45 protein-coding genes and 1 pseudogene are annotated in these 54473 nt (G+C 75.6%); 16 read left to right on the forward strand and 30 right to left on the reverse strand.

Features of this window, described 5'->3' with window-relative positions:
- Nucleotides 1-99 precede the first annotated feature (99 nt).
- From ACFSJS_RS17085 to ACFSJS_RS17095, 3 genes are all read left to right on the forward strand, one after another.
- The gene (locus ACFSJS_RS17085) at nucleotides 100-582 is read left to right on the forward strand and encodes a hypothetical protein (protein WP_380901201.1); all 483 of its coding nucleotides are present in this window, start codon (nucleotides 100-102) and stop codon (nucleotides 580-582) included.
- Nucleotides 583-1185: 603 nt separating this feature from the next.
- On the forward strand, nucleotides 1186-1485 hold the full coding sequence (locus tag ACFSJS_RS17090; RefSeq protein ID WP_380901203.1) for a con-10 family general stress protein: 300 nt from the start codon (nucleotides 1186-1188) through the stop codon (nucleotides 1483-1485).
- A gap of 279 nt (nucleotides 1486-1764) precedes the next feature.
- A complete protein-coding gene (locus ACFSJS_RS17095) occupies nucleotides 1765-2400 on the forward strand; it encodes a hypothetical protein (RefSeq protein WP_380901205.1) in 636 nt (211 codons plus the stop codon).
- A gap of 262 nt (nucleotides 2401-2662) precedes the next feature.
- On the opposite strand, the gene ACFSJS_RS17100 is transcribed toward ACFSJS_RS17095, so the two are convergent.
- The 7 genes from ACFSJS_RS17100 to ACFSJS_RS17130 all read right to left on the reverse strand — a co-directional run bounded on the left by ACFSJS_RS17100 (nucleotide 2663) and on the right by ACFSJS_RS17130 (nucleotide 9670).
- The gene (locus ACFSJS_RS17100; protein ID WP_380901207.1) at nucleotides 2663-3082 is read right to left on the reverse strand and encodes a CBS domain-containing protein; all 420 of its coding nucleotides are present in this window, start codon (nucleotides 3080-3082) and stop codon (nucleotides 2663-2665) included.
- Nucleotides 3083-3685: 603 nt separating this feature from the next.
- The gene (locus ACFSJS_RS17105; protein WP_380901209.1) at nucleotides 3686-4270 is read right to left on the reverse strand and encodes a 3'-5' exonuclease; all 585 of its coding nucleotides are present in this window, start codon (nucleotides 4268-4270) and stop codon (nucleotides 3686-3688) included.
- A 1378-nt stretch (nucleotides 4271-5648) separates the two neighbouring features.
- Nucleotides 5649-6416 (reverse strand): class I SAM-dependent DNA methyltransferase, encoded by a 768-nt coding sequence (locus ACFSJS_RS17110; protein WP_380901211.1) that lies wholly within the window; start codon nucleotides 6414-6416, stop codon nucleotides 5649-5651.
- 216 nt (nucleotides 6417-6632) lie between these two features.
- Nucleotides 6633-7226 (reverse strand): DUF4291 domain-containing protein, encoded by a 594-nt coding sequence (locus tag ACFSJS_RS17115; RefSeq protein WP_380901213.1) that lies wholly within the window; start codon nucleotides 7224-7226, stop codon nucleotides 6633-6635.
- 573 nt (nucleotides 7227-7799) lie between these two features.
- Nucleotides 7800-8051 (reverse strand): hypothetical protein, encoded by a 252-nt coding sequence (locus ACFSJS_RS17120; RefSeq protein ID WP_380901215.1) that lies wholly within the window; start codon nucleotides 8049-8051, stop codon nucleotides 7800-7802.
- Nucleotides 8048-8482: a DUF1622 domain-containing protein gene (locus ACFSJS_RS17125; protein ID WP_380901217.1), complete on the reverse strand. Its 435-nt coding sequence runs from the start codon at nucleotides 8480-8482 to the stop codon at nucleotides 8048-8050. The genes ACFSJS_RS17120 and ACFSJS_RS17125 overlap by 4 nt, the downstream gene beginning before the upstream one ends.
- 153 nt (nucleotides 8483-8635) lie before the next feature.
- Nucleotides 8636-9670 carry a GlxA family transcriptional regulator gene (locus tag ACFSJS_RS17130; RefSeq protein ID WP_380901219.1) on the reverse strand — a complete coding sequence of 345 codons (1035 nt, stop codon included), beginning with the start codon at nucleotides 9668-9670 and terminating at the stop codon, nucleotides 8636-8638.
- Nucleotides 9671-9723: 53 nt separating this feature from the next.
- Between ACFSJS_RS17130 and ACFSJS_RS17135 the strand changes: the two genes are divergently transcribed.
- Nucleotides 9724-10377 (forward strand): HD domain-containing protein, encoded by a 654-nt coding sequence (locus ACFSJS_RS17135; protein ID WP_380901221.1) that lies wholly within the window; start codon nucleotides 9724-9726, stop codon nucleotides 10375-10377.
- A gap of 98 nt (nucleotides 10378-10475) precedes the next feature.
- Here ACFSJS_RS17135 and ACFSJS_RS17140 read toward each other — a convergent pair whose 3' ends face one another.
- Entirely contained in the window at nucleotides 10476-10967 is a 492-nt protein-coding gene (locus tag ACFSJS_RS17140; protein WP_380901223.1) for an SRPBCC family protein, read from the reverse strand.
- Nucleotides 10968-11508: 541 nt separating this feature from the next.
- Between ACFSJS_RS17140 and ACFSJS_RS17145 the strand changes: the two genes are divergently transcribed.
- Nucleotides 11509-12345: a class I SAM-dependent methyltransferase gene (locus tag ACFSJS_RS17145; protein WP_380901303.1), complete on the forward strand. Its 837-nt coding sequence runs from the start codon at nucleotides 11509-11511 to the stop codon at nucleotides 12343-12345.
- 30 nt (nucleotides 12346-12375) lie between these two features.
- Here ACFSJS_RS17145 and ACFSJS_RS17150 read toward each other — a convergent pair whose 3' ends face one another.
- The 3 genes from ACFSJS_RS17150 to ACFSJS_RS17160 form a co-directional block, all read right to left on the reverse strand.
- Nucleotides 12376-13569, reverse strand: coding sequence for a cytochrome P450 family protein (locus tag ACFSJS_RS17150; RefSeq protein WP_380901225.1), 1194 nt, complete (start codon nucleotides 13567-13569; stop codon nucleotides 12376-12378).
- A 362-nt stretch (nucleotides 13570-13931) separates the two neighbouring features.
- Nucleotides 13932-14939: a 1-aminocyclopropane-1-carboxylate deaminase gene (locus ACFSJS_RS17155; protein ID WP_380901227.1), complete on the reverse strand. Its 1008-nt coding sequence runs from the start codon at nucleotides 14937-14939 to the stop codon at nucleotides 13932-13934.
- A gap of 63 nt (nucleotides 14940-15002) precedes the next feature.
- On the reverse strand, nucleotides 15003-15701 hold the full coding sequence (locus ACFSJS_RS17160) for a GntR family transcriptional regulator (protein ID WP_380901229.1): 699 nt from the start codon (nucleotides 15699-15701) through the stop codon (nucleotides 15003-15005).
- A gap of 164 nt (nucleotides 15702-15865) precedes the next feature.
- Between ACFSJS_RS17160 and ACFSJS_RS17165 the strand changes: the two genes are divergently transcribed.
- Both ACFSJS_RS17165 and ACFSJS_RS17170 read left to right on the forward strand, forming a co-directional pair.
- The gene (locus tag ACFSJS_RS17165; protein WP_380901231.1) at nucleotides 15866-16300 is read left to right on the forward strand and encodes a GNAT family N-acetyltransferase; all 435 of its coding nucleotides are present in this window, start codon (nucleotides 15866-15868) and stop codon (nucleotides 16298-16300) included.
- Nucleotides 16301-16652: 352 nt separating this feature from the next.
- On the forward strand, nucleotides 16653-17243 hold the full coding sequence (locus tag ACFSJS_RS17170; RefSeq protein WP_380901233.1) for a choice-of-anchor C family protein: 591 nt from the start codon (nucleotides 16653-16655) through the stop codon (nucleotides 17241-17243).
- Nucleotides 17244-17331: 88 nt separating this feature from the next.
- Here the strand turns inward: ACFSJS_RS17170 and ACFSJS_RS17175 are convergent, their stop codons facing one another.
- Nucleotides 17332-17994, reverse strand: coding sequence for a maltokinase N-terminal cap-like domain-containing protein (locus ACFSJS_RS17175; protein ID WP_380901235.1), 663 nt, complete (start codon nucleotides 17992-17994; stop codon nucleotides 17332-17334).
- A 223-nt stretch (nucleotides 17995-18217) separates the two neighbouring features.
- Between ACFSJS_RS17175 and ACFSJS_RS17180 the strand changes: the two genes are divergently transcribed.
- The 3 genes and pseudogenes from ACFSJS_RS17180 (at nucleotide 18218) to ACFSJS_RS17190 (ending at nucleotide 19334) form a co-directional block, all read left to right on the forward strand.
- Nucleotides 18218-18709 carry a DUF2975 domain-containing protein gene (locus ACFSJS_RS17180; protein WP_380901237.1) on the forward strand — a complete coding sequence of 164 codons (492 nt, stop codon included), beginning with the start codon at nucleotides 18218-18220 and terminating at the stop codon, nucleotides 18707-18709.
- A pseudogene (locus tag ACFSJS_RS17185) lies at nucleotides 18709-18951 on the forward strand (helix-turn-helix domain-containing protein); the annotation flags it as partial. The gene ACFSJS_RS17180 and the pseudogene ACFSJS_RS17185, both read left to right, overlap by 1 nt.
- Before the next feature lie 113 nt (nucleotides 18952-19064).
- Nucleotides 19065-19334, forward strand: coding sequence for a DUF7683 domain-containing protein (locus ACFSJS_RS17190; RefSeq protein WP_380901239.1), 270 nt, complete (start codon nucleotides 19065-19067; stop codon nucleotides 19332-19334).
- Between the two features lie 66 nt (nucleotides 19335-19400).
- Here the strand turns inward: ACFSJS_RS17190 and ACFSJS_RS17195 are convergent, their stop codons facing one another.
- Nucleotides 19401-21833 (reverse strand): ATP-binding SpoIIE family protein phosphatase, encoded by a 2433-nt coding sequence (locus ACFSJS_RS17195; RefSeq protein WP_380901241.1) that lies wholly within the window; start codon nucleotides 21831-21833, stop codon nucleotides 19401-19403.
- A 256-nt stretch (nucleotides 21834-22089) separates the two neighbouring features.
- On the opposite strand from ACFSJS_RS17195, the gene ACFSJS_RS17200 reads away from it, so the two are divergent.
- Together ACFSJS_RS17200 and ACFSJS_RS17205 are read left to right on the forward strand one after the other, a co-directional pair.
- Complete coding sequence (locus ACFSJS_RS17200; protein ID WP_380901243.1) at nucleotides 22090-23307, forward strand: PP2C family protein-serine/threonine phosphatase; 1218 nt, start codon at nucleotides 22090-22092, stop codon at nucleotides 23305-23307.
- 71 nt (nucleotides 23308-23378) lie between these two features.
- On the forward strand, nucleotides 23379-23792 hold the full coding sequence (locus ACFSJS_RS17205; protein WP_380901245.1) for an STAS domain-containing protein: 414 nt from the start codon (nucleotides 23379-23381) through the stop codon (nucleotides 23790-23792).
- Nucleotides 23793-23865: 73 nt separating this feature from the next.
- On the opposite strand, the gene ACFSJS_RS17210 is transcribed toward ACFSJS_RS17205, so the two are convergent.
- Nucleotides 23866-24636, reverse strand: a complete 771-nt coding sequence (locus tag ACFSJS_RS17210) for an AfsR/SARP family transcriptional regulator (protein WP_380901247.1) — start codon at nucleotides 24634-24636, stop codon at nucleotides 23866-23868.
- A 243-nt stretch (nucleotides 24637-24879) separates the two neighbouring features.
- On the opposite strand from ACFSJS_RS17210, the gene ACFSJS_RS17215 reads away from it, so the two are divergent.
- The 3 genes from ACFSJS_RS17215 (at nucleotide 24880) to ACFSJS_RS17225 (ending at nucleotide 27485) form a co-directional block, all read left to right on the forward strand.
- A complete protein-coding gene (locus ACFSJS_RS17215) occupies nucleotides 24880-25788 on the forward strand; it encodes a manganese catalase (protein ID WP_380901249.1) in 909 nt (302 codons plus the stop codon).
- A gap of 64 nt (nucleotides 25789-25852) precedes the next feature.
- Nucleotides 25853-26137, forward strand: a complete 285-nt coding sequence (locus ACFSJS_RS17220; protein WP_380901251.1) for a hypothetical protein — start codon at nucleotides 25853-25855, stop codon at nucleotides 26135-26137.
- Nucleotides 26130-27485, forward strand: a complete 1356-nt coding sequence (locus tag ACFSJS_RS17225; RefSeq protein WP_465269799.1) for an Nramp family divalent metal transporter — start codon at nucleotides 26130-26132, stop codon at nucleotides 27483-27485. Before ACFSJS_RS17220 ends, ACFSJS_RS17225 begins: the two co-directional genes overlap by 8 nt.
- 97 nt (nucleotides 27486-27582) lie before the next feature.
- Here ACFSJS_RS17225 and ACFSJS_RS17230 read toward each other — a convergent pair whose 3' ends face one another.
- The 7 genes from ACFSJS_RS17230 to ACFSJS_RS17260 all read right to left on the reverse strand — a co-directional run bounded on the left by ACFSJS_RS17230 (nucleotide 27583) and on the right by ACFSJS_RS17260 (nucleotide 34698).
- Nucleotides 27583-28638, reverse strand: coding sequence for an NAD(P)/FAD-dependent oxidoreductase (locus tag ACFSJS_RS17230; RefSeq protein ID WP_380901255.1), 1056 nt, complete (start codon nucleotides 28636-28638; stop codon nucleotides 27583-27585).
- A gap of 11 nt (nucleotides 28639-28649) precedes the next feature.
- Entirely contained in the window at nucleotides 28650-29168 is a 519-nt protein-coding gene (locus ACFSJS_RS17235) for an isoprenylcysteine carboxyl methyltransferase family protein (protein WP_380901257.1), read from the reverse strand.
- Nucleotides 29165-30253, reverse strand: a complete 1089-nt coding sequence (locus tag ACFSJS_RS17240) for a type III polyketide synthase (protein ID WP_380901259.1) — start codon at nucleotides 30251-30253, stop codon at nucleotides 29165-29167. The genes ACFSJS_RS17235 and ACFSJS_RS17240 overlap by 4 nt, the downstream gene beginning before the upstream one ends.
- Nucleotides 30250-31431 carry an NAD(P)/FAD-dependent oxidoreductase gene (locus ACFSJS_RS17245; protein ID WP_380901261.1) on the reverse strand — a complete coding sequence of 394 codons (1182 nt, stop codon included), beginning with the start codon at nucleotides 31429-31431 and terminating at the stop codon, nucleotides 30250-30252. The genes ACFSJS_RS17240 and ACFSJS_RS17245 overlap by 4 nt, the downstream gene beginning before the upstream one ends.
- Nucleotides 31431-32267 (reverse strand): UbiA family prenyltransferase, encoded by an 837-nt coding sequence (locus ACFSJS_RS17250; RefSeq protein WP_380901263.1) that lies wholly within the window; start codon nucleotides 32265-32267, stop codon nucleotides 31431-31433. The genes ACFSJS_RS17245 and ACFSJS_RS17250 overlap by 1 nt, the downstream gene beginning before the upstream one ends.
- A complete protein-coding gene (locus ACFSJS_RS17255) occupies nucleotides 32264-33328 on the reverse strand; it encodes an NAD-dependent epimerase/dehydratase family protein (protein WP_380901265.1) in 1065 nt (354 codons plus the stop codon). Before ACFSJS_RS17255 ends, ACFSJS_RS17250 begins: the two co-directional genes overlap by 4 nt.
- Before the next feature lie 383 nt (nucleotides 33329-33711).
- On the reverse strand, nucleotides 33712-34698 hold the full coding sequence (locus ACFSJS_RS17260) for a class I SAM-dependent methyltransferase (protein ID WP_380901267.1): 987 nt from the start codon (nucleotides 34696-34698) through the stop codon (nucleotides 33712-33714).
- A gap of 1140 nt (nucleotides 34699-35838) precedes the next feature.
- On the opposite strand from ACFSJS_RS17260, the gene ACFSJS_RS17265 reads away from it, so the two are divergent.
- Nucleotides 35839-36348 carry a DedA family protein gene (locus ACFSJS_RS17265; protein WP_380901269.1) on the forward strand — a complete coding sequence of 170 codons (510 nt, stop codon included), beginning with the start codon at nucleotides 35839-35841 and terminating at the stop codon, nucleotides 36346-36348.
- Nucleotides 36349-36380: 32 nt separating this feature from the next.
- Here the strand turns inward: ACFSJS_RS17265 and ACFSJS_RS17270 are convergent, their stop codons facing one another.
- The 9 genes from ACFSJS_RS17270 to ACFSJS_RS17310 all read right to left on the reverse strand — a co-directional run.
- Nucleotides 36381-37229, reverse strand: a complete 849-nt coding sequence (locus ACFSJS_RS17270; protein WP_380901271.1) for an ABC transporter permease — start codon at nucleotides 37227-37229, stop codon at nucleotides 36381-36383.
- Nucleotides 37226-38248: an ABC transporter ATP-binding protein gene (locus ACFSJS_RS17275; RefSeq protein WP_380901273.1), complete on the reverse strand. Its 1023-nt coding sequence runs from the start codon at nucleotides 38246-38248 to the stop codon at nucleotides 37226-37228. The genes ACFSJS_RS17270 and ACFSJS_RS17275 overlap by 4 nt, the downstream gene beginning before the upstream one ends.
- Nucleotides 38248-39207: a TauD/TfdA family dioxygenase gene (locus ACFSJS_RS17280; protein ID WP_380901275.1), complete on the reverse strand. Its 960-nt coding sequence runs from the start codon at nucleotides 39205-39207 to the stop codon at nucleotides 38248-38250. Before ACFSJS_RS17280 ends, ACFSJS_RS17275 begins: the two co-directional genes overlap by 1 nt.
- Before the next feature lie 98 nt (nucleotides 39208-39305).
- On the reverse strand, nucleotides 39306-40115 hold the full coding sequence (locus ACFSJS_RS17285; RefSeq protein WP_380901277.1) for an FkbM family methyltransferase: 810 nt from the start codon (nucleotides 40113-40115) through the stop codon (nucleotides 39306-39308).
- A gap of 82 nt (nucleotides 40116-40197) precedes the next feature.
- The gene (locus tag ACFSJS_RS17290; RefSeq protein WP_380901279.1) at nucleotides 40198-41139 is read right to left on the reverse strand and encodes a TauD/TfdA family dioxygenase; all 942 of its coding nucleotides are present in this window, start codon (nucleotides 41137-41139) and stop codon (nucleotides 40198-40200) included.
- An 11-nt stretch (nucleotides 41140-41150) separates the two neighbouring features.
- Entirely contained in the window at nucleotides 41151-41966 is an 816-nt protein-coding gene (locus ACFSJS_RS17295) for an alpha/beta fold hydrolase (protein WP_380901281.1), read from the reverse strand.
- Between the two features lie 202 nt (nucleotides 41967-42168).
- Nucleotides 42169-42405 carry an MbtH family protein gene (locus tag ACFSJS_RS17300; RefSeq protein ID WP_380901283.1) on the reverse strand — a complete coding sequence of 79 codons (237 nt, stop codon included), beginning with the start codon at nucleotides 42403-42405 and terminating at the stop codon, nucleotides 42169-42171.
- A 3-nt stretch (nucleotides 42406-42408) separates the two neighbouring features.
- Nucleotides 42409-49590: an amino acid adenylation domain-containing protein gene (locus tag ACFSJS_RS17305; protein WP_380901285.1), complete on the reverse strand. Its 7182-nt coding sequence runs from the start codon at nucleotides 49588-49590 to the stop codon at nucleotides 42409-42411.
- A partial coding sequence (locus tag ACFSJS_RS17310) for an amino acid adenylation domain-containing protein (protein ID WP_417823975.1) occupies nucleotides 49590-54473 on the reverse strand: 4884 nt, incomplete at its 5' end. The genes ACFSJS_RS17310 and ACFSJS_RS17305, both read right to left, overlap by 1 nt.

Below are 54473 nucleotides of genomic sequence, written 5' to 3' on the forward strand. Positions count from 1 at the left end.
GGGCACCCGGGCGCGGTGCACCGCGCGGAAGCGGACGGGACCGCACCGCCGGCGGAGGGTTACGGTTCCTCCCCGGCACACCCGGCAGGAGGCGGAGGCATGGCGTCGGCAGACGACCCGTTCGCGGAGCACAACCCCCTCGTCATGTTCGTACTGGTCCACGCCGGCGTCCTCGGCACCCCGGCGCTCCTCGTGCACGGGCTCTGGAGCGGGATCCTGCTGCTGGTCCGCGCGCGGAGGGTCCCGGCCGCGGTGACGTGCACGGCGGCCCTGAAGTCCGCCGCGCTCCTGGTGTGGGCGGGGGCGGTCGGCATGTACACCTGGGGGCTGCTGCTCCTGGCCTTCACCGACGACTACGGCCGGTCCATGGAGTGCCACGCGGTCGGCGCGGAACGGGTCGTCGGCTACGACCCCTCGTTCGTCCCGCTGCGCTCCGGCTGCCGCCTGGACGACGGGCGGACGGTCGACGTGATCGTCCCCGACTACGTCAACCCCTGGGTGCTCCTGCTGACCGCGTGCGCCCTGCCGCTCACCATGGCCGTGCGGGCCAGGAACAACCGGGCCGAGGAACGCACCGGTTGACGGGCGCGCCGCACCCGCGAGCCGTGCTTCCGGCCCGGACCGCCTCGGAGCCGGTCCGGCTGCCGACGGACCCGCTTCACCTCACGCCCGACCGGCTGCGGGCCCCAGCCTCCAGGCCCGAGACCCGGGCTCCGGTCCTGGGACTGAGGGGGTTTCGGTTTCGGTGAAGCTGCCGGGTGACGGTGTCCAACCGGTCCGCGCCGAAGGCCGGAGTGCCGTGCTCCCCTGCGGAGGGAGGACTTCCGGCCGGTGACGGCCGCTTCCATGGGGCCGGTGGCTCCAACGCCCCATCGGTCACGGCGCGTTCCGAGCGAAGGCGCACGAGGGCCAGGTGGTACGCGCGGCCGCCGTCCGGCAACCGCCTCCGGCACGGGAGGAGTCCGGGTGCGGCGCAGGCCGCGCCGGCGGTGCCGCACTGCCGGGGTTTCCGCCGGCGCTTTCCGCGGAACCGGTAGCAGCCCGGACTCCCCGCGATGGACGAGCCGAAGAGATGGGGCGTCAGGAAACATCTGCATTTTCTGCGACATGAGGTGATTACTGCTCAACACGTCGGGCATTCGATGGTGCGAAGGGTTCTGAACGGAACGAACGAAGGGAGCGACCATGACCGCGTCCAACAACCCCGGCAACTTCGCCAACGACCCGCAGCGCGCCTCCGAGGCCGGCAGCAAGGGCGGCCAGAACAGCGGCGGCAACTTCGCCAACGACCCGCAGCGCGCCTCCGAGGCCGGCCGTCAGGGCGGTCACGAGAGCGGCGGCAACTTCGCCAACGACCCGCAGCGCGCCTCCGAGGCCGGCCGTCAGGGCGGCCAGAACAGCGGCGGCAACTTCGCCAACGACCGCGAGAAGGCCTCCGAGGCCGGCCGCAAGGGTGGCCAGAACAGCGGCGGCGGGCAGCGGTAACTACCGCATCCGCGGGGCGCGTTCGCGGACACCGCGAGTGCGGCCGTACGCCACGGGCCCGGTCCTCCGACGCATCGGAGGGCCGGGCCCGGCCCATGCGGTGGGTGCCGCCCCGCAGCCGGACTCCCCGGGCGCCGCACGAGGGGCCGGTGCGTACCGCTTCTCGGGCCGACGGTGCGGTGCCCCCCGTCACCCGGGCCCCGTGCAAGGATGGTCAAATATGGACATCCCTCACATCACGCCCTCACCGTTGACGGCCTCCCGGGCAGGAGGCCGCCCGTGAACCGTCAGCCCCGCCAGGAGACCCGCACGGATACCCGGGTCGTCCTGCGTCCCGGCGCCAGCCCCCTGCCTCTGGGGTTCCTCGCCCTCGCCTTCGCCACCACCGTCTTCAGCGCGCTCCAGCTGGGCTGGATCGGCGCGGCCGAGGGGCGCTCCGCCGCCCTGGCCGTCCTCGTGCTGACCGTGCCGCTGCAACTGCTGGCCTCGGTGCTGGGCCACCTGTGCCGGGATCCCGGCGCGCTGACGGGAATGGCCGTGCTGGCCGGTACGTGGGCCGTCGCCGGGACCACCACCGCGCTCCTGCCTTCCGGCACGTACAGCGACGCACTGGGGGTGGCCCTGCTCGCCTCCGCGGCGATCCTGCTCGTGGCGGCTTCGGCCGACCTCGGCAAGCCGGTGGCGTGCGCCGTCGTGACCCTGGCCGCGATCCGCTTCGCCGTCACCGGGATCACCGAGATCACGGCCTCGTCCGCCTGGGAGACGGCCGCCGGGCTCACGGGGCTCCTCCTGGCCCTCCTGGCCCTCTACGCCGCGCTCGCCTTCCTGCTGGAGGAGGTGCGCGGCCGTGCGGTACTGCCGCTGCTGCGCCCGCAGCCGGTCGGGGACGAGCCGGGAGTGCGCCCGCGGTTGTAGCCGGCCGCTTCGGGCGGGCCGGTGCGCCCCCTCCCCCGCCGGACGTCGGGTGGCGCCGGCGCCGGCGCCACCCGACGTCCGGCGGGGACGCTCGGGTCCGCTGTTCGGTGCCCGCCCACCGCCGTCGCTGTCTCGGGCGGTGACCGGCGCCGGCCCCGTCCACCGGCCCGCGGAGCGCTGCCGCCGGCAAGGGGCCGAGCCGCGGCTCGGGAACCCGCGGCCGCCGCCAGGGCCGGGATCAGGCCCCCTGTCGATGCACGGTTCAGCGGTTCGGTTCCGTGGCGCTGATGTCGCCCAGAGCCGAGCCGCGGTCCTGTTCGAGGGCGAGGTCGCCGAGGCTGACCACTCCCACCAGGACGTCGCCGTCCAGCACCGGCAGCCGGCGCAGCGCGTGCTCCCGCATCAGCCGGACGGCCTCGGAGACGTCGTCCTGGGCGGAGCAGGTGACCAGGTCGGTGCTGCCCACGTCCTGGGCCGTGGTGGACTCGACGTCGCGGGCGTCGGCCATGGCCCGCACCACCAGGTCGCGGTCGGTGACCAGGCCGCGCAGGTGGTCGCCTTCAGCGATCAGCACCTCGCCGATGTCCTCTTCCCGCATCAGGCGGGCGACTTCCACGATCGGGGTCTGCGGTGTGACGGTGGTGGGGTCGGCTGTCATGATTTCGTTGATCTGCTGGGCCATCGGTCCCTCCGGAGTGGTTTCGGGGTGGCCGGCGGTGCGCACCGCCGACGGGCCAGGGGTACCCGCCGGGGGCCCCGCCATGCCCGGACGGTTCCGCTCCGGAGCCGCTCGGGTGACCCCGCCCCGATGCCCTCCGTCCGGCGAGGCGGCGCCCGGCCGCGCCCGTGGCGGACGGTGGCGGCGCCGCCCGGCCCTCCCGGCGGCGCCGCCCGGCCCGGAACCCGCCGCGGCTCCCACCGGGCCGTGCCCGCACCGTGCGCCGCGCAGGACGACCCTCCGCCAGAGCCCGCTGCGACAGCTCCGGATCAAGGCGCCTGTCCCTCCGGATCGCAGCGAACGATTCCGCCCGCGACGAACCCGTCCCGGCCTCCCGACACGACCGTGATCAAGCAACACGGCCTCCGACATGACCGTGCGCGACGCACAAACCCTGCCGTCGCCGGGCGGACGGACCAGTGCGTCCACTCCGCAGAGGGCACGTCGCGGGGTGTCGGCGGACCGTTCGGAACTCACGAGACGTTTGAGGACCGGCCGCGGAAGGAGCACCCGCTGACCTGGAGTGGCAGGGCCTTTGCAGGATGTCCCTCAAGCCGGGCCGGTGCGTCAGGCGGGGTGCTCCACCGTGGCCGGCCAGGCCCCCCGTTCAAAGAGGTGAAGCACGAGGGCCGCAATGTTCCAGGCGTCGTCCTCGGCCCGGTGGTGACGGCCTTCGAGCCGCCGCCCCGCGATCTCCAGGGCCTGCGCCATGCCGGGGCGTTTGCGCAGGCCGTATGCCTCGGTGAAGACAGCCTTGGCGTTCGTGTGGCGGCGGCCGAAAGGGTAGGGCGTCCGTGTGGCCCGGCACTGCCGTGTGAACTGGTGACGGTCGTAGTCACCCCAACTGGCCCACGGCCGGGCGCCCGCGCGGTGCTCGGCCGCCAGCAACCGGCACGCCTCGGCGAAAGTGACCCCCTGATCGACCTCCTGCTGGGTGAGGCCGGTCAGCTCCGTGCAGAACTCGCTGACCGTGGACCGGGCGGGCCTCACCAGGATCCGGTGCCGGGCGAGGCGCTCACCGGCGTCCAGGTCGATGACAGCCAGCCCGACCTCGATGATCTCGCCGACCTCGCCAGGCGGCTGGGAGCCGGCCCAACACGTCGCTTCGACGTCCACGACGTTGACGAGGCCCTCAGCGCAGGTGCCGTCCACGGCAGGAAGGGTAGGGAGGCGCAACGGCCGGCGCACGCCGTTTTCGAGGCTGCCCCGACACCGACCCGCTCCGCACCGTCCTCGGGCCCGCAGGGGTCCGGCACGGTTCGCCGAGTGGAACCAGATCAACTCCTTCACCCGTGGAGCCACTTCCGGGCCGTGCGGTGGAGCCCGGGGAAGTGCTTGCGAACACGGCATGAAGCGGGCCCGGACCACGGCCGGTGCGGCCGGGCTCGGCTTCGCACCGTTGCCGGAGCCCTTCGAGGTCGGCTCTGTTCACGTGGAGTGGTTCCGGCGCGACGTCCGCGGAGCGGTCACGATCGGTGATCAGCGGGTGTTTCGAGCACGTGGAGGATCTGTCGCACTTCCTGGCGCCACTGAGCGGCGTCGGCGCCGTCCACCCAGCCGGTTGCCGTCTCCGATCCGTCCACCTGCTGTACCGCCGGGGCAGCCCCGGCAGCTGCTCGGCGAACGACCGCCGAGCACACGAGGGCTCCGGACAAAAGAACCGCCGAACCCGCGGCAGAGGACGACCGGACGTCCCCCACTCGGCACGTCCGCGGGAAACCCCGGGCAAGAGCCGTGTACTCGGGTCGACTCGCTCCCGCGGCCCGGGCGTGCCGCCCAGGCCGCCGTGCTGCACACGTCGATGCGTGTCGCCTCGTCAATCACGTCCGGCGACAGCACCGACACGTCCGCGATGGACGGCAACAGCAGGCCCTCCGGAGGATGCGGCCCCTCCCCCACGACGCCGCACTGTCCGACCACACCGAGATCGGCCCTGGCCGTCTTCGGGCGACTTCCCGAAGCCTGGTCGGAGCACCAGCCCTCACTCGGCGTGCGCGGTCACGGAAAGCGAGCCGGAACCAGGGCTCGTGGACAGAGCCATCGAGGTGGAGGCCCGTTTCCCGGAGCCGGCCGAGGAGGTCCTGACCGCCTCGGTGGCTGCCCCTGCCGGCCGCGCTGTGCCCTGTCCGGCAGGCGGAGACCACCGGCTCCCCGGTGACCCCGTCCACCCGACTCGTGCTCAAGGCCGGTACCCGTGCGGAGCGGAAGGGCGAGAAGGGGCTCGGGGCCGAGCTGAAGGGCTCCCGACGAAGTGATCTCCGAGGTGGCCGGATCACTCCGCGACCGCCGTCCGGTCTGGGACCTCGGCGTGGAACCGCTGATCGCCCGAGGCGGCACCGAGTGCGGCTCCGGACTCGGCCCCCGACGCCGGGCTGTCGAGCGCACCTTCGCCCACCTGCGCTGGTTCCGCCGCCCGCGGGGCCGCCGGGAGATCCGCGACGGCATCCACGAAGCCTTCCTCGCCCCCGGCCGCGCACTGGTCCGCCGGCGGCGCCCGAACTCCCGACAGGAGCTTCGGGACAGGCACGGCTCACGTCGACAGCCCGGTGGCCCGACCCCGGATCGGTTTGCGCCACACAGAGATGTGCTTCGTCGAGTCCTGGGTGAACGGCGCACCGTCCCAGTCCGCGACGCGCCGCTCCAGCTCGAGCCCGGCGATCCGTGCCATCAGGTCGAGCTCCGCAGGCCAGGCGTACCGGTGCCGGGAGGTGCCGCGGCGGTAGCGTCCGTCGCCGTCGTCGCGGGTGAAGTGGTGCGAGACGAGGACCTGCTCGACCAGGTCGAAGGTGTCGAAGCCGAGATGCCGCTCGGAGACGTCGAACGGGACCGCGACCTGCCCGGGCGGAAGGAACCGCAGCGGCGGCACGCCCAGCTCGATGACGAAGCGGCCCCCGGGCCGCAGATGGCGTGCCGCGTTGCGGAAGCACTCGACCTGCTCCTCCTGCGTGAGCAGGTTCGTGATGGTGTTGTAGACGAGGTAGACCAGTGCGAACTCGCCGGGGACGACGGTCGTGGCCATGTCCCCGATGACGACCGGCAGCTCCTCCTCGCCGATTTTGCGCCGCAGGACCGCCGCCATGTGCTCGGACAGTTCGATGCCCGCCACCGGCACGCCGCGCTCCCGGAGCGGGACGCCGACCCGTCCGGTTCCGATGGCGAACTCCAGCGCCCGGCCGTCACCGGCGAGCTCGGTGAGGAAGGCGAGGGTCGGTCCGAGGACGGCGGCCGAGGACATCTCGGCCTCCTCGGCGTCGTAGCGCTCGGCGGTCGCACGCGTCCACAGTTCACTGCTCGTCACAGAGGGCCACTGTGCCGAGTGACGGGGGGCGCTGTCGACGCATTTTCCACCGGTCCCGGCCACGCAGTTCCAGGCGAGCCGGTACGGACCTCCCGGGGCGCCCCGGCTCCGGCCGCGCCGTCCCACACCCCGGACCGGCAGTCCCGGAGCGATCCGACCGGCTCGGGGATCATTTCGTCGGGGGTTCCACGAGATCGCCTCGATGGGCGAACGGGCTCATGGGCGTAGATGAGCCATGGCCCCGTCGCTCAGGGGGTAGGGGCGTTCACGGGGCAGGAGTTGCCGTGCGGCGTCCAAGTCCCCGTCTCGTACATGCGCGTGGACCGCGTGGGCGAGTGATGTGACGTCGGTGATGGAGACGGTCCACTCGTCGGCGTAGAGGCGCGCGGCTTCGCCGGCGAGACCGAGCTGGAGGGACCGGTGGGCAAGCGGCTGGAGGTGCAGGTCGCGTTCGGGGTCCCATTGCACCCGGGCCGGGGCCCGCTTCAGTCGGCGCTTCCACGTGGCGCGGTCGGCGTGGAGCCCATGCTCGTAATGGGACAGGCAGGCGTGTTCCAGTGCCCACTCGAAGCCCTCACGGGAGATCTCGACGGCGAGGACGGTCTCCTGCCCTTCTTTGGTGCCCCAGCCGCAGCGGTACATCATCCACAGGAACGACGGCTTGATCCATGTCATCCGGTCCCGCTGCCACACCGCCGGGAAGCGGTCCTCCCGGGCCGCCGGCAGGCCTATCTCCGGGGTGTACGCCTGGTAGACGGTGACTGTGGAGTCCGTGTGCAGGGCTCGAATCCGGTATCTGGGTTCTGCCACGGGGACCAGGATGGCCACACTGCTCCGTACGCGCCATCGGATTACCGCAGCCCGGGGCCACCGGGCCGCGGCGAGGAGCCGGGCGATGTCCGCAGCGTCGTAGCGGGTGCGGACGAGCCGGGCGGGGCTGCCGCCGACGATGCCGCTCGGTGAGGGGCTCGGCGAAGGACCGGAGATGTCCGGTGAGGGCATCCGGTTCGGGGCAGCGGACCGAGACGGCCTTGGGGCGGAGCTGTTCCGCCTCGGTGAGGGTGCCGGAGTGGCGGAGGATCCAGCCGGCGACCGTGCGAGGTGGAGGCGGCGGGCCGTCGGGGTGCGCTCGGCGGCGTACCGGGCGACCGTGTCCGCACCGGGGCGGGCGGAGTCGTGACGGGATCGGGCCGGCAGCATCGGCGGGAGGTGCCGCCCTCGGCCTCGTGGGTGAGCGCACTGCGGCGGAGCCGGTGCAGGGCCCTGCCGTCCGGGTCCTCGACGTCCTCGGGCGAGGCGAGGGGGTCGGCCGGCAGCCGGGCGCTCCCCTCGAAGACCTCCTCAGCCCGGCGGCAGGGGAGCCGGGGCCGTGCGGCCGGGCCCTCACGGCCGGTGCGGCCGCGAGGCGCGCAGGCCCGCGGTGACCAGCTTGCGGACGGCGACCACGGCGGCGGCCGTCGCGATGGCATCCCAGCCCGGTCCGCCGGCCAGCCGCAGCAGCCCCGCCGCGATCAGGAAGTCCAGCAGCACGGCCAGCGCGGGCATCAGCCGCCTCACCGACACGAGCACCACCGCGGCGGCCACCAGCCCGAAGGCGGCGGCGGCGAGGGCGGCCGCCTCCAGGGCCCCGGTCACGACGACGCCGGGGTGCGGGTGCCGCCCCCCTCCTCCCCCGCCTCCTCCTTGCGGCGCTCGCGCTCGATCTCGGCACGCTCGGCCGCGATCTCCCGGCCGAGAAAGAAGTTCAGGGCGGTTCGGATCGCCGCGATCGCGGCGAGCTGCCCGATCTCGGTGAAGCTCGGCGCCACGGCCGTGCGCAGCACGTCCCCGGCGAGCTGGAACTCCAGGCCCAGCAGCAGGAACCGCCCCAGGGAGAGCCGGATCCGGTTGAAGTGGCGGCCCACGCCGCCGCCTCGCACCCCCGCCAGCAGGAAGCAGCCGAACGCCCAGACGGCCCCCACGAAGATGATCAGTGCACCGGCCGCCTCCACCAGTCTCACCAGGAGGTCCACCACGTCCCGGAGGGCGGATTCGGGCAGTACGTCCACAGCCAGGAAAACGTTCATGACCGGCCGGGTACCCCGCCCGGCCCGATCGGCACGGCGGGACCGAAAGCCCGGGGGCGGCACCGCCGTCGCGGCACGCGGCGGCGAGCCCGGTCACGGAGGCGGCGGTCGCAGGCGGCGCCGGGCCGGGGCGCGGAACACCGCCGGTCCGCTTCACCGCTCCGGCTCCCCCGCGCCCCGGGGGGCCGGGGAGGCGAACGCCGCGCGGTAGGCGGTGGGCGAGGTCCCCAGCGCCCGCCGGAAGTGCAGCCGCAGGTTGGAGGGGCTTCCCAGCCCGCACCGCTCGGCCACCTGGTCGATGCCCAGTCCGGTGCCCTCCAGCAGTTCCCGGGCGTGGTCGAGCCGGGCCGCGAGCAGCCACCGCAGCGGCGTGGTACCGGTCTCGGCGACGAAGCGCCGGGCGAAGGTCCGCGGCGCCATGTGCGCGTGTGCGGCGAGCCGACGGACCGTCAGCGGCTCGTGCAGGCGGGCCAGGGCCCACGCGCGGGTGGGGGCCAGCGTGGTGCCGTCCGCGGCGGTGGCCAACGGGCGTCTGATGTACTGCGCCTGTCCGCCGTCACGGTGGGGTGCGGCGACCAGGGTGCGCGCCACCTGGTTGGCCGTCCCCGCCCCCAGGTCGCGCCGCACCAGGTGCAGGCACAGGTCGATGCCGGCAGCGACACCGGCCGAGGTCAGCACCCGTCCCTCGTCCACGTACAGCACCCGAGGATCCACCGACACCCGCGGGTGCCGCGCCGCCAGGTCGTCGGCGTACAGCCAGTGGGTGGTGGCCGTGCGCCCGTCCAGGACGCCGGCGGCGGCCAGCGCGAACGCGCCGGTGCAGACGGAGACCAGCCGCCGCCCCCGGGCGTGGGCGTCGGCCAGGGCGCCGAGCACGGCCGCGGGCACCTCCCGCAGGTGCGGCGCGTACCCCGGGACCACCACGGTGTCCGCGCTCCGCACCGCCTCCAGGCCCGCCGCCACCGTCACGGCGAACCCCGCCGCCGTCGGCACCGGGCCCGCCGACCGCCCGCACAGCGTCATCTCGTACGGAGCGCCCGGCACCGCGGTGAAGACCTGCGCGGGGATGCCCAGGTCCAGGGGCAGCACGCCGTCCAGCGCCAGGACCGCCACCCGGTGCGGCGCGGTACCGCCGGCGGCGGTGCCGCAAGCGTCGGCGGGGGCGGTGGAGGCAGTTTCCTCTCGCATGTCGGCAATCCTGCCACTGCCGTGTGCGGGGACTCCCGCCGAGCATGGAGGTCATGACCGACACGACGACCACCGGAATCCCGCCGCTCCCCGACGCCCCGGTCGCCCGCAGCGCCCTCGCGCTGGTGCGCCGGACGGAATCCGCGGCGACCGCGAACCACAGCGTCCGCAGCGCCCTGTTCGCCCGCCTGTGCGCCGACCACCGGGGCGCGCTCCCCGGCCGGGACTACGACCCCGAACTGCTGTTCCTGGCCTGTGTCCTGCACGACATCGGCCTGACCGAGGCGGGGGACCGCCACCAGCGGTTCGAGGTGGACGGCGCGGACACGGCCGCGGAGTTCCTCACCGGGCAGGGCCTGCCGGCGGCCGATGTCGACGCCGTGTGGGAGGCCATCGCCCTCCACACGTCGCCGGGCATCGCCGAGCGCCGCGGCACGCTGTGCGCGCTGGTGCGCACCGGAGTCGGCATGGACTTCGGGAAGGCCACGGACTTCGTCGGCGACGCGGTCGGCGCCGCGATCCACGCCGCCTACCCGCGGCTGTCCATGGCCACCACCCTCACTGACGAGATCGTCGCCCAGGCCCGCCGCCGTCCGGAGAAGGCCCCGCGCTTCTCCATCGCCGCCGAGTTGCTGCGGGAGAGGTCCACACCGCCCTACACGACCCGGATGGAGGCCGACGCCGACGCCGGGCGCTGGGGCAACTGACACGGCCCGGAACCGGTTCGCGGCAGCCGGTGCCCGGGGGTGCGGCCGGGAGGCGGCCGGCGCGGTCGGCGGGCTCCCGGCCCGGACGCCCTCCCGGCTCAGGCCAGGGACTCGAAGTAGGCCTTCTGCGCGGGGTAGTAGTCCCCGAAGGCGGGCCGGGGGCCGCCCGTGCGCGCTGCGGTGAGCATGTCGAGGTAGTACTCCCAGCCCGGGCCGGTCTCGCCGAGGGGTTCCGTGGTGTCGAGGTGGTGGACCAGTCGGAGTTCGGTGGTGCCGCCCGTCTCGGTCAGCAGCAGCTCCAGCGGCCAGGAGCCGGCCTCGTCCTCCATCGAGACGGCGAGGCGGCGAGGCGGTTCGCAGGCGCCGATCCGGACGGGGCACCAGGGCGCCGACTCCTCGAACGCCAGCTGCACCTCGACGGTGCGGCCGGGCGCCGCCGTGCCGCGCCAGGCGCCGAACCAGCGGGCGGTGCGGTCCGGCTCGGTGACGCTCGCCCAGACGTCGTCGGCGGAGGCTCGGTAGGTGCGGGTGAGGACCAGGTCGTATCCCGTCGCTGCGGGGACGAGCTGTCCGGTGGGTCGGGAAGTCATGCCGTGTCCTCCCTGGAGTGGTGGGGGGTGCGCGGGCCACCGGGCCCGGTCCGGCCGGTCGGAGCGCCGGGCGCCGAGGCGGGCGGGGGCCACACGGCGGATCGGGGCGGCCGGGCGGGAGCGGGCGACCAGTGCCGCCGGCGTCCGCCGCTCGTCCCGGACCGGGCCGCTCCCGCGCAGCACGCTCGGGCCGCGCCCTCACCCGCCGTCGGCGGAGCCCGGCGCGACGGGGCCGGAAACTCCGGGTGCACCGGGTCGGCGCCGGCCGCCTCGGTGCGGTCGTCCGCACCGAAAGCGTAACCCGGGGGCTGCGCATCGGCCAGGGCGCGCCCGTCGGCCCCGGGACCGGCGGGCGCGGCGGAGGAGGTGCCGCGTCGGCGGGAAGGCGCCGGACTTCGCCGCCTTCCCCCCTCGAAGGCGGCGCGCGGGGTTGGATGGGGGCATGGCCTCATCGTCCGAACACCCCGAACACGCCGAACACCCCCGGCCGCCGGGCCGGAACCGGACGGGCGGGGCGGGCTTCGACCCCGCCGTCCAGGAGATGTTCCGCGCCAACCGGGCCGACTGGGACGCGCGGACCCCCATCCACGCCGCCAGCCGCTTCTACGACCTGACCGGCGCCGGAGCCGGGCCCGAGGACGTCCTGGCGTGGTCCGCCCGCTGGTTCGCCCCCTACGAGTGGAGGGACCTCGGCGATCTGGCGGGGAGGGACGCCGTGCACCTGCAGTGCCACCTGGGCACCGAGACCCTCGCCCTGGCCGCCCGCGGGGCGCGCACCACCGGGCTGGACCTCTCGGGCGCCTCCGTCCGAGCGGCCCGCGACCTGGCCGCGCGGGCCGGGCTGGCGGTCGAGTACCGCCAGGGCAACGTCTACGACGCCGTGGAGATCCTCGGCGGACGGCGGTTCGACCTGGTCTACACCGGCAAGGGCGCCCTGCACTACCTGCCCGACCTGGACCGCTGGGCGCAGGTCGTCGCCGGTCTGCTGCGCGGCGGGGGACGTGCCTACGTGGTGGAGTTCCACCCCCTGCTGAACGCGCTGGGCACCGTGCCGGAGGGGGACCGGGAGGAGGAGTTGCTGCTGCGCCACGACTACCTGGGCGGCCGCGGCGCCGTGCGCCGCGAGGTGCGCCGCACCTACACCGACGGACCTCCCCTGGAGGAGGCCGCCGACAGCTACGAGTGGGCGCACGGCCTGGGCGAGACGGTCAGCGCCCTGGTCCGCGCCGGGCTGACGATCACCCGGCTCACCGAGGGCGACGAGCTGCCCTGGCCCCGCTGGCCGCAGATGGTCCGCACCGCCTCGGGCTGGTGGCGCCTGCCCGAGGACCGGCCGCGGATCCCGCTGCTGTACGCCCTGCTGGCCACCCGTCCCTGACGCCCGGCGGCCGGCCGCCGGGCGTCCGGCCTACCGGGCGAAGCGCACGGGCAGGCTCACCGGACCGCGGATCATCATCCCCGGGCGCCAGGTGACCGCCGCCGGATGGATGTCCAGGGCCAGGTCGGCGCAGCGCTCCAGCAGCGTCCGGATGGCGATGCGCGCCTCCATCCGGGCCAGCGGCGCGCCCAGGCAGTGGTGGATGCCGTGGCCGAACGCCACGTGGCCGCGGGCGTCCCGAGAGATGTCGAAGCGGTCGGACGAGGGGAAGCGCGCGGGGTCGCGGTTGGCGTCGGCCATGGCGATCAGGACGAGCTCGCCTCCCCCGGGGACGACCGTGTCGCCGATCCGCACCGGTTCGGTGGTGAAGCGGAACGTGGGGGTCTCCACCGGTCCCTCGTAGCGCAGCATCTCCTCGACCGCGGCGTCGACGAGGGAGAGGTCCGCGCGCAGGGCGGCCAGCTGCTCCGGGTGGGTCAGCAGGGCCAGGACGCCGTTGGAGATGAGGTTCACGGTGGTCTCGTGGCCGGCCACGAGCAGCAGCCAGGCCATGCCGACGAGTTCCTCGCGCGACAGCCTGTCGCCGTCGTCCGAGGGGCGGGTCAGCGCGCTCATGAGGTCGTCGCCGGGCTGCTGCTCCTTGCGGTCCACCAGCTCGGCCATGTACCGCGCCATCGAGGCCGCCGCGGCCCCGCGGAGCTCGGGGTCGGTGGCGCTGAGCGCGTCGTTCGACCACGTCCTGAAGGACTCCCGGTCCAGGTCCGGAACGCCGAGGAGTTCGCAGATCACCGAGATGGGCAGCGGGAAGGACAGTGCCTCGACGAGGTCGGCGCGCCCGTCGGGAGCGGCGAGCATCCGGTCCAGGAGGGTGTCGGTGGTCTTCTGGACGCGAGGGGCGAGCCCCTCCACCCGGCGCGCGGTGAACTCCCGGGCGACCAGCCCGCGCAGCCGCGTGTGGTCCGGCGGATCGGCCCTGAGCATGTGCGGGCCGGAGGAGACGGCGCCCAGCGGCAGGGAGGGCGACGCCCGGCTCCAGTCCTTGGAGAGCCTGGGGTCCGCGAGGGCGGCGCGCCCGGCCTCGTAGCCGACGACCAGCCAGGCCTCCGCGCCTCCTTCCGGCATCCGGATGCGGTGCACCGGCCCCTGGGACCGTAACCGGGCGTACACGGGGTAGGGGTCGCGGGTGAAGGACTCCCCCAGCGCCGCGAGGTCGACGATGCTCATGGGACTACCGCCTCACTGGTAAGGAACGTGGTGCGCGGCGGGAGGGGCAGCCGGGCGGCGGGGCCCGGGCACCGGCGCCCACCGGCGCGGGGGCCGCGAGAGGAGCGGTGCCCCCGCCTCGGCCGCCGGCCCGGTCCGCACCGGGCGGCGCCGTGCCGTGGTTCCGGTCATGGTCCGCCCCCCGATCGGCGCCCGGCCGCCCGCCGACTGTATCCCCCAGCGCGGCCGGGACGAAGCGGTTTTCCGGCCGCGGACGGCCCGGCGCACCGCTCCCCGGTGCGGCCCCTCCCCCGCCGCGGACCGGGTGGGTGCGGTTCCTCCGGGGAGGCGGGCCCCGCCCCCGCCCGCGCGGCCGTACGGGGTCAGCCGAAGAGGCCGCTGTAGGCGTTCAGGGCGGGCTGGCCGCCGAGGTGGACGTACAGGACGTTGGAGTCCCCGGGGATCTCGCCGCCGCGGACGAGGTCGATGAGCCCGGCCATCGACTTGCCCTCGTACACCGGGTCGATGATCATGCCCTCCAGGCTGCCGGTGAGGCGGATGGCGTCCACGGTGGACTGCACGGGGACGCCGTACAGGTCGCCGGCCCACCCCTCCAGGACGGTGATCTCCTCGTCGCGCAGGTCCCGCCCGACGCCGATGAGCTCGGCGGTGGCGCGGGCGATCTTCTCCACCTGGGCGCGGGTCTCGTCGATCTTCGCGGAGGCGTCGATGCCCAGCACGCGGCGGGGCCGGTCCTGGGCCGCGAACCCGGCGATCATGCCCGCGTGGGTGCTGCCGGTGACGCTGCACACCACGATGGTGTCGAAGAAGACGCCCAGTTCCCGTTCCTGCTGCTGCACCTCGAAGGCCCAGTTCGCGAAGCCCAGGCCGCCCAGGGGGTGGTCGGAGGCTCCCGCGGGGATCGCGTACGGCGTGCCGCCGGCCGCCCGGACCTCCTCCAGCGCCTGGTGCCAGCTGTCCTTGAAGCCGATGCCGAAACCGGCCCGGACCAGGCGTACGTCGGCGCCCATGACGCGCGACAGCAGGATGTTGCCGACCTTGTCGTTGACCGGGTCGGGCCAGTCCACCCAGCTCTCCTGGACCAGCACGGCCTTCAGGCCGGCCCTGGCGGCGGCCGCGGCCACCTGCCGGGTGTGGTTGGACTGCACCCCGCCGATGCTGACCAGGGTGTCCGCGCCCCGGGCGAGGGCGTCGGGGAGCAGGTACTCCAGTTTGCGGGTCTTGTTCCCGCCGAAGGCCAGCCCGCTGTTGCAGTCCTCCCGCTTGGCCCAGATCCGGGCTCCGCCGAGGTGGTCGCTGAGGCGCTCCAGGGGGTGGACGGGGCTGGGGCCGAACAGCAGGGGGTAACGCTCGAACGCGTCGAGGGACATCGGTGGCTCCTTCGTGTCGGCCCCGGTTCCGGGGCTCCGGCCGCCGTCGCCGGCGGGGTGGTGTCAGCGTCCGGCGGGAGGACCGTCCTCGGCGGGGTCGTCCGGAGGCAGGGTGTCGAGCAGGGGCGCCAGGGTCTGCCAGTTGGCGCGGGTGGCGGCGGCCGCCCCCTCGGCGTCGCCGGCCTCGCACAGGTCGGCGATGCGGTCGTGCTGGGCGACCGAGCCGCGGCCGGCCAGCGAGGAGAAGCGCAGCCGCTCCAGACGCCGCAGCACCGGTGTGAACTGCTCGATCACGGTGCGCACCGCGGGATTGGCGCAGGCGGTGACCGCGACGCCGTGGAAGGCGTCGTCCGCGGCGATCGCCGCGTCGACGTCCTCGTCCCGCAGGGCGTCGGCGAAGCGGGCGTTGGCCTCGCGCATGGCGTCGATCTCGGCGGCCGACAGGCGGGGAAGCGCCTCCCGGACGGCGAGCTCGTGCATGGCCGCCGTCACCGACTGGGCTCCGCGCACGGCGCGGGCGTCCAGCGGGCTGACCCTGGTGTAGCGGCCCGGCCTGGCCTGCACCAGTCCGGCCTGCTCCAGGCGTGTCAGGGCCTCCCGCACCGGCGTGCGGCTGACGCCGAGCCACTCCGCCAGATCACCGTCGTTGAGCCGCTCCCCCGGGGCGAGGGTGCCGTCGACGATGGCGTCCCGGATCGCCCGGTAGGCGGTGTCCCTCAGCAGCGATCTGGGGGAGGGGGCGGACCCCTTTGGAACTGGCATGCAATATATTGCACATTGCATGTCGGCCGCCGTCAAGCAGCACCCCCGATCACCGGGGCGCGGGCGGTCGGGGGCCTCCCCGGAGCCGGGCGCCCCCGGAGCCGCCCGGGGCGGGCGAGGCGGTCCCGCACGGCGCGTGGAGACGCCGGTGCTAGCCTCACCCGGTGCCCGAGACGACCCTGCGCCACGCCCTGGCCGACGACATCCCCGACGTGCTCGCCTTCTGGAGGACCGCCGCCGAGGACGCGCACCGTCCCGCGGACGACGAGGCCGCGGTCGCCTCCCTGCTGGCGCGGGACCCCGAAGCACTGATCCTCGCCGTGGAGGGCGAGGACATCGTGGGGACCGTCGTGGCCGGCTGGGACGGTTGGCGGTGCAACCTCTACCGCCTGGCCGTGTCGCCCGAGCGGCGCCGCAGGGGCATCGGCCGGCTGCTGGTGCGGGCGGCCGAGGAGCGGTTCGCACGCCTCGGCGGGACCCGGGCGGCGGCCATGGTCCTGAACGGCAACGCCCTCGCCCACTCCACGTGGCGCGCCTGCGGTTACGCGCCCCAGTCCGAGTGGTCCCGCTGGGTCAAACCCCTTTCGCCCGTGCGGTGACGGCGAAGGGCCCCGCCCCGGCGGGCGGGGCGGGGCGGGCGGCGGTGCGGGACGCCGCCCGGCGGTAGGGCCCGCGTCCGCCGCCGGTCCGCGGCGGTGCCCCGCTCCGGGAAGTCGTACGCGCCGACAGGGGACGCCGGGAGCGGTGGGGCGCGCCGCCCGCGGAGAGCGCCCGGGCGGCCGGGGCGTGCGCGCAGGCTCGCGGTCCGCCTCCCCCGCGTGCGCGACTCGGCCAGGCCTCCCCCCGCCCCGGTGCGCGGGCGGCAGCACCTTGGCACATGCCCGGCGCGAGAGGAGATTTGTCCCGGCAAGCCGAACGGGCTTCCTTCCCCTCTCTGACCAGGAGGACTTCATGCTGCTCATACGCACCTGCACCACGGCACTCGTGACCGCCGGGCTGCTGGCCCTCGCCGGCACCGCCACGGCCGCCCCGGCCGTCAGCCGGTTCGACGACGGCAGCTTCGAGTACCCGACGGCCCCGGCGAACGGTTTCCAGACGTACGGAACGGGCAGCTCCATCGGCCCGTGGAAGGTCGCGTCCGGAGCCGTGGACCTGATCGGTGCCGGCTTCTGGCAGGCCGCCGAGGGCGACCAGTCCGTCGACCTCAACGCCACCACCCCCGGGACGGTGGCCCAGACCTTCACCACCGTCCCGGGCAGGACCTACACGGTGACCTACTCGCTGGCCGCCAACCCGGGCGGCGGTCCCTCCGTGAAGACCGGCAGGGCCCTGATCGACGGCCAGAACTTCCAGGACTTCTCCTTCGACACCACCGGCAAGACCTTCGCCGACATGGGGTACGTGACCCGGCAGTTCACCTTCGTCGCCCGCGACGACACCACCACCCTCGCCTTCGCCAGCACCACCGCCAACAGCGCCCACGGACCCGTCGTCGACGACGTCCTGGTCCGCACCTGCTGCTCGGACTCCTGCTGCGGCTGATCCGCACCCCGGCCGGCCGTCACACCGGCCGGCCGGGGCAGGACCGGCCCGTACGCACGGGCGCGGCCCTCCGGTGCAGGCCCCGGGCTCAGGAACCGGGGTACAGGGCGGCGAACAGCCCCTGGATGCGGGTGCCGTCCGGAGCGCGCCAGGCCCCGGCCACGTGGCCGATCGCCCCCTCCGGGGGCAGGATCGGGCCGCTCGGGGCGGGCCGCAGCACGCGGTGCAGGCGGAGGGCCGCGCCCTGCGGTGCGGGCACCTCGGTGCCCTCCCGGTCGTCGGCGGCGGGAGCGGGGGCGACGGCCACCGGGGAGAGGGGGGCCTCACCGGTGTAGGAGCGGGTGACCTCCCGGTCGGGGGTGTCGCTGGTGTTCTGGTCCTGTGCCTGGGCCCGGCCCTCGACCAGCGCGAGCAACTGGGCGATCGACACGGGGTCGTGGCAGGCGTCGTAGACCCAGCGCCGCCCCAGCACCCCGTGCTCCATGGTGCCGACCAGAGCGTGCTCCGCCCCGTCGAGCGGAGCGCCGCGGTAGGTGAGCGGCGCCAGGTAGGCGGCGGGGTGGGAGCCGGAGGCGTCGGTGACCACGAGGAACTCGATGCCCACCTCGCCGTGCGGATCGTCCAGCCGGAAGCCGCCGGCCTTGGCCGGTTCCGGCGCGCCCGTGCCGCGGTACCACGGACGGGAGGGCAGCCAGGAGGCGAGCAGTTCCAGTTTGGTCGGCTTGAGCGTGGTGTGGTGGATGACGGCCATGCCGGCGGTTCTCCTCCGCTGAGTGGGTACGGGCCCCCACCCTCCCATCCGCGCGGCACCGACGGGGCGGACGTCCGCCGGCGCACCGGGATCCGGCGGCGGGGGCGGGGCGACCGGTACGTGGCGGGCGGGCCCCGCCTCCGCCGCCCAGCGTCGGCCCACCCCTTGCCGCTTCTATCGATTAGCGATAGGTTTTCATCGTTCTTCGATGGAAGGAGAGGCGATGGGAAAGCTGACCGTGCTGGCGCTGCGCGCCGTGATCGTGGCCCTGCTCGCCGGCTCGGTGGCCGTCCAGACGGTGATGGCGGCCCTGCTGGCCGCCGACCTGGAGGGCAGCGCCCTGGCGGACCGGCGCGCCCCGATCCTGGCGACCGTGCTGCTGGGCGTGGCGGCGGCACAGGTCGTCCTGGTCTGCGTGTGGCGGCTGGTGACGATGGCACGGCACGGAACGGTGTTCTCCCACGCCGCCTTCCGCTACGTGGACATCGTGGTCGGCGCCTTCACCGCGGCCGCCCTCCTGATCTTCGCCCTCGGCGCCTTCCTGGCGCCGGGCGAGGCCGTCGCCCCGGGCGTCGTCCTCCTGCTGGGCGGAGCGTCCCTGGCCGTCCTCGGCGTCGCACTCATCGTGCTGGTCCTGCGCGCCCTGCTCGCCCAGGCCCTCGCCCGCGACGTCGAGGCCACACGGATGCAGGCCGAACTGGCCGGGGTGATCTGATGCCGATCATCGTCGACATCGACGTGATGCTCGCCAAACGGAAGATGTCCGTGGGCGAGCTCGCGCACCGCGTGGGCATCACCCCCGCCAACCTCGCGGTCCTCAAGAACGGCCGCGCCAAAGCCGTCCGCTTCACCACCCTCGCCGCCCTCTGCGAAGCGCTCCACTGCCAACCCGGAGACCTGCTGCGCTGGGAGGACCACCGACCGACGGACACCACCGCACCCGGGGAGCACGACGGGCGGCCGGGGACGAGGCGGCCGCCCGGCCGGGGGCGGGACGCGCAGGCGGACGAGCATCCGCCGCCCGGGGGGCCCGACGACCACGGACGGTCGCGGACGGGGGCGAGGACGCGATGACCGGCACCGCGGTCGAGCGGGCGGGTGCCCCGGACCGGAGGCTGGTCCTCACCGGCTACGCCGGGGACGGGGACTCCCCCGCCGTCGAGGCCGACGTGTCCCACCTGGGCGTCGGGCCCGTCGCCGCCCTGCTGGGCGTCCCCGTCGCCGAGTTCGCCGAGTGCCACCCGCTCCGGGCCCCGCAGGCCCGGAAGCTCGGCGAACTCCTGGGCACCCCCCTGGACTGGCGGGAGTACGACTACTTCATCGAAGTCGAGCGGCTCTGACGCGCAGTCCCCGCCGGATGCCCGTCGCCGTGCCCGGCCGCGGGGGGAGGGATGCCGGGCGCGCGCTCACTGCGGGCCGGATTCCGGCCCGTCCGGCTCGAGGAGCTGCTCGGTCCAGATGGTCTTGCCGCCGGGGGTGTAGCGGCTGCCCCAGCGGTGGGCGAGCTGGGCGATCAGGAACAGCCCGCGTCCGCCCTCGTCGGACAGCCGGGCGCGGCGCAGGTAGGGCTGGGACTGGCTGGGGTCGGAGACCTCGCACACCAGCCGGTGGTCCCTGATCAACCGCAGGCCGATGGGGCCCCCGGCGTAGCGGACGGCGTTGGTGACCAGCTCGCTGACGATCAGCTCGGTGCTGAAGACCAGCCCCTCCAGCCCCCAGCGGGCCAGCTGGGCGGAGGCCAGGGCGCGGGCCTGCGAGACCAGGCCGGGGTCGGCCGGCAGCTGCCAGAACGCCGTGCACGCGGACGGCACCCTGTCCACGCGGGCCAGCAGCAGGGCGAGGTCCTCCTCCCGGATCTCCTCCCTCAGGCGGGCCAGGAAGTGCTCCGTGACATCGGTCAGCGGCCGGCCGGTGTCCGCGGCGGCCCGGGCGGCGCCGCGCAGGTGCTCCGTACCCGCCCGGGCGTCCCGGGTCCGCCCGAGGAGCGGGCCGCTGTGGAAGGCGAGGACATCGCCCGGGTGCAGGAGCAGTTCCACCGGTTCGAAGGGTTCGGTGCCGCCTCCCAGCGGCGGGCCGGGCCGGAGCGCGACCTCGTCGGCGGTGCGGGACCGCCCTCTGGCCAGGACGGGAGGCGGGTGTCCGGCGCTGGCGACGAGGCACTGGCCGGTGACCGGGTCGTAGGTGGCGTACAGGCAGGTCGCCCCGTGCAGGGAGCCCGCCACCGACGCCGTCCGGTGGTCCTCGTCCTCGCCGATGCGGGTGACCAGGTCGTCCAGGTGGCTGAGCAGCTCCTCGGGCGGCAGGTCCAGGTCGGCCAGGGTCTGCACCGCCGAGCGCAGCCTCCCCATCGCACCGGCGGCGTTCACTCCGTGTCCGGGCGCCCTGCCCGCCACGAAGGCCACGCGGACCCCGGAGAGCCGGATCACGTCGTACCAGCCGCCACCGGTTCCGGAGGCGGTGCTCGCCGGCGCGTACCGGCCCGAGGTCTCCGCGGCGGCCAGGCGCACCACCGGGGGCGGCAGCAGGCTGCGCTGGAGGGCTTCGGTGGTGCGCCGCTCCCGGGTGTAGCGGCGGGCGTTGTCCAGCCCCAGGGCCAGCCGGGAGCCGATCTCCTCGGCGAGGGGGACCTCCTCCTCGGAGAAGGGCGTACGGCCGCGGTTGCGCCACAGGCCCAGCACGCCCAGCACGTGGCCCCGGGCGTGCAGCGGGACGAACAGCGCCGAGGCCGCCGAGGAGGGGAACAGCAGCCGGAGCCGCTCGGGGTCGATCTCCAGCCGCTCGCGCCAGGCGGCCATGTCGGTGATGCGGACGGTCTCCCCGTCGCAGAGGGCCTCGCTCTCGGCCTCCCTGGCCCGGACGGTCTCGCCGGGCTGGTAGACCTCCGGGGGCCAGGTGCCGTCCGCCGAGGCCACCGCGGTCCGGCGCAGCACCGTCCCGGGGACGAACCGGCCGGCCTCCCGGCCCTGGGACACCGCGTCGGACAGGTCCACGCTCACCAGGTCCGCGAAGGCGGGGACGAGGACGCCGACCAGTTCCTCGGCGTTGCGGGTGACGTCCAGGGTGCGGCCCAGCCGCGCCCCGGCGGCGTGGAGGAGCGCCATCCGCCGCCGTGTCGCGTACTGCTCGGTGATGTCGGCGAAGACGGCCGCTACCCCGATGGGCCGGCCGTGCGGGTCCTCCAGCCGGAAGGCCGACACGGACAGCATCCGCTCCTGATCGGGGGCGATCCTCCGCCGCGCCGAGTGCTCCCAGTCGATCAGCGGTTCGCCGGTCCGCAGGACCCGCCGCAGCTGATCGTCGATCGCCGCGGCGTCCTCCGGGACGACGATGTCCCCCAGCCTCACGTCGGACAGGCCCTCCGCGTTCCGGGGCCGGTCGAGGCCGAAGAGATCCGGGTTGATGTTCACCCGCGTGGCGACCAGGTCGGTGTCGCGGATGACCAACCCGACGCGGTCCTGGGTGAACAGCGCGCGGACCAGCGCCTGGTTCTCCTTCCTGTGCCGGCTCCAGGCCACGGGGACGGCGAACACCAGGAACCGGGCCTCGCCCCCGGGGGGTAGCGCCAGCACCTCGGCGTCCACCTCGACCGGCGTGCCGTCCCGGTGCCGCAGGGCCGTGCGGAACTCCACGGTCCCGGGGTGGCCGGCCGGCCCGTCCCAGGGGCCGGGAACGGTGACGAGGTCCGCCATCGGCCGCCCGCGGACCTCCTGGGGCGGGCGGCCGGTCAGCTCCGGCACGGTGGCCGTGCACTGCAGCACGGTCCCGCGCCCGTCCAGCACGAACACCGCCGCACCGCCCGTGAGGCGGTCGCCGTGGCGGGGGTGTGCGGACGGATTCACTCGGCTGCCTCGCTCCGGGGAGTGCGACGCTACTCGCGCCATTCAACCCCGTCGGCGGCCGGTTCGCATGGCGGCGGCGCCCCGCCGGTCGACCGGCCGCCGCGGCCGGTGCCGTGGGGCCCCGCCCGCACCGGCCGCGCGTCCGGTGCGGTTGGGGGGGCGGGGGAAGGGGTACGCCGCCGGGAACAGGGCGGGCCGCGCGGCGCCGGGCGCTGCGGCGGGCCGGCGGCCTCCGCGGGGAAGGAGGGTCCACGTCGTGGCCGACGCCGCACAGGTGGGGAGGATGCTGGCCGGTCTGATGCGGGACTGCCATACCGCCACGATGGAGCAGTTGCCGGAGATGGTGGCCGGCCACGGCGCCGCAGCGGACCTGCGCGACGTGGCGCTGTTCGCGGTGGACCTGCAGGAGACGGTGCTGCGGCAGATCACCGGCCGCGGGCTGGACGCGGGAGAGGGCGGGCTGGAGCTGCGCGTCGACGGCACCCTGCCCGGCCTGGCCTACCAGCGGGTGGAGCTGGTCGCCGAACCGAACCGGACGCCCGAAGGGCCGCGCCGGTGGTGGGCGCCGATCACCGACGGCGTGGAGCGCCTGGGCGTGCTGCGCGCGGACACCGCCGGCGACGACGACCAGACCCGTGAGGCGCTGCGGGCCCTGGCCTCGATGGTGGCGCTGCTGCTGCTGAGCAAGCGGTCCTTCAGCGACTCCTACGCCCGCCTGGTGCGCACCGCGCCGATGAACGTGGCCGCCGAGATGCAGTGGAATCTCACCCCGCCGCCCGCCTTCGCCGGGCACGACGCCACCGTCGGCGCGGTATCGGAGCCGGCCTACGAGATCGGCGGCGACGCCTTCGACTACGCCGTCACCGGCACCACGCTGCACCTGTCGGTCTTCGACGCCATGGGCCACGACACCACCGCCGGGCTCACCGCCAACGTGGCGGTGGCCGCCTGCCGCAACGCCCGCCGGCAGGGCGCTTCCCTGGCCGAGACCAGCCGGGCGGTGGAGCAGACCCTCATGGAGCAGTTCGGCGCCAGCCGCTACGCCACCGGGATCCTGGCCAGCCTGGATCTGGAGACCGGACGGCTGGACTGGGTCAACCGCGGCCACCACCTGCCGGTGCTCGTCCGCACCGGAAGGTGGTGGAGGCAGTTGCACTGCCCGCCGGCCGGACCGATGGGCGCGGACCTGGGCCTGCCGGTCACCGTCTGCCACGAGCAGCTGGAACCCGGCGACCGCCTGGTGCTGTACACCGACGGCATCACCGAGGCCCGTGACGCGGACGGCAACCAGTTCGGCCTGGAGCGCTTCACCGACTTCATCGTGCGCCACCACTCGGGCCGGTTCACCCTGCACGAGACCCTGCGCCGCCTGGTCCACGCCGTCCTGGACCACCACTCCGGAAAACTCGACGACGACGCCACCGTCCTGCTGGCCGAATGGCGCGGCGGCCACCAGGACGATCTCACCCCCTGACCGCGCCGGGAAGAGGGTCCCGTCCGCGCCCCGGCCCGGCAGGCCCGGCCGGAAGGGCGAAAGGAGAGGCGATGGGCAGCAATCCAGGCGGCCGGCGCGAGCCGCCCGACACGCTGGAGGTGCGGGTCCGGTCCCTGGACCGCGTCCGTGTCCTGGCGACCCTGACCGGCGCCTTCGACCACCACAACGCCCACCGCCTCACCGAGGCGCTCCAGCGGGCCCTGGACGCGGGCGCCGCCGTGGTGCTGCTGGACCTGTCCGGAGTGACCTTCCTGGACTCCACCGGCGTCACCCGGCTCCTCCTCGCCCGCCGGTCCGCCCGGGCGGCCGGCGGGCACCTGGCGCTGATCGCCCCCAGCCGCCCGGTGGAGCGCCTGCTGTCCATCACCGGCGTCGACCAGGTCCTGCCCAGCTACCCCACCCCCCAGGCCGTCCCGGCCGCCGGCCCGGAGCCGGACCGGGACTCCGGCGGCACCGCGGGGTGAGGGCGCCGGGCGGGGCGGCCGGCGCCGCGGGCGGTGGCGTCACGGGGGTGTCACCGCGGCCGCGGAGGGACCGTCAGGGGTCCAGGGGGCGGCTGAGGTAGGGCGCCATGAGCCGGCGGAAGCCCGCGGAGGGCCCCAGCCCCAGTTCGCTGCGGATCATCCGCCGGAAGAAGTCGTAGTGCCGCAGGGCCTCGGCGACGTTGCCCTCCGCCAGGTGGACGCCCACGACGTGGCGGTGCGCGCTCTCGCGCAGCGGCTCGGCCTCCACCGCCGTCATGGCGGTCTCCATGGCGGCGGCGAGCTGGCCGCCGTCGCGCAGGTGCCGGGACACCGCCTCCAGGGCGTGCAGCCGGGTCTGGCGGAAGTGCTCCCGGGCGACCAGCAGCCAGTCCTCGGTCCAGTCGGGCAGCAGGTCCTCGCTCAGCTCGGCCAGGGCCGGCAGCGGTGCCGGCCCGGAGTCGTGCGGCGAGACGAGGGACGCGGCGTGCCGCTCGGCCTCGTGCAGGTCGACGCCGACGGTCGGAGCGAGCGCGAGGCAGCTGTCGCCCGCGTCGACCAGCCCGTCCCGCCCGCTGCTGCGGGTCAGCCGCCACAGGGTGGAGCGCAGGCTCGCGCCCGCGCGCCGGTCGGGCAGGTCGGGCCAGAGCGCCGAGGCCACGAAGGGCCTGGTCACCCCCTCCGGATGCAGGGCCAGCAGGGCCAGCAGCCGCTGCACCGAGGGGCTGATGACCACCTTCCGGGACCGGACCTCCAGGTGGAAGCGGCCCAGTAGTGCGAGGCGGGCCTCCCACTCCGGGTCCTCGGGGTGGAGCCGCCGGGAGGCGAGGGCGAAGGAGGACGTCATGGGACTCTCTCCGTGAGCTACCGGTGCGGCCGGCTTCCGGGCCTGGACGGACGGGGTTCCCGCCGCCGGGGCCGTCACACCCCCGCGGGCCCCCGCCCCCCGGCGGCGGAGACGGATCGGTGACGGGCGCCGCCTAGCGTCCCAGGGGTGGAGCGCAGCACCCCGGCCCCGGAGGGTCGGCCGGCGCACGCGCACTCCGCCGACGACCGAGAACCGTCCTCGTCCGGAAAGCGAGAACCACCGATGTTCCGACACACCCAGCGGCTGCAGTTCGAGGCGAAGCCCGAGAAGCCCGATCCGGCGTACGCCCACAAGCTCCAGGAGCTCGTCGGCGGCGCCTACGGCGAGATGACCGTGATGATGCAGTACATGTTCCAGGGCTGGAACTGCCGCATCAAGGGCAAGTACAAGGACATGATCATGGACGTGGCCACCGAGGAGATCGGCCACGTCGAGATGCTCGCCACCATGATCGCCCGTCTCCTGGAGGGCGCCCCCGCCACCGCGACCACCAAGATGGCCACCTCCGACCCCGCCGTCGGCGCCGTGATGGGCGGCATGGACCCGCAGCAGGCGATCATCGCCGGCGGCGCGGCCCTCCCGGCGGACAGCAACGGCTACCCCTGGAACGGCCGTTACGCGGTGGCCAGCGGCAACCTGCTGGCCGACTTCTACGCCAACGTCGCCGCCGAGGCGCAGAGCCGGCTGCAGACCGCGCGCCTGTACAACATGACCGACGACCCCGGCGTGCGGGACATGCTGAAGTTCAACCTCGCCCGGGACACCTACCACCAGAACCTGTGGCTGGCGGCCATTGAGCAGCTCCGCGAGGACAACCTGGAGGACGTTGTCGTCCCCGGGGGCCTGGCGGACGAGGAGCACCGCGAGCACGCCGCGACGCTGTGGCACCTCTCCGACGGCGAGGCCGCCGCCGCGGGCCTGTGGGCCTCGGGCCCGACCCCGGACGGCGAGCACGAGTTCAGCGTGCTGACCGACACCCCGCCGCTGGGGGGCGAGGCGTCGCCCCCGCCCCCCGACCCCCGGCTCTTCGCCACCTACGACGGCAGTCTGGGGCAGCCCAAGGGCCCGGTCCTGGGCACCGAGACGGGCCTCAGGGGCAAGCTCAAGGACACGTTCTCGTCCGACGACTGAGGCCGCGCGGGCCCCTCCCGCCGCGGGAGGGGCCCGTCCGTCCGTGAGAGGAGGCGGGAGGACCATGGGCACGCGAGACCCCGCGAGCGGAACGGCCCCGGCCGCGGTCGCCGTCCGGCGCCGCCCGCGCCCCGTCACCGTGACGCTCCTGGCGCTGTACGCCGCGGCGGCGGTCGTCGGCGTCCTCGCCGGAGGGACGGCCGAGCGCCTGCTGGGGCCGGTCCTGCTCGCCGTCGTCGTCCTGCGGCTGGTGCCGCACCGCCGCGGGGCGCGGCGGCCGGGCAGGGGCGCGCCGGCGGCCGCCGTCCGGCCGCGCGCCGCCGGGAGCGGGGACGCGGCCGATGCTTGACCCGCGCCAGCCCCGGAAGGAGCTTCCGGCCACGCCGCCGACCGCCGCTTCGGCCCCGGACCGGGCGGCCGGCGCCCCGCCCCGCGCCGGGTCGGAGCCGCAGGCCGGCGCGGGACGGCGGGCGGCTGCGGGGCGGCGCCCCGGCGCGCGGGCCGTGGTCGCGATGCTCGGCCCGGCGTTCGTGGTGTCGGTGGCCTACGTCGACCCGGGGAACTTCGCCACCAACATGGCCGCGGGCGCCCGGTACGGGACCCTGCTGCTGTGGGTGATCGTCCTGGCCAACGTGGTGGCGATCTTCGTCCAGTACCTGGCGTGCAAGGTCGGCGTCGCCACCGGCCGCGATCTGCCGGAGCTGTGCCGCGAGCACACCCCCCGGCCCCTGTGCCGGGTGCTGTGGGTCCAGGCCGAGCTGGTGGCCATGGCCACCGACCTGGCCGAGCTCGTCGGCGGCGCGGTGGCCCTGTACCTGCTGTTCGGCATCCCCCTGGTGCCGGCCGCGTTCGTGGTCGGGGCCGTGTCCCTGCTGCTGCCGGCGCTCGCCCCCGAGGGCAGGCGGCGCTTCGAGATGGTGATCACCGGCTTCCTGCTGGTCATCCTCGCCGGGTTCCTCTACCAGAGCCTGCGGACCGGTTCCTGGGGCGGGGCGACGGCCGGTCTGCGTCCGAGGTTCGCCGACACCCAGAGCATACTGCTGACCACCGGCATGGTCGGGGCCACGGTGATGCCGCACGTGATCTACCTGCACTCGTCCCTCAGCCGCCGGTACGGCCGTGCGTCCGCGGAGCGGAAGCGGACGGTGCTGCGCGCCAACCGCACGGCGATCCTGATCGCCCTGGGAACCGCCGGGCTGGTCAACGCGACCATGCTCACGGTGGCCGCGGCGGCCTTCCACGGGGGCTCCCCGGAGTCCACCGCCTACGAGACCCTCGAGCAGTTCCACCACGGTCTGGGAACCGTGATCGGTCCCGGCGCGGCGCTGGCGTTCGCGCTGGCGCTGCTGGCGTCGGGCCTGGCCTCGTCGGGGGTGGGGACCTATGCGGGGCAGGTGATCATGAGGGGCTTCCTGCGGCGGCGCGTCCCCCTGATGCTGCGGCGGCTGATCACGATGGGGCCGCCCCTGGCCGTGCTCGCCCTGGGGGTCGACCCCACGCGGGCCCTGGTGCTCAGTCAGGTGGTGCTGTCCTTCGGCATCCCCTTCGCCCTGGTTCCGCTGGTCGTCTTCACCGCGCGGCGCGGCATCATGGGCGCGCTGGTGAACCGCCCCCTCACGACGGTCCTGGGCGCCACCGCGGCCCTGGCGATCACCGGCCTCAACCTCTTCCTCGTCCAGGACGTGCTGTTCGGCTGAGGGCCCCGGGCGCGGCCGGCGGCCACCGCCTCCGGCACCGGGCCCACGGGAAACACCGCGGTGCTCCGCGTGGACACCGGAACCGGGGGGCCGCGGGCTACCCGCCCGGCCGGGCGGCCCGGGCGGGCGCCCCCGCCGGCCGGGCCAGCGCGCCGACGACCGCGGAGAACAGCCACGGAAGCCGCTGTGCCGCGGGCACCAGCGCGGTGCGGGCCGGAGGCACCCTCGCCGCGCCGAGCAGCGCGTGGGTCAGCCAGCGGTAGCGGCGGGTGAGCCGCCGCCACTCCCGCTCGTAGGCGGCCGGATCGCCGCCGGTGATCGCCCGCACCGCCGCCGACGCCTGCGCGAGCGCCAGCGCGATGCCCTCACCGGTCAGCGCGTCGACGTAGCCGGCGGCGTCGCCGACGAGCAGCACCCGGCCGGCGGTGCGGGCGGTCGCGTCCTGGCGGAGCGGGCCCGCCCCGCGCACCGGCCCGGCGGACCCGGCCCCGGCCAGCCGCTCCCGCAGCCCGGGGAAGGCGGCGAGGTGGCCGTCGTACGTCCCGCGCCCGGCGGTGAGCACCGCGACGCCCACGAGGTCGTCGGCGACCGGGGTCACGTAGGCCTCCGCGTCGCGGGCCCAGTACACCTCGACGTGGTCGCTCCAGGGGGCGAGCGCGTAGTGGCGCCGCAGCCCGTGCCGCGGGTGGGCCCGGCGCGGCCGGTCGAGGCCCAGGGACCGGCGGATCGGCGAGTGCAGGCCGTCCGCCGCGACGAGATGGCCGGCCCGGGTGCCGTCGACCACCACGCCGTCCTCGTCCTGTCCGACGCGGCGCACGGTGCGCCGCTCGATCCGCACGCCCGCGGCCAGCACCGCCTCGCGCAGCGCCGCGTGCAGTGTCGTGCGCCGCACCCCGCGGCCCGGTCCCGCCCGGAAGTCGGCGTCGGCCCGGTGCGGCCCGGCGACGTACCGGATGCCCCGCAGGTCGTACCCGCGGGGGTGTACGCCGAGCGCCGCCAGGGCGGCGACGGCCCCCGGCATCAGTCCCTCGCCGCACGCCTTGTCCACGGTGCCGGCGCGCTGTTCCCAGACGGCGACGTCGAGCCCCGCCCGGGCCGCGTGCAGCGCCGTGGCCAGTCCCGCGGGCCCCCCGCCGGCGACGAGCAGGTCCACGCGCGTCCCCCTCAGGCCAGCCGCGCCAGGGCGGCGTCCTCGGCGCGGATGCGGGCGGCGAGCAGGAACCCGTTCAGCGCGGTGAAGGCGGCCGCCGTGACCCAGGCCGAGTGCACCAGCGGGAGCGCGAACCCCTCGACGACGACGGCGACGTAGTTCGGGTGCGGGATCCAGCGGTAGGGGCCGCCGGTCACGCGCGGAGCGCCGGGCACGACGATCACCCGGGTGTTCCACTGCCGCCCCAGGGTGGCGATGCACCACCAGCGCAGCGCCTGCGAGGCCGCGACGAGGACGAGCATGGACCAGGCGAGGACCGGCGCGGCGTCCGGCCGGCGCACCCACACCTCCGCGAGTGCGCCGGCGAGCAGGCCCGTGTGGAGCACCACCATGAACGGGTAGTGCCCCCGCCCGGACTCCACACCGCCCCGCGCCAGGCTCCAGGCGGCGTTGCGGCGGGACACGGCCAGCTCGGCGACCCGCTCCAGACCGACGGCCAGGACCAGGGCGGTGAACAGGGCCTCGCTGCTCATCCCTCGCCCCCCGGGGCGCGCAGGAGCACCAGCTCGGAGCAGAAGCCCGGGCCCATGGCGAGCATGAGCCCGTGGGAGCCGGGCCGGGGCGGGCGGTCGGCGAGCGTGTCCGCCATGACGTGCAGCACCGAGGAGGAGGACAGGTTGCCGATCCGGCGCAGCGAGTCCCAGGTCACCCCCAGCGCCTCCCGCTCGACCCCGAGGGCCTCCTGCAGTGCGTCGAGCACCTTGGGGCCGCCGGGGTGCGCGACGTACCAGCCGAGGTCGTCGCCGGTCAGTCCGTGGTCGGCGAGGAAGCCGCGGACGTCGTCGCCGATGTACCGGCGCACCAGGTCGGGGACCGAGGAGTCGAGCACGATCTTGAACCCGCCGGCGCCGACGTCCCAGCCCATCGCGCGCTCCGAGTCGGGGTAGAGGCGGCTGCGCGAGGCCAGCACCTCGGGGCGGGCGGGGTCGTCGGAGCGCGCGAGCGGGTGCTCGGGGCCGACGGCGACCACCGCCGCGGCCCCGTCCCCGAACAGGCCGCCGGCCACGAGGTTGGCGACCGAGGTGTCGTCGCGCTGGAGCGTGAGCGAGCACAGCTCCACCGACATCAGCACCGCGACCCCGTCCGGGCGGCCGCGCAGCAGGTCGTGGAGGCGGGCGAGGCCGGCCGCGCCGGCGACGCAGCCGAGGCCCACCAGCGGCAGGCGCACCACGTCGGGACGCAGCCCGATCTCCGCCGCGACGCGGGTCTCGAGCGAGGGGACGGCCAGGCCGGTCACCGTGCAGGACACGATGTAGTCGACGTCGGCCGGTGTGAGGCCGGCGTCCTTGAGCGCGTCGACGACCGCGCGGGCGCCCAGTTCGGTGCCGGCCCGGATGAAGACGTCGTTGGACCGGCCGAAGTCCCCGAGCCGGGCGTACTCCTCCAGCGGGAGCACGGTGTGCCGGGTCTCGACGCACGCGTTGCGGTGGAGCCGCTCGACGACGCGGCGGTCGACCGTGCCCTCGACCAGTGTGGTGACGAAGGACTCGGTGATCTCCTCCTGCCGGTGGCGGTGCTCGGGCAGGGTGCCGCGGACGCTGAGGACGCGCATGGTCATGCTGGCTCCCGGGATCGGCTGGCGGGACGGGTGGGTGAGACGAGCGCCCGGCCCAGGCCGAACGCGACGGCGGGGGTGAGCCGGCCCCGGGCGAGGCCGAGCTCGACGAGGTCGTCGAAGACGTGCTGGTCGGCGGCCGAGGCGTGCAGCCCGGCCGCCAGGACGCGCGGGCTGCGGGCGAGCCGGGCGGCCAGGGCGGTGTGGCGCAGGTGGGGCAGCAGGATCCGGCGGGTGGCGCGGGCGTACCGCTCCCCCGCCTGTTCGGGGTGTCCGTCGCGCCGGGCCGCGGCCGCGGCCCGGCCGGCCGCGATGCCGGTGGCCACGGCGTGGTGGATGCCCTCGCCGGTCAGCGGGTTCACCAGGCCGGCGGCGTCGCCCACGAGCAGCACGCGGCCGGCCGGCGGGTGCCAGTGCGCCGTCGAGAGCGGCAGGTGGTGCCCGGCCCAGTGCCGTCCGCCCTCGGTGGCGCCGGGCAGGAGCGCCTCGAGGTGCTCCAGCAGCCGGGCGCGGTTCGGTGCCGGCCGGCCCTCGTGGAGGACCTCGCCGTACCCGACGTTCGCGCGGCCGTCGCCGCAGTCGAAGGACCAGGCGTACGACGGCTGGTGCCGGACGCCGAACTCGACGACCTGCGCGCCGCGCCGGCCGGGCGCGACCGGGGCGTAGCCGCGCAGGGCCAGGGCCACCGGACCGCGGGGCAGGCCGAGTGCGCGCCGGACGACCGAGCGGGCGCCGTCGGCGCCGACGACGACCGCGGCGGAGACCTCCCCGTCCAGGACCACCGCGCCGGTGTGCCGCCGCAGGTCGCGGACCCGGTGCCGGATGAGCCGGGCGCCGGCGGCGACCGCCGCGTCGACCAGCCGGGCGTCGAGGATCCGGCGCGGCACCACCCACGCCGGGCGGGCCATCGTCCGCTCAGCGGCGAGGGTTCCGCGGCCGAGGCGGAGGCGGCCGACCGGGGTCCGGTCGTCGACGAGGCCGGTGACGCCGACCCCGGCGAGGAGGTCGAGGACGTGCGGGGCCACCCCGTCGCCGCAGGCCTTGTCCCGCGGGAAGTCCGCCCGGTCCAGGAGGGCGACGCGCAGGTGCGGGTCGGCGTGCAGCGCGCCCAGGGCGGCGGCGGCGCCGGCCGGTCCGGCGCCGACCACCGCGAGGTCCCAGCGGGTGGGTGCCGGCGCCATCAGCCGGCCGCCGCGAGCAGCACGACGTCGAGCAGGGCGATGGCCACCGCGGCCCGGAAGGGGGTGCGGCCGCGGGCGGCCAGCGTGAGCGCCGCCAGGACGGCCACCGGCGCGAGGGCCGCCCACGCCCACGCCGGGGGGGCGCCGTCGGGGCCGAGCACGGCGCACAGCGAGGCGGCGGGCAGCAGGACGGCGGCCAGGGCGCGCGAGCGGCGCGCGCCGATCCGGTGCGGCAGGCCGCGCACACCGGTGCGCTCGTCGTCGGTGAGGTCGGGCAGCGTGTTGAGCAGGTGCGCCCCGACACCGAGCGCGGCGCCGGCGCCGGTCATCCACAGCGGCGCCCGGGCCGGGTCGGGGCCGGCGAGGGCGACGACCGAGGGCAGCGTCCCGAAGGCGCAGGCGTACGGCGCCCAGGACCAGTGGGTCGCCTTGAGCCCGAGGTTGTAGGCGTGGCCCGCGCCGGTGACGAGGACGACGTTGGCCAGCGCGCTGCGCCAGCCGGCGAGCGCGGAGAGCGCCAGGCAGGCGAGTGCGGCCACGGCCAGGGCGCGCACCACCCACCCGGCCGGGAGGGCTCCCGTCGCCAGCGGTTTGTCGGTGCGGCCGACGGCGCGGTCGCGGGCCAGGTCGCGCAGGTCGTTGCCCCAGCCGATGGTGAGCTGGCCGGTGAACACCGCCGCGGTGACGGTGGCGGCGTCGAGCGGGGGCAGGCCGCCGCGCAGGGCGAGCAGGCCCGTGATGGCGGTGACGGCCAGGGCCGGGCCGCCGTGGGCGGCGGCGAGCAGGGCGCGCGCGGGCAGGGGTCCGGGGCGCGCCGGGGCCACGCCGGCCGTCACGGGCGCCGCCGCACCGCGACCGGCCCGCGGCGGACCGCGTCGCCGAGCGCGCCGAGCACGGTGCGCGGGCGCAGCACGGGTGTCCCGCCGGACGCGGCCTCCCTCATGCCCGCGACCACCTCGGCGAGCACGTCGGGGCCGTCCTTGGTCGGCGCCCAGCCGAGCTCCGTGCGCGCGCGGGCGGTGTCCAGGGTGGGGAGCGCGAAGCCCATGTCGAGCCATCCGGTGTCGACCTGCTGCAGGTGCGCGTGCCAGGCGGCCGACATGGCGGCGCGGACCACCGGGGAGGGCACGTGCACCAGTCGGGCGCCGAGCGCGTCCGCGATGGTCGCCGCGGTCACGGGCGTGGCGGCGGCGAGGTTGAACGGCCCGCCCGCGCGCCGGTGGAGCACCGCGGTGACCGCTTCGGCGACGTCGTCGGTGTGGACCACCGGGATGGTCAGCCGCCGGTCCATCGGCAGGACCGGCAGCAGGCCGAGCGCCCTGGCGGGCACGAGGGCGGGCACGCCGTACCGGAGCAGGGAGCTGCCGGCGGCGCGCCGGCCGACGATCCCCGGCCGGAGCCGGGTGACGAGCGTGCCGGCGCCGGAGGCCTCGTGCCGGTCGAGGAGGCGTTCGGCCGCCGACTTGTGCCGGCTGTACCGGGCGGAGGGGACGCCTCCGGTGGGCCAGGACTCGTCGACCGGGCGGTTGTCCCTCTTCGGCGAGTAGGCACCGACCGAGGACATGTGGACCAGGTGCGGGACACCGGTCTCGGTGACGGCCCGCAGCACGCGGCGGGTGCCGCCGACGCCGAGTTCGGCGAGGTAGGCGAGGTCGTGGGACGGCTGGAAGCCCCATGCCAGGTGGACGACCGCGTCCGCGCCGTCGAACGCCTCGACGAGCGTGCCGAGGCAGGCGTCGGTGCTCAGGTCGACCGGACGCCAGTCGACGCCGCGGGCCTCGGGCCCGCCGGGCAGCCGCCGGGCCAGGCCGACGAGGTCGTGCGAGCCCTCGGCCCGCAGGCGCCGTACGACGACGGAGCCGATGTTTCCGGTCGCCCCGGTGACCACGATGCGCATGCAGGACGAATGCCCCTCGCTCGCCCGCTCACACGGGGTGCTCCGGCATCCGGGTGGCCGCCCCGCCGGGCTCCGTTGGAGCGCTCCGGGTCAGAGCGGGGCCCACGCGGCCCCGGCGGGCCGGGGAGACGACGGCCTCGGTGCGGGCCGGACCCGCGGGGTTGCCGCGGCGGATGTCCGCGTCCGGCCGGCAGGGGCGAAGCCGGTGACGACGGGACGACGGTCCGCCTCATCCCCTTTCCGGGCGGCAGGGCGATCGGGTCCCGGCCGCGCGAGCCGCGCCCGGTGCGGTCCACCGGGGCCCGGCGTCCGGTCTCACGCGGCCTCCCGCCGCCGGGCCGCAGCGCCCCGGGTCCGGCCGGTCCCGGCGGCGGACCGCGCGGTCACGCGGCCTTCCGCGCGACGGCGACCATCGCCGCGCGGGGCACCTCGGCGACGTAGGCGCCGCGGGAGCGGTGGACGACGGGGCGCGGTGTGAAGTCGACCTCCGCGGGCAGGCCCGCCAGGTAGTCCTCGTGCCCGAAGTACCGCTCCAGGATCCGCCAGCGGGCGTCGGTCCCGCCCTGCGCGGCGAAGAACTCCCCGACTCCGTACATGTCGGCCACGTACTCGCACATGCGCCGGCGGGCGTCCTCCTCCGTGTCGCCGCGGACGACCAGCGGGTCGTACAGGTCGACGATGCGAGCCGGCGTCCCGGCCTCCTCGAAGAGCTCGGCCAACGATCCGCGCGAGAAGTGCCGGTAGTCGTGGCCCGCCGTGGTGTGGGGGTGGACGACGTCGGTGAAGAAGCGCGCCATGGGGCTGGCGTCGTCGAAGTCGTGCAGGACGACCCGGCCTCCGTCCCTGACGACGCGCAGGGCCTCGGTGACCGCGTTGAGCCTGTCCTGCGGCGCGATGTGGTGGGTTCCGTAGGCGAGCAGCGCCGCGTCCACGGTGCGGTCCCCCAGGAAGAGGTGGTCCGCCGCCTGCCGGACGGCGGGCAGGCCCTGGGCGAGGGCCCGTTCGACCATGTCGCCGGAGAGGTCGCCCGTCAGGATGCTCACGCGGTCCCGCAGGTCGGGGGCGTGTTCGTGGACGGCGCGCGCGATGGTCCCGTCCCCGCCGAGGACGTCCAGGACGATGTGGGGGGCCGCCGCGCCGGAGGGGGCGGCCAGTTCCAGGAGCTGCCGTATGCCCCGCCAGCGGACCGACGAGTTCCGCTGCGCCCGGCGATAGGAGTCGCCGCGTCCGGTGTCGTCGGAGTCGAATTCGGTCGTCGTCGCGGCCAGCGCCCTCAGCGCCTTGTCGGCGCCCGGGCGGCCGAAGTCCACGGCCGCCTTCAGGACCGGGTGGGCCGGCACCGCGTCCCGCAGATAGTCTTCGAGGGTCATGGACGGCAAGTAGGAATCCGTCTCCGCCAGTGCATCCGCCTGCATTTCCACCAATCCGGTCATTCGATGGTTTTCATCGTCGACCACCCGTACCGCATGCGGGGCGGATATCCTCCGCTGCTCGCAAACGGCCCGCAATCCCATCCGCGGCACCGACGTGCGCGATTGACGAAATTCCGGGGCACCGGTGCCCGGCCAGTCCGGTCCGCAGTGACACCGTTGCACCCTGTCAGGAGTTCGATCCCCGCGTCAAGGGCGCTTTCGACTCGGCATTGTGACCGGTCGTCCTCCGATGGGCGCAGCGCAACCGCGCCCTTGCCGCCGGCGCCGCGAACTCCGCGGAAGAGGTGATTCACCTGGGTTGGAAATTCCGGGCAGCGCGATTCATGAGTATCCGTGCCCAACGGGCACAGGGCGCCGGACATGGGATTCGGGGGACCGAATCCCCCATATCACCGGAACACCGGACCGCGGGCAATCGGCCGGGCTCCCCGTTGAACCCCGCCGCGGGCGTTCCTCCGGATTCCCGTACCCGGAATCCAACATTCCATCAATCGCCTCCGGTGCGGGCGGACATGCCCCGGGGAGTTCCGCCCCCCGCCGGCTCCGACCGGTGGGTCCCCGCGCCCCGCGGGCGGGGCCGGCCCGGCCGGAGCAGGCCGGGGCGCGGGCGCCGCGGCCGGTTCCGGCCGGGCCGGACGAGCGGGTCCGCCGGCGGGCCGCCTGGTACATTGGCGCACATTCGCCCTTCTCCCGGGCGTGCGCCCATCGGCCGGGGGTGTTTCCGGCGAAACCGGGAAGCCGCCCTACTGTCCACCGTGAGCGCGGGATGCCGGTCCACACGAAAGCCGGGACACCCCGTGCCGCACCGGCCCCCGTCACCCGGCGTCCACCCGAAAGACATTTCGACTTCTTCCCGGAGAAGGATGCGGGAGTTCCGGGGAACGGGCGCCGCCGGAGCCGGTGGCCGCGTCCCGCACAGCAGAATCCGTACCGGGCACCACGAGCGAGGAGAGGCGGTTCAGGACTGCCATGGCATGGATCCACGATGTGCTGACAGCGGTGTCGGAGATGGATCCGGCCTCCAGATTCGCACTGGCCTCGGCGTTCGCTTTCGCGGAATCGGGCCTCGGAGCGGGCATGTTCGTCCCCGGTGAGGTCGCGGTCCTGGTGCTGAGTGCCGGAACGGAGGGGACCCGTTCCCTGCTGGCGCTCTTCCTCGTCGTGGCGGTCAGCAGTTCGGCCGGCGACCACATCGGCTACTTCCTCGGAATCCGCTACGGGGAGCGGATGCGGGACACGCGCCTGGTGCGGCGGATCGGCCAGCAGCACTGGGACCGCGCCCAGGCGCTCTTCCACCGGTACGGGGCGACCGCCGTCTTCCTGACCAGGTTGCTGCCCGTCGTGCGCACGCTCACCCCGGCGACGGCCGGAGTGGGCTCGGTGCGCTACTTCCGCTTCCTGCCGGCCTCGCTCGCCGGGGCCGCGATGTGGTCCGCGCTCTACGTGTCGGCGGGGTCGCTGGTCTCGGCCTCCGTGCGGGAGGCCGAGACCGTGGTCACCAGGATCGTGTGGGCGCTGCTGGCCGTGGCGGCCGTCCTGGTGGTCGGCGTCGTGTGGTGGCGCCGGAGGCGCCGTCGCGCGCTCTGAGCCGGCGCGGCCGCTTCCCCGGGCCGGCACGGTCACTCGTCGGGCGGCCGGCGGAAGGCGCGGGCGGCGAGCAGCATCATCGCCAGCATCAGGCCGAGGCCCGCGCACAGCGCCGCGGGCACCTCGCTCCCGACCTGCCCTCCCAGTGCGAGGCTCCGGGACGCCTCCACCGCGTAGCTCACGGGGTTGACGGTGGCGACGGCCGCCAGCCAGCCGGGCAGCACCTCGATCGGCACGAACGCGCTGGAGGCGAACATCAGCGGGAAGTTGACGAAGAAGCCGATGCTGGAGAGCACCTCCACCTTGCGCAGCCACGCGGCGAGGGCGATGAAGATCCAGATCAGGGCCCAGATCACCAGGGTGGACAGCAGCAGCGCCGCCACCAGGCCCCCCGGCCCTCCCCCGGCCCGGTACCCGAACAGCAGGTGGCCGCCGGCCACCAGGACCAGCAGCTGCATCCCCGAGCGGGTCAGGTCGGCGATCGAGCGCGCCACCAGGACCAGCGGCAGCGACAGCGGGAGCACGCGGAAGCGGCGCACCATCCCGCCTTCCATGTCCCGCACCAGACCCACCCCCGCGGACTGCGAGGTGCCGATCCCGGTGGTGACCAGCAGGGCCGGCAGCAGGAACTCGATGTAGGACACGCCCCGCGGGAGGATGGAGCGGTCCGCGAGGCTGCCGAAGACCTGGCTGATCAGCAGCAGCATCACCACCGGCTGGGCCACGCTGAACAGCACGACCCTGCGGTCGGCGTACACCAGGCGGATCTGGCGCGCCGTGAGGATCCGCAGCTGCGCGGCTCTGCCCGTCGGCCTCCAGCGCGGGCCGCGCGGCCCCGCGGCGGGGCGGGCCGGGGGTGCCATCGTCCGCGGTGCGTTCACGTGGTCTCCTGCGTGTCGCCGGTGGGCCGGTGCGCCTTCGGGGGAGCCGCCCGGCGCGCCGCCTCCGCCGGGCCGGGGCCGTGGGGCTCCGCTCCGGTGAGGGCGAGGTAGACGTCGTCCAGGGAGGGCTCCGAGTGGCGGATCTCGGTCACGTTCTGCCCGACGGTGTCCAGCACCCGGATCACCGCGGCCAGGTCCGCCGAACCGCCCGCCGGCACCGTCAGCTCGCGCCGGGCGGCCGCCACGCTGGGCGGGAACCCGGCCCGGCGCAGGGCGCCGGCGGCCGCGGCCGGATCTCCGTGCGGTTCGAGCCTGAGCGAGATGGAACCGCTGCCGGCCCGCGACTTCAGCTCGGCCGCCGTGCCGGAGACGAGGACCCGGCCCGCTCCCAGGACGGTGATGCGGTCGGCGAGCCGGTCCGCCTCCTCCAGGTACTGCGTGGTGAGCAGGACGGTGGTCCCGCCGCGCGTGAGCTCCTCGACCATCTCCCACAGGCCGATGCGGCTGGGCAGGTCCAGCCCGACGGTCGGTTCGTCCAGGAACAGCACGTCGGGGCGCCCGACCAGCCCCAGGGCCAGGTCCAGCCGGCGGCGCATGCCTCCCGAGTAGGTCACCGCCTTCCGCTGCCCGGCGCCTCGGAGCCCGAAGGCCTCCAGCAGCTCGCCCGCCCGGTCCCCGGCCTGCGCCCGGGAGGCCCCGCACAGCCGGGCCACCAGGACGAGGTTGTCGTAGCCGGAGAGCTGCTCGTCGAGCGAGGCGAACTGCCCGGTGACGCCGATGCGCCGGCGCACCTCCTCGGGGCGCCCGGCCACGTCGAAGCCGGCGACCGAGGCGGTGCCCGACGTGGGGGGCGTCAGGGTGGACAGGATGTTGACGAGGGTGGTCTTCCCCGCGCCGTTGTGGCCCAGGAGGCCCATGATCTCGCCCTGGGCCACCGTCAGGTCCACGCCCCGGAGCGCGTGGACGGCTCCGAAGCGCTTGTGCAGACCGGCGGCATGGATCGCTCCGTCCGCCGCCATCAGCTCAGCACGCGCCCGTGCAGCGAGCGCACGGCCCGGGAGCGCCGGTGGTCCAGGTGGACGAAGGCGCGCTGGAGCCAGCGGTCCTCGCCGTCGTAGCGCGGGGTGAAGGCCGTACGCCCGTGCAGCGCGACGCGGTTGTCCACGTACACCAGGTCGGCCGGGTCCAGGACGAGTTCCTCGGAAACCGCGCGGACGGCGTCGGCCAGGGCGTCCATGGCCTGCCTGCCCCACGGGTCCGTCGCGTGGGTGGCGTGGAAGTCGATGCGGATGTCCGGGTCCTCCACGTCGCCGGTGAGCACGGCGTGCGGCTTGGTCCCGCTGTCCGGGCGCTCGAAGGAGGGCGGCGGTTCGGTGGTGAACAGGGGGCGCCGCAGGGTCTCGCGCGTCCCGGCGTCCAGGTGCTCCATCGCGGCGCGGACGCAGGCTACCCGGAGTCCGGCGGTCCGGTCGTGGTCGCTGCGGACGCACAGCAGCCCGACGTAGTCGGGGCGGTGGGGGTGGAAGGCGTTCTCGGTGTGCATCTCCAGCGGGACGGAGCCGGCGTTGGACTGCTGGTCCTCCCGGCCGGGCACGGGCACCACGTTCTGCACCAGCGCCCCCTGCTTCTCGTTGCGGTAGGCCACGACCTCGCCCAGTTCCATGGAGACGGCGCAGAGCACCGAGGCGCTCAGTGTCGCCCTGCGCTCCACCGAGTCGCCCTCCCGCGGGGTGTCCGGCACGGACCCGGCCGCGGGCAGGTTGCGGATGAGCAGCATGCCCGCGCGGCCGGGGTCGTGGCGGAAGGCGCGGAGCCGGTCCTGGAGGCGGGCGGGCAGGTGGCAGGAGAGGCTGCGGCACCGGTCGAGCCATTCCCGCTCGTCCACCAGGCCGGGGGGCGTGCGCGTCAGCTCCTCCGCCAGGAGCGCGACGTCGGCGCGCTCGGCGTCGGACAGTTCGAAGCGGCTTTCGGGGTTCATGTCGTCCCTCCGAGGGGGTTGGAGAAGGGTGGTCCGGGTCTGCGGCCCGGCGGGCGCCCCGCGCGGCGGTCGCGCCGGGGCCCCGGCCGGCGGGTGCCTCAGGAGGGCCCCGCCGCGTCCCGGCCGCCGTGGTGCCGCGAGACGGCGAACACGGAGTAGCGGTCGCTGCCCGCGTACCGGTCCTCCTGCACGGCCTGGACGCGGAACCCGCGCCGCTCCAGCCCGTCGGTCACCGCTCCGAGCCGGCCGGCGGTGGCGCCGCCGGGACTGTCGTGCACCTCCATCGCGATCTGGCGCACCAGCGGCCAGTGCCGTTCCTCGATGCCCCGCAGCACCTGCTGCTCGCCGCGCTGCACGTCGATCTTCAGCACGTCGATCCGGTCCACGGGGTGCTCGTCGAGGACCGCGGAGAGCGGACGGAGCCGGCAGCGCACCGTCTGCTCCCGGAACCTGAAGGCCAGGAGTTCGTCCAGCATCCGTTCGGCCTCGGGCAGGTGGTCGGTCCGCACCTGCTCCCGGACGAACGCCTTCTCCGCCTCGGTGTCCGCCAGGGTGCTGCGCGTGGACATGGTCGAGTAGCCCGGGTAGTGGGTGAACTCGACCTCCTGCTCGCTCTCGGCGAGGCCGTAGGGGCAGGCGAGCCCCGCCACGCCGTGGCGCTCCCGGTTGCGGCACAGGACCTCGTACACCGAGGGGACCGGCTCGAAGGAGTGGACCGTGGCGCCGGGCCTCTCGGACTTCACGAAGAGGGTGTACATGCCGATGTTGGCCCCCACGTCGAAGACGACGGGGTCCTCCGGCAGGTGCAGCGCCTCCGGCAGGTAACCGCGGCGGGTGAAGATCTCGTCGTAGAGGAACTCGGTCTCGTGCCTGTTCACGCCTTCCACGTCGGCGAGGGCGATGCTCATTCGTGCGGCCTTCCTGAGGGCTGGGGGCTGGGGGCTGGAGGCGGGCGGCGGCCGCCCGCGGCGCCGGTCCGCGGCGCGCCGGCTAGTCCGACATGGCGACCAGGACCCGGCGGTCACCGGTGAACGGCCTGCGGCCGTGCGCCGCCTGGACGTTGTCGACGAGCATCAGGTCACCGGCCCGCCAGTCGTTGTCCACCGCGTGCTCCAGTCCGCGGTCGCGCACCTGCCGCACGTAGTCGGCCGGTATCGGGGTGCCGTCGGCGAAGGCCACCGACTGGGGCAGCTCCTCCGGGGGCAGCATCTCCATCAGCGCGGCGGCGGCCTCGTCGCCGAGCGTGGCCGGGTGCCACTGGTCGGACTGGTTGAACCACAGCGGTTCCCCCGTCTCCGGGTGCTCGATCGTCGCGGGCCGGACGTGGCTGACCCGCAGCCCGTTGCGCGCATTCCACTGCCAGGTGGCGCCGCTCCGGGAGAGGTAGTCCTCGACCTCGGACCGGTCCTCGGTCTCGAAGGTGTCCTGCCAGCTCTTGCCCAGGCCCCGCCCCCCGTGCAGGTTCTGGGTGTAGCGCAGGCCGCCCGCGAAGGCCTCGCGGACCTCCCGGTCCAGCGCCCGGTACCAGGCGGCGTTGTCCACCACCGGTGTGGCGCCGCCGCTCCCGGCCGCCCGCTCGCAGTAGAACAGCAGCCGGGCGGGCCACTGCGCGGCGTAGGACATCTCGCTGTGCATCGAGATGGTGAACTCCTGCGGGTACTCCGTGGAGGTGTACACGTTGCGCCCCACCTTGGTGCGCGGGGAGTTGCCGAAGACGTACGCCAGGCGGTCCGGCAGCAGGAGCGGCATGATCTTCTCCAGCTCCTGCGGGCCCACGCCGAAACCGCGCAGGACCAGCACCTTGTGGGCGGCCAGGAGCCCGGCGATCCGCTCGGAGTCCCGCAGGAAGTCGGCCAGGGCGTCGGCGGTGGCGGGGAGGGAGTGGCTGCCCGGGCTGATCTCGGCGGGCCGCCAGGGAGTGATCGGTTCCATGGTGTGCTCTTTCATCCCTGTGTGGTCTGGGGTGCGCGGAGGAATTCGGTGATGAGCCGGTTGACCCGGTCGGGCCGCTCCAGGTAGCCGTAGTGGCCGCAGTCGGGGACGACGTGGTAGTCGGCCTCGGGCAGGGCGTCCGCGATCTCCTTCGCCAGGTGCGGCGGCGCCACGATGTCGTCGGCGAAGGCGATCACCCGGCAGGGGGCGGTGATCCGGGCCAGGTCCTCCCCGCGGTCGTCGGCGGCGCTGAGTTCCAGCTGGGTGCGCAGGCCGGGTCCGTCGGCCGCCGCCAGTTCGAGGACGTCCAGCCAGTCGGCGATCTGCCGGTCGTCCGCGAGCGTCCGCGGCGAGAGGTTCTGCATCGCCCGCACCACCGCGCGGTAGCGCGGCGGCAGGGTGACGCCGCTGTCGGCGAGGGCGATCTCGGCGGCGGTGCAGGCGGCCCTCATCCGGTCCGAGCGGGCCCGCGGCGCCACGAGGACGCACCGGGAGACCAGGTCGGGGCGGGTCCGGGCGACCTCGCGCGCGACCCTGGCCCCCAGGGACATCCCCACGACCGCGCAGGGGCCGATGCCGAGGTGCTCGATCAGGCCGACGGTGTCGGCCGCCATGTCGCCGAGGGTGAAGCCGGGGCCGCCTCCGCTGGGAGGGACGCCGCGGTTGGTGAACGTGACGGCCTCGAAGCCCTCGGCGACCAGCGCGGGCACCTGGTGCAGGTGCCAGGCCGACTTGGCGGCGCCGCTCCCCATGATCAGGAGGACGGGCGGGCCGCTGCCGGTGCGGTCGTGGTCCAGGGCGATCCCGTTGATCCGTGTCGTCGGCATCGAAGGCTCCCTCGGGGGGTGGTCGTCGGCGGCCCTGAGGACCGGGTGGTCGGTCGGTGTGCGGTGCGCGGGCCGGGGAAGCGGACCCGGCCCCGGCCGCCGGGTGCGGGTGCGCCGCGCGGGGGCCGGCACGGTCGCCGGGCCCCGCGCCGGGGTCCGCGGGCGGGCGGGGTACCGTCGGGTCCGCCCGCCCGGGGCCCGGTCACTCGGCCGCGGCCGCGGCCTTCTCGTGGGCCTCCATGGCCTCGACGAGGCTCTTGGGGCGCATGTCGGTCCAGTTCTCCTCGATGTAGTCCAGGCACTCCTGGCGGGGGCGGTCCTCCACCACCGCCCGCCAGCCCGCCGGGACCTCCACGAAGTTCGGCCACAGCGAGTGCTGGCCCTCGTCGTTGACCAGGACGTGGAAGGTGCCCTCGGCGTCGTCGAAGGGGTTGGTCATCGTTCACACCTCTCGTTTCTTCGTGTCGGCTCCCCGCAGGGAGTCCAGTCGGCGGGTCAGGACGCGGCCGACTTCGGCGACCGACGTCGGTTCGGTGAGCATGGACATGTGGGCGGCGTCGACGCGGTGCACCTCGACGCCCTCCTCGGTGTGCGCGTCCCACGCCCCGGGGTCGAGGCTGCGGGAGCGCTCCGCGGTCATCAGCACGATCCCGCAGCGGACGCGTCCGGGGGTGTGGGACCGCATGAGCCGTACGTTGTTGACGTAGACGTCCTTGGCCGCCGTCAACTCGCCGTCGTCCAGGTGGCCGAGCGAGCTGTCCATCCGGCGCAGGTGGGCGCGGAACCGCTCCAGCGGGAAACGTCCGCCGCGCAGTTCCGCCTCCTCCCAGGCGAACCCCGACTCCCGCAGGTTGGCCGCGACGATCTCGGCCTCCGTCCCCTCCTGGCCGGGTCTCCCCGTGCGGTGGGGCGGGTAGGCGTCCAGCACGGCGAGCAGGTCCACCCGCTCGCCGTCGCGCTCCAGCAGGCCGGCCATGGTGTGGGCCACGTGGGCCCCCAGCGACCAGCCGAGCAGCCGGTACGGCCCGTGCGGCCGGACGGCGCGGACCAGCCGGACGTAGTCGCCGGCCATCTCCTCGATGCTGCGCGGCAGCCCGCCGCCGGCGGGCGTGCGGGCCTGCAGCGCGTAGAGCGGGACGTCCGCGGGGAGCCGCTGGAGGAGGCCCGCGTACGCCCACCCCAGGCCGACGGCCGGGTGGACGCAGAACAGCGGCGGCTGGTCGCCGCGCCCCCGCAGCGTCAGCAGGGGCGCCGGGGCGCGGCGCTCGGCGCCCCGCCCGATGCGCTCGGCCAGGCCGACCGCCGTCGGCGCCTCGAACAGGTCCCGCGCGGCGACGGGCACCCCGAGGCGCTCGCGGATCCGCGTGACCAGCCGGGTGGCCAGCAGCGAGTGCCCCCCGTTCTCGAAGAACCCGTCGTCGGCACCGATCCACTCGCGCTCCAGCACCTCGGCGAACACCTCGCACAGGGCGGCCTCCCGTTCGTCGCTCGGCGGCCGGCCGCCCTCCTCGGCGAGCGGTTCCGGTTCGGGCAGGGCGTCCCGGTCGAGCTTGCCGTTGGCGTTGGCCGGGAGGGCGTCCAGCACCAGGTAGGCCGAGGGCACCATGTAGGGCGGCAGGAGGGCGGCCAGGTGGGCCCGCAGTTCCGCGGCGGTGGGCCGGGGCAGGCCGTCGGCCGGCACCGCGTAGGCCACCAGTCTCCGCTCCCCCGGCTCGTCCCCCCGCAGGACGACGGCCGCCTCCCGCACGGCGGCGTGCTCGGTGAGCCGGGCCTGGACCTCGCCGGGCTCCACCCGGAAGCCGCGCAGCTTGATCTGCTCGTCCGCGCGGCCCACGTAGTGGATTCGCCCCTCCCGGTCCCAGCGCACCAGGTCGCCGGTGCGGTACATCCGCTCCCCCGGCTCCCCGAACGGGCAGCCGACGTAGCGGGCCGCGGTGAGCCCGGGGCGGTCGCCGTAGCCGCGCGCCAGCGACGCGCCGGCCAGGTAGAGCTCGCCCGTCACTCCGGGGGGCACCGGCCGCAGCCGGTCGTCGAGCACGTAGGCCCGGGTGTTGGGCACGGGCGTGCCGATGGCGGGCGCCGGTCCGCCCGGGGAGAGGGCCTCGCTAGTCAGGGTGACCGCGGTGGCCTCGGTCGGGCCGTAGACGTTGAGCATGCGCCGGCCGGGCGCCCAGCGGTCCACGACCGAGGCCGTGACCGCCTCGCCGCCGACGACGAGGCAGCGCAGGCAGTCCAGTCCCTCGGGCGTGAGGCCGGTCAGCGCCGCCGGGGGGATGAAGGCGTGGCTGATCCGCCGCGCGGCGATGGTCTCGCCGAGCAGTTCCCCGGCCAGGAGCGGCCGGTCGGCCAGGACCAGCGTCCCTCCGGTGGTGAGCGCCATCAGCAGCTCCAGCACGGCGCCGTCGAAGGACGGCGACGCGAGCTGCAGCACACGGCTGCCGGCCCGCACCGGGTACCGCTCCCGCTGCGCCACCGCCAGCGACAGCAGGCCGCGGTGCTCGGTCACCACGCCCTTGGGGCGGCCCGTGGAGCCGGAGGTGTAGACGACGTACGCGGCGTTGCCGGCGGTCAGGGGGGCGTTCCGGTCCCCGTCGGTGAGGTCGGCGGCGGACGGCCCGTCCGACTCCGCCCCGGCCGGTCCGTCGCCGGGCACCAGGACCGGGACCCCGGCGATCTCCCCGCGTCCCGCCGCGTACGGCTCGGCCGCCAGAACCAGCGCGGGGGCGCTGTCGCGCAGCATGAAGGCGATGCGCTCCTCCGGGTGGCCGGGGTCCACCGGCACGTAGGCGCCGCCGGCCTTGAGCACCGCCAGCAGCGCGGTGACCTGCCCGAGGGAGCGGGGCATCAGCAGGGCCACCCGGCGCTCGGGGCCGACGCCGCGCCGCACCAGCACCCTGGCCAGCCGGTTGGCCCGGGCGTTGAGCTCGGCGTACGTCAGCCCGCGGCCGCCGTGTTCCAGGGCCGGGGCGCCGGGAGTCCGGGCGACCTGCTCCTGGAACATCTCCGGCAGCGTCGCGACCAGGCCCGCGCGCCGGGTGGCGTTCCACTCGGCCACGACCGTGTGCCGCTCGTCGGCCGCGAGCAGCTCCCGGGCTCCGATGGGGCTGCCCGGGTCCGCCGCCCAGAGCGCCAGCATCCGGCCGAACCCCTCCAGCAGGTCCTGCGCGGTCTCCCTGTCGAAGAGGTCGGCGCTGTACTCCAGGGCGGTCTCGATCCCGGCCGGCCGCCCGTCCTCCCCGTGGCCCTCCAGGAAGGTGAACATCAGGTCGAACTTCGACCGCGCAGTCTCCACCTGGTGGGGTCTGACGGCGAGTCCGGGGGGCGGGGAGCCCTGGCGCCCCACCTGCTCCTCGGTGTTGTTGCAGGAGAGGGCGACCTGGAAGAGCGGGTGCCGGCCGAGCGAGCGGGCCGGGCTCAGGCGCTCCACCAGCTGTTCGAAGGGCAGGTCCTGGTGCGCGTAGGCGGCCAGCGCGGTCTCGCGGACCCGCCCGACCAGCTCGGCGAACGCGGGGTCGCCGGAGGTGTCGGTCCGCAGGACCAGGGTGTTGACGAAGAATCCGACCAGGTCCTCCACCGCCTCGTCGGTGCGCCCGGCCACCGGGGTGCCGACGGGGATGTCCTCCCCGGCGCCCATCCGGGTGAGGAAGGCCGCGACGGCGGCCTGGACGACCATGAACACGCTCGCCCGGCACGCCCGGGCCAGGTCGGCCACGGCGGTGTGGACGGATGCGGGCAGCGTCAGCCAGACCTGGCCGCCGGTGCGGGACGGGGCGGCCGGACGCGGCCGGTCGGCCGGCAGCCTCAGCTCCTCCGGCAGGCCGGCCAGCTGCCGCTCCCAGTACTCCAGCTGGGCGGCGGCGGTGCTGCCGGGGTCCGCGGGGTCGCCGAGGAACCGCCGCTGCCACAGGGCGTAGTCCACGTACTGCACCGGCAGCGGCCGCCAGTTCGGGGCCCGGCCCGCGCGGCGTGCGGTGTAGGCGGTGAACAGGTCGCGCAGGAGCCTCCTGCCCGACCAGCCGTCGCTGGCGATGTGGTGCAGCACCAGCACGAGCACCCGGCTGCGCGGGCCGGTCTCCAGCAGCCAGGCCCGCATGGGGGGTTCGGCCTCCAGGTCGAAGCGGTGGGCCGCCAGCTCGCCGACGGTGCGGTCCACCTCCTCCTCGGCCACCGGCAGGACGGTGAGGCGCTCGTCCGTCCGCCGGGCCGGCAGCACCTTCTGGAACGGGCCCTCGGCGCCTTCGGCGATGACGGTGCGCAGCGTCTCGTGCCGTTCTGCCACGTCGTGCAGCGCGGCCTCCAGCGCCCGGACGTCGAGGTCGCCGTCGAGCCGCAGGGCCCGGTGGATGTTGTAGGTGGCGTCGGGGCCGGTGAGCCGGTGCAGGATCCACAGCCGCTGCTGGGCGTACGAGAGCGGGACGCGCTCCGGGCGCTCCGCCGGCCTCACCGGCGGGCGTCCGCCGCCGCGGGAGTCCAGCAGTGCGGACAGGGACCTCACCGTGGGGTGCTCGAAGAGCCGGCGCACCGGCAGCTCCACGTCCAGGGCCGCCCGCACCCTGCTGGCCAGGCGGGTGGCCAGCAGGGAGTGGCCGCCCAGGGCGAAGAAGTCGTCGTCGATGGAGACCTGCGGGCGCCGGAGCACGTCGGCGAAGAGCCCGCACAGGATCTCCTCGCGGGGGGATCTGGGCGCTCCCCCGGCGGAGTCGCCCGCGGCGGGGGGCTCCGGCAGCGCGGCGCGGTCGATCTTGCCGTTGGGCGTGACGGGCAGCGCGGGCAGTTCGACCAGGTGCGAGGGAACCATGTAGGGCGGCAGCATCCGGCGCAGGTGCTCGGTGATCTGCGCGGTGGGCAGCCCGGTGCCGGATCCGGCCGGGGCGGAGGGGCGCGCGCCGTCCCCGGCGTCCTCCCCGGCGGGAACGACGTAGCCGACCAGCCGGGCGTCCCCCGCCGCGTCCTCCCGCATCACCACCGCGGCCCGGCGCACGGCGGGGTGGGCCGCCAGCGCCGCCTCCACCTCGCCGGGCTCCACCCGGAAGCCCCGCAGGCTGATCTGGTCGTCCGCCCTGCCGAGGTACTCCAGCAGGCCGTCCTCGTTCCACCGGACGAGGTCGCCGGTGCGGTACATCCGCTCCCCGGCGGCGTAGGGGCACGCCACGAAGCGCTCGGCGGTCCTGCCCGGGTCGCGGAGGTAGCCGCGGGCCAGGCCGGCCCCGGCGACGTACAGCTCGCCGGGGACGCCGACCGGCACCGGGACCAGGCCGGGGCCGAGGACGAACAGGCGGGTGTTCCACAGCGGCCGCCCGATGGGCACCGGGCCGTCGGCGACCGGGTCGCGCGGGGCGATCCGGTGCTCGGAGCAGTTCACGGTCGTCTCGGTGGGCCCGTAGACGTTGTAGACGGTGACGTCCGGGTGGTCGGCGCGCCACCGCCGCAGGTGCCGGCCGGTGAGCTGTTCGCCGCCGAAGGTGATCGCCGCGGTCGGGCTGACCTCCCGCGGCAGCCCTTCGAGGACCGGGAGGTGGCTGGGGGTCACCTTCGCGAAGTCCGGGGGCGCCTCGCCGGGGCGCAGGACCGGCTCGTCGTCCAGGGAGGCGAGGCGGACCGTGCCCCCGCTGACCAGCGGGACGTAGAGGGCGCCGACCGTGAGGTCGAAGGAGACCGGCGAGTGCACCAGGGAGCGTCCGTCGGACGGGTACTCCTGCGAGCCGCGCAGCAGGTAGCCGACGAGGGACCGGTGGGTGGCCACCACACCCTTGGGCCGTCCGGTGGAGCCGGAGGTGTAGATGGCGTAGGCGGCGTTCCCCGGGTCCGGCGGCGAGGGGCGCTCGCCGTCGCCCAGCGGGCCGCCGGGCAGTTCCTCCAGTGCGGCGACGGTCCGCGGAGCGTCCAGGACCAGCAGCGGGAGGTCCGCCGGCAGCCGGCCGGCCAGGTCGGCGGTGGTGACGGTGAGGAGCGGTTCGGCCTCCCGCAGCAGCCGGGCCACCCGGTCGGCCGGGTGGCCGGGGTCGACCGGCACGTAGGCGGCGCCGGTCTGCCACACCGCGAGCGCGGCCTCGACCAGTTCCGGCGAGCGCGGCAGCGCCAGGGCGACGAACCGCTCGGCCCGCGCCCCGCGCTCCACCAGCAGGCGGGCCAGCCGGCCGGAGCGGTCGGCGAGCCGGGCGTAGCCGATGCTGCGGTCGGCCGTCTCCACGGCGGTCCGCCCGGGGGTGCGGGCGGCCTGCCGGAGGAACAGCTCGGTGGCGGTGGTGTCCTCGACCTCGCGCGCGGTGTCGTTGAACTTCTCCAGTACCAGGGCCCGTTCGGCGTCGTCGAGGACGTCGAGCCGCCCCAGGGGCAGGTCCGGGGCCGCCAGGAAGGCGTCGACGAGCCGCAGCAGGCGGTCGCGCAGGGCGGCCGCCAGGCGCGGCGTCACCGCGCTGGGCCGGTGGCCCAGGCGGAACCGCACCGGCGGGCCGGGGGAGGCGAGCAGGCCGAGCGGGTAGTGCATGGCGTCGCGCATCCTCGACGCCACCGCGCGCACCCGCCCCGGCGCGGCGGAGGAGTCGCCGGGGGGCACCTCCGCGGGCCCGGCCGGGTAGTTCTCGAACGCCATCACCGAGTCGAACAGCTCGCCCTGGCCGACCAGGCGCTGGATGTCGGCCAGCCGCACGTGCTGGTGGTCCAGGAGCGCGCTCTGCTCGCGCTGCAACCGCCGGAGGAAGTCCGTCAGCGGCTCGTCCACGGGCATCCGGGCCCGCAGCGGGACGGTGTTGGCGAACAGGCCGACCATGGACTCGACACCGTCCAGCTCCGGTGGCCGGCCGGAGACGACCACGCCGTACACCACGTCCTGGCTGCCGGTGGTGCGGGCGAGGGTCAGGGCCCACAGCCCCTGCACGACGGTGTTGAGCGTGAGGCCGGCGCCGCGGGCGGCCCGGGTCAGCCCGGCCGAGGCCGCCGCGGGCAGTTCGAAGTCCAGCCACTGCGGCGCCTCCGCCGCCCGGTCGGCCCGCGGGGCGACGAGGGTGGGGGCCTCCAGGCCCTCCAGCGCGCGCCGCCAGGCGTCCTGCGCCGCCCGCTCGTCGCGGCGGTCCAGCCAGGCCAGGTAGTCGCGGTAGCGGCGCACCGGCGGCAGGGCGGAGGCGTCGCCGCCGGTGCGGTAGAGCAGCATGAGCTCGCGCAGCAGCACCGGCATCGACCAGCCGTCGAGCAGGATGTGGTGGTTGGTGAGGGCGAACCGGTGGCGGTCCTGCGCCGTGCGCAGCAGCAGGAACCGCACCAGCGGCGGCTTGGCGGGCCGGAAGCGGCGCCAGCGGTGCTCGTCCAGCCGCCGTGCCGCCTCCGCCTCCGGATCGCCGGCCGCGCGCAGGTCGGCCTCCTCCCAGGGGAGCTCGACCTCCCTGGGGACGAACTGCACGGGGTCCTTCAGGGCGCGGGTCGCAAAACCCGCCCGCAGGTTGTCGTGGCGCCGCAGCAGCGCCTCGGCGGCCGCGCGCAGCGCCGGCACGTCCAGCGGCCCGTGCAGTTCCACCTCGGTCTGGACGGTGTAGACGTCGACGGCCTCGTCGCCGGCGTACTCGCTGTGGAAGAGCAGGCCCTCCTGCAGCGGGGAAAGGGGCAGGACGTCCTGTAGGGATCGGCGCATCAGTCGGCCTTCCACTCTGCTTCGAGCTGGTCGAGTTCGGCGTCCGAGAGTTCGACCAGGGGGGCTGGATCCGCCGGGGGCGGGGGGCCGGCGGCCGGGGACCGTTCGGCGGAGGCGAGCTGGTCCAGTTCCCGGAACCACAGCCCGGCCAGCTCCCGGACGTCCTCCTCCCGGTGGAGCCGGCCGGCCCAGGACCAGGTGGCGATCAGGCGGGGGCCGTCGGGGCCGTCGGCGGCGACCGCGTTGACCTCGATCTCGTGGGCGAGCGGGAGCCCCGCGGGCTGGCCCGCGACCCCGCTGCCCACCGGCGACCAGGAGGGGGCCTCCGCGGCCCCGTCCCGGTCCGCGCCCGGGTCGCCGAACCGGCCCAGGTAGTTGAAGCCGAAGCGCGGCGCGGGGAGGGAGGCGAGCCGTTCCCGGGTCCGCGGGTTGAGGTACCGCAGCATGCCGTAGCCCAGCCCGGCGTCCGGCACCCGGCCCAGCGTCCCGGCCAGCGCCCGCAGCGCGCCGGCCCGGTCGTCGTCCGGCCCGGCGGCCGGGATCCGGACCGGGTGGGCGGCGGTGAACCAGCCGACCGTGCGGGAGAGATCGGCCCCGGGGACGACCTCCTCCTCGCGGCCGTGGCCCTCCAGGTCCACCGTGACGCCGTCCGCGGCCTCCGCCGGACGCCACCGCCGCACGGCGGCGGCGAACGTCCCCAGCAGGACCTCGGTCACCCCCACGCCCAGTGCGGCGGGCACCGGGCCCAGCACGGCCCGGGTGGTGCCGGCCGGGAGGGTCAGGGACAGGGCCTCCTCGGTGCTCCTGTCGTCCACGGCCGGGTCGAGGCGGCCGGCCTCCCGGGGCCGTGCCGCCTGCTCCTCCCAGTAGGCGCACCGGTCGGCGCGGCGCGGGTCGGCGGCGAGCTCCGCCAGCCGCTGCGCCCAGACCCGCAGCGGAGTGCCCACCGGGTCGAGCCGGACCTCCCGGCCGTCGGCGACCGCCTGCCACGCCCGGCCGAGATCGGCGGTGAGGATGCGCCAGGACACCCCGTCCACGACCAGGTGGTGGGCGACGAGCGCGAGGTAGCCCGGCTCCCGCGGCCCCCGGTCGAACCAGACGGCGCGCAGCACGGCGCCCTCCTGCGGGGCGAGCCGTTCGCGGGCCGCGGCGCAGTGCGCGCGGACCAGCCGGTCCAGCTCCGCCTGCGGGACGTCCGCCGCCGGCACCCGCTCCAGCACGGCGGCCGCGTCCACACCGCCCGCCTCGCCGATCTCCATCCGCCAGTGGCCGGCCGCCGGCTCGGCCCGCATCCGCAGCGCGTCATGGTGGTCCAGCAGCGCCTGGAGGGCGCCGACGGGGACGGCCCCGTCCGCCTGGGCCGGGACGCGCAGCAGCACGGACTGGTTGTAGCCCTCGGCCGCGCCGCCGAGTTCGGCCAGCCAGGAGCTGATCGGCGTGGGCGGCACCGGGCCGGTGGCCCGGCCGCCGAGCACCTCGAAGGCCGCTCCGCCCTGCCGGGAGCGGGCCGCGAGCGCGGCGGGCGTCCGCCGTTCGAAGACGTCGCGGACGGTCATCCGGCCGCCCGCCCTGCGGACCCGGCCGACGAGCTGGATGGAGCCGATGCTGTCGCCGCCGAGCGCGAAGAAGTCGTCGTCGGCTCCGACCTCCGCGACCCCGAGCACCTCCTGGAACGCCTCGCACAGCACGCGCTCCCACGCGTCCCGCGGCGGCCTGCGGTCGTGCGGGGCGTCCGCGGGCGCCGGCGGCTCCGGCAGCGCCCTGTGGTCGAGCTTCCCGCCGGGGGCCAGCGGCAGGGCGTCCAGCCGGACGACCGCGGCCGGGACCATGTACCGCGGCAGCCGGGCGGCGAGCCCCTCCCGGAGCGCGGCCGGGTCGAACTCCGCGTCCGTGGCCGCGACGTAGGCGACCAGGCGTTCCCCGCGCAGGACGACGGCGGCCTGGCCGATCTCCGGGCGGTCGAGCAGCGCCGCCTCGATCTCCCCCGGTTCGATGCGGAAGCCGCGGACCTTCAGCTGGCCGTCGCCGCGGCCGAGGTACTCCAGGTTTCCGTCGGACCGCCAGCGGGCCAGGTCGCCGGTGCGGTACATCCGCTCCCCCGGCTCCCCGAACGGGCAGCCCACGAACCGCTCCGCGGTCATCCCCGGCCGGCCGAGGTAGCCGCGGGCCACCCCCACGCCGGCGATGTACAGCTCGCCGGGGACACCGGCCGGCACCGGGCGCAGGCGCTCGTCCAGGACGAACAGCCGGTGCCCCACCAGGGGGCGCCCGATCGGCACGGCGTCCGCGGGCAGCTCGTCGCCCGGCTCCAGCACGAAGTCCGCGCAGCTGACGGTCGCCTCGGTGGGCCCGTAGTCGTTGTAGACGCGCATCCCGGGGTGCGCCGCGCGCAGCCGGGCCAGCCGGGCTCCGGTCAGTTGCTCGCCCCCGACGACCAGGTCGGCGGCGGGTGCCGCCCAGGAGGCGATCCCGTCCAGGAAGGCGAGGTGGGACGGCGTGACCTTCAGCAGGTCGGGCCGGTCCGGGGCGTCGCCCTCCGCCGCGTCCAGGTCCGCCACCACGATGCAGCCGCCGGCGACCAGCGGGGTGAACAGCGTGGTCACCGTGAGGTCGAAGGCCGGGGAGCCGTGCAGCAGCGCGGTTCCCGCGGCGCCGCGGTACCGGGCGGCCGAGCGCACCAGGAAGGCGGCGAGGGACCGCTGCTCGACGACGACGCCCTTCGGTGTGCCGGTGGACCCCGAGGTGTAGACGACGTAGGCCGGATCGCGGTCCCCGGCCGGTGCGCGGCGGTCGGCGTCGGTGCAGTCGGCGCCGTCGAGCCCGGCGAGCGCGGCCTCGGTGGCCGGGTCGTCCAGGCAGACCACGGGGCCCGCCCCGGCCGGGAGCGCGTCCCGCATCCCGGTGAGGGTCACGGTGAGCACCGGCCCGGCGTCGCCCAGCATGTGGGCGATCCGGCCGGTGGGCAGCTCGGCGTCCAGGGGGACGTAGGCGGCCCCGGCCTTCTGGACCGCCACCAGTGCGGTGATCAGCCCGGCGCCGCGCGGCAGCAGGACCGCGACGGTGTCCTCGGGGCCGGCCCCCCTCCCGGCGAGCAGCCGGGCCAGCCGGTTGGCCCGGGTGTTCAGCTCGGCGTAGGTGACCTCCCGGCCGCCGTCGCGGACCGCCGGCGCGTGCGGGGTGCGGGCGGCCTGCGCCTCGAACAGGTCCGGGAAGCGGACGCCGTCCGCGGCGGGTCCGGCCGTGGTGACCGGCCCGGGGTCGGGTTCGCTCCACGCGCCCGCCAGGAGTTCGCGCTCGCCCGGCAGCAGGACGTCGATCTCGCCGAGGGCGGTGCCGGGCGCCTCCACGACGGCCTCCAGCACCCGGCCGAGCCGCTCCACCAGGTGCCGGGCGGTCCTGCGGTCGAACAGGTCGGTGCTGTACTCCAGCACGCCGCGCAGTCCGCCGGCGCCGCCGTCGCGGGTGCGGGTCTCGGTGAGCGCGAAGGTGAGGTCGAACTTCGACGTCGTGACGCCGAGCCGCTCCCTGCGCACGGTCAGCCCGTCCAGTCCGGGTGCGGTGTCGCGCGCTCCGGCCGTCTCGGCCGTGTCGAAGTTCAGCGCCACCTGGAAGAGCGGGTGGCGGGCGAGCGAGCGCTCGGGGTCGCGGAGTTCCACCAGCCGTTCGAAGGGGAGGTCCTGGTGGGCGTAGGCCGCCAGGTCGGTGGCGCGCACCCGCTCCAGCAGCTCCGCGAAGCTCGGGTCGCCCGAGGTGTCGGTGCGCAGCACCAGCGTGTTCACGAAGAACCCCACCAGGTCCTCCAGCGCGTCGTCGGTGCGCCCGGCCACCGGCGAACCGATCGGCACGTCCGTCCCCGCCCCCAGCCGCGTCAGCAGCGCCGCCAGCGCCGCGTGCACCACCATGAAGGGCGTCGCCCGGTGCTCCCGGGCCAGCTCGGCCACCCGCCCGTGCACCGCCGGCGGGACCAGGATCGGCACGCTGTCCCCCCGGTGGGAGGGGGCGGCGGGGCGGGGCCGGTCGGCGGGGAGCGCCAGCTCCTCGGGGGAGCCCGCCAGGGCGTCCCGCCAGTAGGCCAGCTGCGCGGCCAGTTCGCTGCCGGCCTCCCGCTCGTCTCCCAGGCGGGCCCGCTGCCACAGGGCGTAGTCGGTGTACTCGACCGGCAGCGGCGGCCAGGCCGGGGCCCGGCCCGCGCGGCGGGCGGCGTAGGCGGCCGCCAGGTCGGTGATCAGCGGCCGCTGCGACCAGGCGTCGGTGGCGATGTGGTGCATGACCAGCAGCAGCACGTGCTCGTCGGGTGCCGTGGCGAACAGGTGGGTGCGCAGCGGCGGTTCGGCGTCCAGCCGGAACTCGTGGTCGGCCGCCTCCCGCAGGAGGCGGGGGAGCTCCTCCTCGTCGGTGCGGACCGGGCCGGCGAGCGGGGCGGGGCCGTCGGCGGCGGCCAGGACGATCTGGTGCGGGCCGTGCTCGTCCTCGGCGAAGACGGTGCGCAGGCTCGGGTGCCGGGCGACCACGTCCGCCAGCGCGGCGCGCAGGGCGGCCGCGTCCAGGGGCCCGGTCAGCCGCAGCGCCAGCGGGATGTTGTAGGTGGCGCCCGGCCCCTCCAGCTGCTGGACGAACCACAGGCGCTGCTGGGCGTAGGAGAGCGGCAGCCGCCCGGGCCGCGGGTCGGCGGGGCGCAGCCGGGGCCCGGCCTCCCCCGCCCGGGACAGTGCGGCGGCCAGCCCGGCCACCGTCGGCGTCTCGAAGACCTCCCGGACCCCCAGCTCGACGCCGAGCGTGCTGCGGATCCGCGCGACCAGCCGGGTGGCCAGCAGGGAGTGGCCGCCCAGGGCGAAGAAGTCGTCGTCCACCCCGACCCCGGGCACCCCCAGCACCTCGGCGAA

Origin of the sequence: Streptomyces desertarenae, from assembly GCF_042681365.1 — a bacterium.
Taxonomy (GTDB): domain Bacteria; phylum Actinomycetota; class Actinomycetes; order Streptomycetales; family Streptomycetaceae; genus Streptomyces; species Streptomyces desertarenae.

Bases quoted from the DNA above. Each gene is read 5' to 3' on its own strand.
- ACFSJS_RS17155 (WP_380901227.1), bottom strand. From the start codon at position 14,939: ATGTCCCTCGACGCGTTCGAGCGTTACCCCCTGCTGTTCGGCCCCAGC.
- ACFSJS_RS17190 (WP_380901239.1), top strand. From the start codon at position 19,065: ATGACCGGCACCGCGGTCGAGCGGGCGGGTGCCCCGGACCGGAGGCTG.
- ACFSJS_RS17240 (WP_380901259.1), bottom strand. From the start codon at position 30,253: ATGACCATGCGCGTCCTCAGCGTCCGCGGCACCCTGCCCGAGCACCGC.
- ACFSJS_RS17100 (WP_380901207.1), bottom strand. From the start codon at position 3,082: ATGGCCCAGCAGATCAACGAAATCATGACAGCCGACCCCACCACCGTC.
- ACFSJS_RS17160 (WP_380901229.1), bottom strand. From the start codon at position 15,701: ATGCCAGTTCCAAAGGGGTCCGCCCCCTCCCCCAGATCGCTGCTGAGG.
- ACFSJS_RS17285 (WP_380901277.1), bottom strand. From the start codon at position 40,115: ATGAGCATCGCCCTCGCCGACGTGGAAGGCGTGAACAGGCACGAGACC.
- ACFSJS_RS17135 (WP_380901221.1), top strand. From the start codon at position 9,724: ATGACCGACACGACGACCACCGGAATCCCGCCGCTCCCCGACGCCCCG.
- ACFSJS_RS17130 (WP_380901219.1), bottom strand. From the start codon at position 9,670: ATGCGAGAGGAAACTGCCTCCACCGCCCCCGCCGACGCTTGCGGCACC.
- ACFSJS_RS17225 (WP_465269799.1), top strand. From the start codon at position 26,130: ATGCTTGACCCGCGCCAGCCCCGGAAGGAGCTTCCGGCCACGCCGCCG.
- ACFSJS_RS17215 (WP_380901249.1), top strand. From the start codon at position 24,880: ATGTTCCGACACACCCAGCGGCTGCAGTTCGAGGCGAAGCCCGAGAAG.
- ACFSJS_RS17245 (WP_380901261.1), bottom strand. From the start codon at position 31,431: ATGGCGCCGGCACCCACCCGCTGGGACCTCGCGGTGGTCGGCGCCGGA.
- ACFSJS_RS17205 (WP_380901245.1), top strand. From the start codon at position 23,379: ATGGGCAGCAATCCAGGCGGCCGGCGCGAGCCGCCCGACACGCTGGAG.
- ACFSJS_RS17260 (WP_380901267.1), bottom strand. From the start codon at position 34,698: ATGACCCTCGAAGACTATCTGCGGGACGCGGTGCCGGCCCACCCGGTC.
- ACFSJS_RS17220 (WP_380901251.1), top strand. From the start codon at position 25,853: ATGGGCACGCGAGACCCCGCGAGCGGAACGGCCCCGGCCGCGGTCGCC.
- ACFSJS_RS17170 (WP_380901233.1), top strand. From the start codon at position 16,653: ATGCTGCTCATACGCACCTGCACCACGGCACTCGTGACCGCCGGGCTG.
- ACFSJS_RS17290 (WP_380901279.1), bottom strand. From the start codon at position 41,139: ATGGAACCGATCACTCCCTGGCGGCCCGCCGAGATCAGCCCGGGCAGC.
- ACFSJS_RS17265 (WP_380901269.1), top strand. From the start codon at position 35,839: ATGTTCGTCCCCGGTGAGGTCGCGGTCCTGGTGCTGAGTGCCGGAACG.
- ACFSJS_RS17210 (WP_380901247.1), bottom strand. From the start codon at position 24,636: ATGACGTCCTCCTTCGCCCTCGCCTCCCGGCGGCTCCACCCCGAGGAC.
- ACFSJS_RS17150 (WP_380901225.1), bottom strand. From the start codon at position 13,569: ATGAGCATCGTCGACCTCGCGGCGCTGGGGGAGTCCTTCACCCGCGAC.
- ACFSJS_RS17125 (WP_380901217.1), bottom strand. From the start codon at position 8,482: ATGAACGTTTTCCTGGCTGTGGACGTACTGCCCGAATCCGCCCTCCGG.
- ACFSJS_RS17235 (WP_380901257.1), bottom strand. From the start codon at position 29,168: ATGAGCAGCGAGGCCCTGTTCACCGCCCTGGTCCTGGCCGTCGGTCTG.
- ACFSJS_RS17180 (WP_380901237.1), top strand. From the start codon at position 18,218: ATGGGAAAGCTGACCGTGCTGGCGCTGCGCGCCGTGATCGTGGCCCTG.
- ACFSJS_RS17145 (WP_380901303.1), top strand. From the start codon at position 11,509: ATGTTCCGCGCCAACCGGGCCGACTGGGACGCGCGGACCCCCATCCAC.
- ACFSJS_RS17295 (WP_380901281.1), bottom strand. From the start codon at position 41,966: ATGCCGACGACACGGATCAACGGGATCGCCCTGGACCACGACCGCACC.
- ACFSJS_RS17280 (WP_380901275.1), bottom strand. From the start codon at position 39,207: ATGAACCCCGAAAGCCGCTTCGAACTGTCCGACGCCGAGCGCGCCGAC.
- ACFSJS_RS17275 (WP_380901273.1), bottom strand. From the start codon at position 38,248: ATGGCGGCGGACGGAGCGATCCATGCCGCCGGTCTGCACAAGCGCTTC.
- ACFSJS_RS17085 (WP_380901201.1), top strand. From the start codon at position 100: ATGGCGTCGGCAGACGACCCGTTCGCGGAGCACAACCCCCTCGTCATG.
- ACFSJS_RS17090 (WP_380901203.1), top strand. From the start codon at position 1,186: ATGACCGCGTCCAACAACCCCGGCAACTTCGCCAACGACCCGCAGCGC.
- ACFSJS_RS17300 (WP_380901283.1), bottom strand. From the start codon at position 42,405: ATGACCAACCCCTTCGACGACGCCGAGGGCACCTTCCACGTCCTGGTC.
- ACFSJS_RS17305 (WP_380901285.1), bottom strand. From the start codon at position 49,590: ATGCGCCGATCCCTACAGGACGTCCTGCCCCTTTCCCCGCTGCAGGAG.
- ACFSJS_RS17255 (WP_380901265.1), bottom strand. From the start codon at position 33,328: ATGCGCATCGTGGTCACCGGGGCGACCGGAAACATCGGCTCCGTCGTC.
- ACFSJS_RS17140 (WP_380901223.1), bottom strand. From the start codon at position 10,967: ATGACTTCCCGACCCACCGGACAGCTCGTCCCCGCAGCGACGGGATAC.
- ACFSJS_RS17175 (WP_380901235.1), bottom strand. From the start codon at position 17,994: ATGGCCGTCATCCACCACACCACGCTCAAGCCGACCAAACTGGAACTG.